Genomic DNA, 57,671 nt, shown 5'->3' with positions numbered 1-57,671 from the left:
TTAACTGCATGAATTATAGGTAAAAAGGTTGAGTTAATAAATATAATTTCTCATTCATCCCCTCCTTTTTTCAATCCTAAACATTATAATTCATTTCTTCTACGAAATATGTAGAATCCATGTATCAAACAACAAAAAATTCCATCCAATTTAAGGTTGACTATTACATTTAGTTAGGCTATTATAATTATATTAGCCTAACTAAAGGAGAGCGGATAATGAACTTAACAAACAACATTATTAAATTCTATCAAGATTATATCTTAAATGAATTGAAACTGATGAACAGCTCAAAATTGGACAATAAAATCACTTATAACAGTTTACTCTATCTGGAACTTATAGAAGCTACTGAAAACTGTACAGTTAGCTATATCGCCAATGCACTGAATATTGCAAAATCATCTGTGACTCTTAAAGTCAAAGAGCTGCAAAAACTTGGTCTCGTAGAAAAGAAACAAAGTGAACAAGATAGAAGAACTTATTATCTTACGATTACTCATCAAGCAGAAGACTTATTCAAAGTATATGATCTATCACTTGATAATGCTGTTACTGAAATTGAAGAACAATATACAAAAGAAGATATACAAAAATTTAATGAAATACTTCTTGTCCTAACACTTCATTTCAAATCCTTGGTGGATGAAGAAATCAAAAACAAATGATTCATAGGCAAAAATCATTGAAAAAAGCAGAGCAGGACAAATAATAATCACAATCATACAAAAATTATTAACTGAATTTCAATTCAATACATATTATCTATATTACAAGATTAAAATCTATAAAATCAGGAGGTAATACATGGGATTCAAATTTGTTAATTATAAAAGTTCATATACATTGGATGCAGCAAAAATGATGAGAAAAACGTGGCATTATGATAAAAGTTTTGAAGGACTCAAAGATAACATTTATTTATACAAAATATTTTTCCAATATTCTATAATCAGCAGTAAATATTGTGATCTAGTCGCTGATGAAAACGATAAATTAGTTGGAATTTTAATGGCTGGACCAATTATTAAGAAAAAGTCAATAAAGCATATAGGATTTGGTATTAACTTTATATATAAATGGTTAACAGGTAAACTAGGAAAAAGAAAAGCGGCTATGAATACTTTATTTATCTTGTATGAAGAAAACAATAAAATAATGAAAGATTCAAATAGATACGATAATGAAATCAACTTGTTTTTTGTGGATGAAAAAACCAGAGGAAACGGATTAGGCAAAAAATTGATGAATAGATATATTAATTACTGTAAGAACCAAAATATAAGAAGTATAATCTTGATGACAGATGCCGGATGTAATTATGGATTTTATGATCATTATGGATTCAAGCGAATCAATGCTATTCACAGCAATCTTTTTGCAAAACCGGAATTGAAGTATAATGGATTCGCTTATGCTTATAAAGTGGAGGAAGCTTTGAGTTAGAGGGAAATCAATTATATTTTGCGCCCCCATAAAGTTAGAACGTATAGCGTAGTAGTTTTTACTGCTACGCTATTGTTTTTACATCATTAAGATGAAACCTATATTCAATTGGGCTCATCCATTTTAATGATGGTTTGATTCTATATCCGTTATAAATACTCTATGTATCTTTTAATTTATTATTACTTAATTCCCCATTTCTGACAATCAATACTCCTGCTTCAAAGAAAGCGCGTAGGACTTTGCAACAGCCAATTCTTTATGAAGATGGATAGCCATAAGCATAGTGATAATTGCAGAAATTACATCAGCAATCGGTTGTGCATAAAGAACACCATTCAATCCAAGGAGTCTTGGAAGAATCAGGATGACTGGTACAAAGCAAATTCCCTGTCTGCAAGCACCAATGAAACAACCTTCCTTAGCCTTTCCCATCACAAGGAACAAGGATGAGTATACCGTATAGAAACCAAACAGCATAAATGATAGCCCATTTACCCGTAAAGCAATCTGGCCGATATGAATCATTTCCATATCTACTTTGGTAAAGAGCAACATAATTCTCTCTGAGAATACATTGACTATCAAGCCAAAAATAATACAAAATATAGTTGACCAAATAGTGGAAATTTTAATTGCTTCGTGCAAGCGATTATACTTTTTTGCACCGTAACTGAATCCTGCAATAGGCTGAAATCCCTTTAAGAATCCAAATACGATTAAAGTACCAACAGTCATAATTTTTGTAACCGGCCCCATTGCGGCCAGCGCAGAACCCCCGTATTCTTTTGCCCCATTGTTAATCATTGCAATAGAAAGGCTAGCCAACACTTGAAAGAGCAATGTAGGAATTCCAATTTTCAGAATCTCGGATATGATTTCTTTGGAAAAACTACATTCTTTGATATTAAAGGAAAACATACTCTTTTTGCTAATTATATAGAGTAAGTAAACCAGAGTTGAAACAATTTGCGAAATCGCTGTAGCAATTGCTGCACCAGCAACCCCAAAATCAAGGACATAAATAAATATCGGGTCTAAAATCACATTGAGTATAGCCCCCGATACTAACGCTAACATGGCTATTTTGGCAGCGCCTTCGCTTGACACAATATTATTCATGGTAACATTGAATACGTTGAATATAGAGAACGAAATGTAAATACTGGTATAAGTAATCGCATAAGGCATGACACTTTCAATAGCACCCAACTGCTTAAGAATTGGTCTTAAAAAAAGAGCTGTGCAGATAATAACGATTGCTCCAGTTAAAACACTGCTATACAAGGCAGTACTGGCAACCTTGTTTCCGGTTTTTATGTCCTTGCGCCCCAGTAATCTAGAAAGATAAGCGGCAGCACCATTTCCAAAAAGTAATCCCAAGCCGATCACTACCTGTCCAAGAGGAAAAGCTACAGTAATCGCACCCATCTGTTCAGTTCCAAGACCACCCACAAAATAAGTATCTACCAAATTGTAAAGCGCATTGATTAACATTCCAATCATTGTGGGAAGTCCCAATGCTATAAGTGCCTTTGGAATTGGCGCACTCCCCAGCAAAACCATTTTTTTGTTTGATTCATCCATAATAATAAGTCTCCTTTCACTTAATTTATACTTTAGTTTATAGTACTATAATTTATAGCACTTGAACAATAAATAAAATAGTACTATAATTTATAGTACTTGTCAATAGTGAAAGGAGATTTATATGGCTACAATAGATTTGATTGTATTGGGAATGTTAAAAAAAGAATCATTAAGCGCTTACGACATCCAAAAGTTAGTAGAGTATCGGAACATATCCCGATGGGTAAAAATAAGTACACCATCTATATATAAAAAAGTAATCCAATTAGAAGAAAAAGGCTATATTGAAAGTAATATCATAAAAAATGGGAGAATGCCAGAAAAGACAATATACTCCTTGACTGATGCTGGTAAAAAAGAATTTGAAACTCTTATGTTTGAAATTTCTAGTAAGCCAGTCCATCTTTTTTTAGACTTTAATGCAGTAATTGTAAATCTAACCAATCTAACACCTGATAACCAAAAAAAATGTTTGACAGATATTGAGGAAAACGTAAAAATTCTAAAAACGTATCTTGAAGAAAATATTATTACAAAAGAAAATAAATCTGATATCCCTGTAACGGGTATGGCAGTTTTACAACAGCAGTTGATATTGACACAAACCATTGAAACATGGATTGCTTCACTAAAAGAACATCTTACAACTTATAGTAAGGAGACAATCATTGACTAAATGTACAACAACTTATGAAAAGACAAAAGCAAGACGTAGAACCCATAATCTATAAAACTAACCACTTAATTGTAAGTTTTTTTATTCTATAAAAAGCATTGTTAACAAAACAAACTGCCTACATTAGACAGTTTGTTTCAAGCTTTTGCATTTTTTCTATTCTTCCACATATTGGACTTTTTTGTTTTGTATATTTATAAATTAATATATAAATATAATATTTTTTAATTAGTACCCTTCAGCGTACCACTTAGCTTGGGTCTGATACATATAACTATACTTTCCATGGGCATTAATAAGCTGTTCAAAAGAGCCTTCTTCTACGATACGTCCTTGACTCATAACAATAATACGGTCACAAGCTCTTGTAGAACCTAATCTATGACTAACTAAAACACCAATACGATTTTTCTCATTCATAATATCTTTGTATTCTTCATAGAGAGCTGCTTCCATCTTGGGATCCAGATTGGAATTGGGTTCATCTAACACCATTATACTACCATTACTATAGAATCCTCTCGCTACAGCTAACCGTTGCCACTGTCCTCCTGACAAGTGGATAGCATTATCCAGTAGTGTACCTATTGGTGTATCATACTGTTTTTTCAAGTCTTTAACAAAAGTATGAGCACCTGATTTTTTTGCAGCTGCTATGATAGCCTTTTTTCTTTCTTTCTCTTTCAGAGAACCGAATCTTATATTTTCTCTAGGTGTTAGTTGATAGTTAACATAATCTTGAAAAACAGCCCCTACATCTTGATATAAAAGACTCAAGTCCTCTATTTTGTGTCCATTAACTAAAATCTCTCCTTCTGTTGGCTGATAAATCCCTAGTAAAATTTTACTTATAGTAGATTTACCACTTCCATTTTCTCCTACAATCCCCATTGTTTCATCGGTATGTAAAATCAAATTAATATCACTTAGACTATTTTCTTGTTGATAGGGATAACGAAATCCTACATGCCTAAGTTCAATACTCTTTACTTTGCAATATTTATACTGTGGTATTTCTGATTCTCTTTTATAAATCATAGCCCAAAAATCTTCACCATAAAAGGTAGCTTGATAGATATTTTTACTATTAAATGCAAAACCTATTATATCATCTTGTGCTGTTGCAATACCTCTAATTACAATCGCTAATATACCCAGAGAAAATTTGCTTGTTTGAGATAAAAGGAAAATAGCCCATCCTATAGACAAAACATTACCTGTGGTTAACCATAGAGCCTCTAACAATCCCCCTCCACATGCATGTTTTATAAAATATTGTGTTCTCTCTTGTACATTATCTTTAGTTAATTTTAAATAACGGTTCAAGAAAAGAGAACGAAGTTGGAATACCATTAATTCCAACAAACTATCTTTCTTTGTTAATGCTCCTAAATAATAATCCGCCAACTGATTATTAGGATATTGCTTTTTATACATCTCATGCATCGTCTTATCTTGTTTCAATCTAATAAATATGATAGGTATAGCTGTCAAAGCAGCAATAACAGGAAAAACCCAACTGTAACAGGCTAACAGTATTGATATGGACAAAACACTAATAATACTGGATATGTACACTTGAATGGATATGAGACTTGTCTCAAAATGATTGTTGATAAAATCAAATGCTCGACCTATTTTTACCTGAGTTTCATTGAGTTCTTGTTGAATGACCGGTATTTTATTAACAGATTCAATTAAGTCTTTTTGCATAGGTATCTTCATCTTGGAAACAAGGTTATTACGTACGTAAGGTATTAGCAGGAAACATATTTTCCATAGTAGTAAACACACTAACAACATAATCATGTAGAGTATCAATTCTTTTCTTGAATCAGATAAAAAACCTAACTCATTAACTATTTGTCCTACAATCCATATCTGCAATACAGAAAGAAGCCCAAGAAGGATACTAGCTAGAATCATACTCCCCATAGCTAAACCATTATTATGGAAACAATACTTTAGCAAACGACCTAGAATCCATCTTTTTTTCATGAACTTTCACCTTCCTTACTACTTGTATACCATTTCGCTTGTGCTTCATATAATTGAGCATATACGCCTTTGTTCTGTATTAGTTCCTTATGGCATCCAACTTCAACAAGTTTACCTTTTTTAAAAACTAGGATTTTATCAGCCTTAGTAGCTATGCCTACACGATGGGATACTATAATCTTCATACTTCTGGAATCCATGTTCATAAATTTATTCATAATTTCCGCTTCCATTAAAGGATCCAACGATGCAGTAGGTTCATCCATAATAAATACATCTGCTGGTTTCATTTGTCCACGAGCTATAGCTATTTTTTGCCATTCTCCTCCTGATACTTCAATACCTTCCGTACGTAAATGAGTTAGCAAAGTATTATACCCGTTAGGTAAGGAACACACCCAGTCATGTATACCTGTTTCCTTAGCACAAAGAATCATATCTTCTGTAGGCTTAGCTTCTTCTTCTAAAGTCATTTCAATATTTTGAGCAATTGTAAAAGGATATTTATTATAGTGTTGAAAAATAGTTGATATACGTCTAAAATAAGAATCACGATTCAGAGTGTTAACTGGCTGATTATTACATAATACTTTTCCTCCTTGACAAGGATACAGCCCCAATAACATCTTTATGAAAGTTGTTTTTCCAGCTCCATTTTCTCCTACAATAACAACAGTCTCACCTGAGTTCAACGTTACATTAACATCATCTAAAGCCCTAACAGAGCTTCCTTTATAGGTAAAGTTAACATGATCAAATGTAAATTTTGTAATAGGTTCTTTTAAATCACAAGAAGGTTGTATATCTTCCTGTTCTTTCAAGAAATCATACACTACATCATCATCTAACACCTGTCCTCTAATAGCTATACAGTCTCCAATAAAAGCATTTATACCATTCTGAATAGCCATTAAAGCCACTGATAAACTTAAGAAACCAGCACCATCTATAGAAGGAGATAACAGCAGAAGAACGAGTGCTATCATATAACCTGTTATATCTCCTATATCTCCAAAAAAATTGAGTCTAAGGCTTTTGTAACGAAAGAGAGTATACTTTTTATGTATATAATAAGATATGTTTTCCCATCTGGTAGTAAATAACCCTTTCAACCCAAATAATTGCTTTTCTTTTACATTCTGAGATTTGGTTAGCAGTTCTTTATAATATTCTTGTAATCGTTGATCTGAAGTGACATGAAGGTCAAGTTCATGCTGTTTCTTACGTATTCTATAAGATAATAGGAATTTAGGTAAACATCCTACCATTATTATAAAAGCTAGATAAAAACACCCTTGAAATCCTATCATCAGAGATACCATTATAATCACAGATTTCAATATCTGCAAAGTGGTTTTATAGAGATTGGGCAATTGATTAGCAAATTTATAGACAGCTTGTATCTTAGTCTGAAAGGTAGAACTTTCTACGTACTCATAGGAAAGTTTACTGGTTTTTTCCACAATAAGACACTCTATCTTTGTTTTTATTTGATAAGATAATACTGATGCCAAAGGCATCTGTCCTAATAATAAAAGCCTATCCACTAAAATAGCTATAGCTAACATTATAATTCCATATAAAATACGAGTATCCATAACATCAGCGTTATTACCAACAATTTTATCACCTTCTCTAATGATAGTAGACAGAGCTGTTACATGTATATATGGTATGAACCCTGAAAGTACATAAAACAATAAAGATATCGCAAATAGAGTTTTGGTGTTTTTGATGATGAAGAAAATATTGTGATACAATTTGATTAGAAATTTTTTAGTAGTAATCATGTAATCACCTATACCTTCGCGCTAAGTGAAATTTATCTTTGTTATATAAAGTTATCCTTTGCTCAATAACATTCTTGACCAACTCATAGGAATCTGAATCTGTTTTTTTATCCACCATTCCATGGTCATTACCATTGATTAAACTATATATAAATTCTTGTTCTTTTGTTATATTTTTAATTATTTTATCCTCCCTAACATCATTTAATTATCCTGATATCTATCATACATATTTTTCTTAAAATATAAAATGGATACAAACGATTTTTTTTGCATTATAACGTTTTTCTATTTTTTTGTATTACCGTTATATTCCCACATAAAAATATCTCCAATCAGGAATATATGATTGAAGATACAAAAAAACTTTTTATTATTTTCATGTCTACCTAATAGGAAACAGTTCAAATGCTATCTATTCTCTTTCTATATTTACTAATTGTTTCATCGCTCCATATATGAGCTTCAATATATCTTTCTGGACCGTATCTTCCATCATCATTCCAGTTCTGCGGCAATCCATACTTTTCAATAATTTTTAGTATTTCATCATAAGTATAAAGCTTTTTACGATATTCCTTGCCATCATTAATTGTCGGACTAAATGTTGGCATTGAATCACCGTAAGTAAATGAAATAGTCTTTATGTCAAATTCCTCAATAGGGATTTTTATAAAGGTACTGCTTTCATACCAAGTGCTTAACCATGGACTATGTTCAATCACCATATAATGTGGTGATATCCTATTCATAACTCCCCCTTTTTTAGCAAACTCTGCCCTGATTATATTCTCACAATTATGTCTATACTCCACATATTTATCGTGTCTCTTCGCACTTTGAGAATTTGGTTTTTTAACTTTTATAGTATTAAGAATAGATTGAGCTTCATTAACCGGCAAATCTGACAAATTAACAAATGGTCCGATTTCTTTATCAAAATAATGATATAAATAAATTTCAACCACCCCCAATAACATAAATACAGCTATTTTTTAGATTCTATTTTCTGTATTCCTACAACTGTCTCAACATGCACGGTCTGAGGAAACAAATCCAAAGGCTGAATCTTCTCTACCTCATATCCCTCTTCTCCAAGAATCTTAACATCCCTAGCCATAGTTGCAGGATCACAAGAAACATAGATAACTTTTTTGGGTTGCATTTTGATAATAGTATCAAGCAGTTCCCTATCGCACCCTTTTCTTGGTGGATCAATTACAATAATATCCGCTACAATACCTTCATTGTATTTTTCTGCTATTACTTCTTCTGCCTTACCAGTAAAAAATTCCACATTTCCTATATCGTTAATTTTAGCATTTTCCCTAGCATCTTCTATGGCTTCAGGAACAATCTCGACACCCATGACTTTCTTACAATGGGAAGCTAGAAACAATGATATGGTTCCAATACCACAATAAGCATCCCATACAATTTCATTCCCTGTAAGTTCTGCATATTTTAATACTGTATTATATAGTTTCTCAGTCTGAACAGGATTGACTTGATAGAATGAAAGTGGTGAAATATTATACGATACGTTACCGATATAATCAGTTATATATGGCTTACCCCATAGCATTTTTATCTTCTTACCCATTATCACATTGGTCTTTTCCTTATTGATATTAATAAATATTCCTGTAACATTATCTATTTCACTAAGCCTTTTGATAAGTTCCTCACCGTTAGGTAATTTACTAGAATTAATCACAATCCCTATCATTATCTCTTTACTATGATGACTTATTCTTGTTACGACATGTCTTATAATACCTTTATGATTTATCTCATTGTAAGGTTTTATATGATTGTGTATCATATAATCTCTAACAACATCAATGATATCTTTATTCACAGGCTGTTGAATATAACATTTATCCGTAGTTACGATGTCATGACTTCTCATAGCATAAAAACCGATATTAATGTGTTCATCTAGTGAACTTCCTACTGGAAATTGCACTTTATTCCTATAGAAATATGGTTTTTCCATACCTATGACTTCGTTCACTTTTAGATCGGTTATACCACCTATTCTTCCAATAACATCCTGTACTTTTTTCTGTTTATATTTTAACTGCCCTTCATACGATAGATGTTGTAACTGACATCCGCCACATCTTTTTGCTATAGCACACACTGGTTCAACTCTATACTCAGATGGTTCAATTATCTCAATTAATTTACCGAATCCAAAATTCTTCTTAACCTTGATGACTTTTATTTTTACTTTTTCCTGAGGCAGAGCTCCATCCACAAAAAGAGTATATCCATCTATCTTTCCTATACCTTCTCCATTGTTACCTAAATCGTCTATCATCATTTCATAAAATTCATTTTTAACTACAGGTAGATCTTTAATTTTAGTCTTCATATATTTATCATCCTTTATACAAAATAAAAGAGCATCCCTATAATACAATAAATAGCTTATCTCTTAGTTACTATACTGTATTATAAGAAAGCCCCCATCTTATAAATTTTATCTATTAATATTTTTAACTAATCTGTTTTCACACAAATTATTTTTTCTAATAAGAAATTAGTATCTGGTCCTTCTAACATTTGAATCGAATATTCTCTGCCATCCTAACCAATTATCTTCCACATCACTTGTTTCTATGAGGTCAGAAAATGTTCTTAATTTTGCATCGCAGTTATCTGCAAAATGTAGAGCAAGTGCTTCTATTGTTTGTGGTTTCTTAGGTGAACCATACTCCAATTCTCCATGGTGAGCTAAGATACAATGTTTCACCATGTAAGCTAGATCCTCTGGGAAACCTGGAATTTCTTTGATTCTATCAGAAACCCACTCAGTAGATATCATTATATGACCTAATAATTGACCAGGGTCAGTATATTCGATAATAGGGAATTTTGATAGTTCTTTTATTTTTCCTATATCGTGGAACAATGCAGAAGTATATAATATATCCTTATTAATCACTTTATAGTTATCAGCAAAGAATTTACACATATTGAGAACACAGAGCGTATGCTCTAATAAACCACCAAGATAACTATGATGCATTGTTTTTGCAGCTGTGTGATCTTTAAATGTTTTAATGAATTCTCTATCTTCAACAAAGAACTTCTTAACTAATGTACTTAAATACTTGTTATCTATATCCTCAACAAATGTAAGCAATTCATTATACATTTCATTAATATCTCTATTAGACACTGGAATATACTCTTTCGGGTCATATTCCCCTTCACTACTTTTTCTTAACCTTCTTATGTTAAGCTGTATTGAATTCTGGAATGTAATAACTAACGCATCGATTTTAATATATTCATGTTCATTAAAATCATTAATACCATCATTGAGGTCCCATATCTTCGCATCTACAACACCTGTTTTATCTTGCAATTTTAATGAATAATAGGTTTTACCTGCTCTAGTCTTTAAAACTTGCTTGTTAATGCAAAGGTAATGTTCTTGTACCTGTTCTCCTTCTTTCAAGTCTACTATGTAACGCATACTTTACTCCTTTCAAAATTAACCACGAACATACTTCCATAATTTATATTAACTTATTGCAATTAAATATTATTAAATTTAAACTCTATATAATATATAATTTCATATATTTATCTTACATTATACCCTATTTTGATGAAAAAAAAAAGAAATCTATATTTGTTTTTATAAAATATAAGGCTTTGATTATATATACTATTATAATCAAAGCCTTATTTATCAAATTTATTAATATTCTTACTTAAACATTATACTAATATTATACTTCTAATTTTAATAATTACACTTAATATTACTTCTTAAAAATTAAATTAAACAACTAGTAATTTTTTAATACATTACATGACACTTTTTATTGGATAATGTAATAGATTTTTAGCTATCACCTCTTTTAGAATACAAATAGTGGTAGAGTAGTTGGTTTACTTCTAAACCATTTCATCAAAAATATTCATAATTATTTTCATAGAAATTATTTTTATTTTAAGATTATAGTTCTATTCTTTTATTATATAAATAATATTTTTCATATCACTATTAAATTCTTTAGGATAATAATATCTACATTTAAAAGGAATCATACATACTATTAAACTCCACAAAGATGCATATATTAAACATCTGATTAAAATTATAACTGGTTCTAGATTAACAAATTTTAATATAATAGTACCTATTATAATTAATAATATATTATTTAGTACTCCTCCTAAATAAGTTAATATCTTTTTACTTTTTCCTTCAATTTGTCCAAAGATAACATACCCATGCCAAAATGTAAATACCGTAAAGTGTATTGTTAACCTTTTTATATTTATTGTAATTTTTTTCCTGCTATCCTTTCCTATTGATATAGTTACCTTTTCTTTAGTAAATAACAATGCAAAGATGGCATGACCTAATTCGTGGAATAAAACCACAAAAGAATTGAAGGAATAAATAACCAATCCATAAATTAAGAAATCAATCATATCAAAAAATATCTCCTTTTAAATAATTAATCTTTAATATTTTTTTCATTATAACACAAAGCTAACTTTATTAAATATTATTGATTCGACATATTATATAATTTTATATGTTAATTATAATACCTTCATATATTTATTTTACATTATACATATTTTTTTAAAAAACCTAAATTTAATATTTTATTTTAAAAAAATATATGGCTTTGATTATAAATGCTATTATAATCAAAGCCATCATTTGTTAACTAATATTAAATTTCTAATCTATTAAAATTACTTCTTCAGAATTAACCAAATTAATACTAACTTCTAATACGTTACATTATACTTCTTCTATCAGTCAATTTTATTTGTAATTCAACTTTTTTGAAGCCTTCACCAGACTGTCTTGAAACTTTAACAGCAACAGTATCTCCTACTTCATACTTTTCAAGTTCTTTTTGTAAATCTTCGAATCCAAAGATTGTGACTCCACCAAATTCAAATATTATGTCTTGAGGTTGTAATCCACCTTTTTCTGCTCCACTTCCTTCTGTAACTTCCTTGATCAATATACCTATTGGTAATCCATAATATTTTCCGATCTCTTCAGTAACATCTATACCTTTAATACCTAAAGCAGGTCTATCTTTTTGATTGACAATGTCTTCAATAATAGGTTTTGCTTCATTGATTGGTATAGCAAATCCCATACCTTCTATATCTGTATCAGCTAACTTGCAACTGTTAATACCTATAACTTCACTTTGTGCATTAACAAGTGCTCCTCCACTGTTACCTGGATTAATTGCAGCATCTGTCTGAATGAATGTAGCTCTGGAATCTGTAAAATCTAATGTTCTATTAAGAGCACTAACATATCCTACAGTAACTGTATGACTAAATTGTTTTCCAAGAGGATTACCTATAGCCACTGCTAATTCTCCTACTTTCAATTCATCAGAATTTCCTAGTTTAGCGATTCTAATACTATTTTCCAACTCATCATTGATATCTTTCTTATCTATAGCTAATACTGCTAAATCATATTCAACATCATATCCAATTACTTGTGCTTTAATATTTTCTGAATTGAAAAATGTTACAATAACATTTTTAGAATTTTCAATAACGTGTTGATTAGTAACAATATATATGTCTTCATCGTTTTCGGCAAATATTATTCCTGAACCTGTTCCCTCTTGTAGACGTTCATTGTTAAACCAATCAATGGTAGTAATAGTACTAGTAATAGTTACTATGGAAGGTTTCATGTTATCTGCAATTGCTACTACAGGTGAAACGTAATTATTATTTATTGATTTTGTATAATTACTTACTTCTTTTAAGCTATCAGTAATTTTGGGGTCATTATCATCAAAAGAAAACTCTTCTGAATTCCTTGTATTACTTGTTAACATTGGGCTTATGTGTTTATCAATAAAAGGCTTCGTTACTTGCATACCAAATTGGAATCCCCCACCAATAAGGATTGCTACCAAAACACATGCTACCATTTTTTTCCATGTAAAATTCCTTTTTTTATTCTTCTTATCGTTTTTTATCTTTTCTTCAAAACAATGTTGATCGTTGGAATAAGCATCATCAACATTTATAGGAATCTCTTTGTGTAAATCATCCTTTAATTCGCTTTTGATAATTGTCGTTTCTATAACATCATCAAAATAATTTTTCCCTGAGTTTTCGCTGCTGTTATTATTTCTAGTATCTTCATTTTCATCCTTGTCATCATTAAATCTTTTAAATTCGTCCATGTACGTTTCCTCCTATCTAAAATGTATTAACCAAATATTACGGTCATTAACCAAATTTTGTTCATTTGGCATAATCTAGTCAAATAAAAATATAATTGGTTAATCATATTTTCTATACTATGATTATACTCATTTTCTTTGAATAAAATATGAACTCTTTGTTAATAATTTTGAATAATTTAGCATTTTTATCTTAGTAAGAACAATGAGACTACGTCTCATATAAGATTTCAAGAAAAATAGAAAGTAGAACTTTTTTATTTAATAAAAAAGACCACCTAAGCTCTTATAACTCAGATAATCTAGATAAAATATAATCTGTATATGTTAATAATGTTATTTATTATTTTTATTATCTATTTGTTTAACTTTATTTCCTTCAATCTGGTTAATATTTTTTGGTGCCGACATATTACAGTTACCTTGAATATGAGCTCCCTCATCAATAATGATACTAGCAGTTTTTATATCACCTGTTATCATTGCTGACTTAGTCAGATGTAATTGACCTGCAATATTTACATTTCCATCAATCTTTCCTGCCACTAGTAAGAAATCAGCAGCAACATTTCCTTTAATATAACCAGTTTCACCTATAGCTACACTAGATTCAATTTCCATATCTCCATAAAATTTACCATTTATCTGAACAGTATTCTTTGATTTCATAATAGATGTTTCTAATGTAGTATCTTTTCCTATTATGGTAGATGGTTTATCATAAGTTGCTTTTTTCTTTTGCTTAATCATTTCTAATTCTCCTTTGTACATAATTTGAACAAATTTAAATAATTAATATAGAATATAATTATAAAATATATTTTATTTACTCTTATATACATAGTCTAATGGGTTTTGCGTCTTTCCATTAACTAATACTTCATAATGAACATGTGATCCAGTACTTCTACCAGTACTTCCTGCTTTTGCAATTTTATCTCCACGCTCGACTTTATCACCCTTAGAAACTAATAATCTAGAGTTATGAGCATATTTTGTTGTCATCCCATATCCATGGTCAATAATTAACAATCTACCATAAGCATAATCATATCCAGCAAATATTACCGTACCTTTACCAGTCGCATATACACTTGTCCCATAACTGGCTTTCAAATCCACACCTGTGTGAAATTCAAATGAACTTCCTCCGAATGGATTTTTCCTCCAACCATATGGACTTGTTACATGAGTATATTTCACAGGTAGTGTTGAAGGATATGCTTCCCAATAAGGAATCATTTCATCAACTTTATCATTAAGTTCATTATATGTATCAGTCTCACTGTCAATCAGTTTAATGGTTTCTTGTAATTTACCTAATAGATCGTCAGCTTGTCCTAAAAAATCTCCCTCTACTATTGATTCCTCTGATTCACTTGATTGATTCACCATAGCCATTAGGGAATCATCTTTATAAGTGCTTGTAGAATAATTTACTACAACAGGTTCAATTTCAACTTTTGGTTGAATACTACTTATGGGTTGGCTATCAGTTGTTTTTTCAGTATTATTAAGTTTAGAATCAATATCAAGTTTTTGATCTTCCAATTCTTGTAACTTATCCTGAATCTGAGTAAAAAGTTCTTGTAAATCATGTAATTGAGAAAACTTTTTGGCATCTTCTACTTCATATTCTTGAATTTTTTCATCTTTATGGCTATTTTCATATGTATTAGTTTGCAGATTAAGACTAGCGGTTGCCATTTTGCTTTGAACATCAGCTACATTAGTCATAGTAGACAGTACCCAGATTATTACAGCAATAACACAAGTAAGTAGAGGAAACCTAATCCATTTAGGTATCTTAATGGTCTTAGGACTTTTGGTAGGATCAGGAATTATGACAAAAGTTATATATTTACGACTTTTAATTTTATGTTCTCCAGTACTATGCCTAGTCCTCCAATTCATTAATCACTCGCCACCTTTACTTAAAACATTTGTAAGATATTGTAAATAATTGGTTTATTTTCTATTATAGTCAAAAGTATTATAACACATTTTTTAATATATTTGTAATATTTTTTTAAAATATTAGTATTATATTAAATTATAAAATTTAATATATGACTTTTTCCTTTTAATATTTCATTCATTGTTGTAAAATATATATGAATACTATATATTAAGTGCCTAAAAAAGTTAAAGGTGGTTAAAATGAATACTAAAGTTTTGAAAACATTAGAATATAATAAAATTATTGAACAATTGGTGAGTAAGACTTCTTCAAAAATGGGAAAAGAATTATCATCCTCATTGGTACCTTACTGTGATCTTGCTACTATTAACAACAAACAAAAAGAAACTTCCCAAGCAGCAACCATGATACTGCGAAGAGGTTCACTAGCATTAGGTGGATTAAAAGACATAAGAGCCTCTATCAAAAGATTATTTATAGGCGGCGACCTTTCTCAAATAGAACTTCTCAATATAGGAGAACTATTAAGAGTAGCCAAGCAAGTAAAAGCCTATGCAAAATCTGCTAAAGATACTAATACGGCTAATAATCTAGATATAATATACGGTTTATTTGATGCTATAGAACTAATTAATCCTCTTTATAAGGAAATAACTAGATGTATAATATCTGAAGAAGAAATATCCGATGACGCAAGTCGTGAATTATATAATATAAGACGTCAAATGAAAATTTCTAACGGGAAAATAAAAGAACACCTTAATAAAATCATTACTTCAAGTACTTATAAAACCATGTTGCAAGACCCTATAATTACTCTACGTAATGATAGATACTGTGTTCCTGTGAAGCAAGAATACAGAGGTAGTTTCAGAGGAATGATACATGACCAATCAGCATCAGGCTCAACATTATTCATAGAACCTATATCAGTTGTTGAATTGAATAATAAAATCAAAGAACTCTTTACAAAAGAAAAACAGGAAATAGAAAAAATATTAGCCGATTTGAGTTCAATGTGTTTCATTCAAAAAGAAGAATTAGCCAGTAATATGAAAATATTAACAGAAATAGACTTTATTTTTGCAAAAGGCGAATTGTCCATAGCACTTAACGGTACAGAACCAATATTCAATGATGACAAATACATCAACATCAAAAAAGGACGTCATCCATTACTTGATAAGAATACCGTTGTACCTATAGATATACATTTAGGTAAAGATTTCACCACACTCATGATCACAGGCCCTAATACAGGAGGTAAAACTGTCACTCTAAAAACAGTAGGACTACTTACATTAATGGGACAGGCAGGACTACATATTCCTGCATTCGATAAGTCACAACTTACGATATTTGATGATATATTCGCTGACATCGGAGATGAGCAAAGCATCGAACAATCCTTGAGTACATTCTCCTCTCATATGACTAATATTATTGATATCCTACAAAATGCTACTGATAACTCACTAGTACTATTTGATGAATTAGGTGCAGGTACAGATCCTACAGAAGGTGCTGCTTTAGCAAATGCAATCTTAGAGAACCTTCATAGCAAAAATGTTCTTACCATAGCCACAACTCACTATAGTGAATTAAAAGTATATGCTCTTTCTACTGAAGGTGTAGAAAATGCATGCTGTGAATTTGATGTAAATTCATTAAGACCTACTTATAGATTACTTATAGGTATACCTGGTAAAAGTAACGCTTTTGCTATATCTAAAAGATTAGGTCTGACCGATAATATAATTGAAGAAGCAAAACAATTATTAGAACACAAAGAAATACGTTTTGAAGATTTAATAACTGAATTGGAAATTAGTAAAAAGACGACACTATTAGAAAAAGAAAAAGCACTTAGATATAGTAGAGAAGCTGAAGAATTAAAAAACAAAGTTGATGTACAACGTGATAAGATTCAAAAACAGAAAGATAAATTGATAAATGAAGCTAAAGAAGAAGCTTACAAAATTCTCAATAACGCAAAAGATGAAGCAGATAATATTATCAAGAGTATGAATAAGCTTAGAACAAATACTGATAATTCAAAAGAAATGGAAATCCACAGAAGTAAACTTAGATCATCCATCTCTTCATTAGAGAAAGATTTATCTACAGGAATAAAAAGAAGAAAAACAACTACAAAATCTCCAAAAGACCTAAAACAAGGAGATACTGTATTCGTATCTACCTTCAATCAAAAAGGAACAGTACTTCAACCCCCTAATTCAAAAGGAGATGTATTAGTCCAGTTAGGTATAATGAAGACCAAAGTTAATATTAAGAATCTTAGTTACGTTAAAAGCAATGAAATAGATTATAAAACAAAAGTTCCAAAAACCAAAAATAATATTTCTTCAAAATCCATGTCCATATCACCTGAAATAGATGTACGTGGTAGAAATGTTGACGAAGCAATTGGTGAGCTTGATAAATTTCTTGATGATGCATATTTATCTCACCTTCCACAAATTACTATAATACATGGAAAAGGAACCGGTGTACTTAGAGCAGGTATTCATACATTTTTAAAAAGAGTAAAATATGTCAAAACCTATAGAATAGGTAATTATGGTGAAGGTGACTCAGGTGTAACTATAGTTGAATTTAAATAAGGAGGTAGAACTATGGAATCCAAGCAAAAAATACTTATTGTCGATGATGATCCAAATATTACAGAGCTGATATCACTATATCTTAATAAAGAAGGCTATCTGACCAAATTTGTTCATAATGGTAATAACGCAGTAAAAGCTTTTCAAACATTTGCACCTAATTTAGTCATATTAGATTTAATGCTTCCTGGAATGGATGGCTATGATATTTGTAAAGAAATAAGAAAGATAAGTAATATACCTATCATTATGTTAACTGCCAAAGGAGAAACTTTTGATAAAATTCTAGGACTAGAGCTTGGCGCTGATGACTATATGGTAAAACCTTTTGATACCAAAGAATTAACTGCTAGAGTAAAGGCAGTTCTTAGAAGATATCAACCATGGGATGATAAGAATAAACAGGTAGTCGTTCCTAACCTAACAATCAATCTATCAAACTATACAGTAATACATTATGATAAGAAAATCGAAATGCCACCTAAGGAACTTGAACTTCTGTATTTCTTAGCTTCTAATTCTAATCAAGTATTTACAAGAGAACAACTACTAGACAGAATATGGGGTTACGAATACATTGGTGATACAAGAACTGTTGATGTACACGTAAAGAGGATTAGGGAAAAAATTAAAGAAACTGAATATTGGGGAATAAAGACTGTGTGGGGAATAGGATATAAATTTGAGGTGAAGTAATGTTTAAATCATTTGTCAACAAATTCTTCTTCATATATGCAATATTGACATTAATAATATTCATGATACTAACCACAGCATTAACCAATATTATTGAATCTTTTATTATTAATAACTACAAACAGAATATGCTTAATGTAGCAGAAGTCATAAGTGAAGAATATATATCAGCTTACTCCGATCAAACTAAGATGGCTACTCTCAACTTTGAATATCAAGTAGCGGTCCTAAGTAACCATATTGATTCAAGGATATGGATTCTATCTAGTGACGGAACAGTTCAGATAGATTCTGAAAAAGGAGTAAATTCTTTTGAGAATATTAAAATAGAAAATAAGAGTATAGAAAAAGCTCAAAATGGAGAAATAGTAACATTGAGAGGTAATTTTTATGGATTATCATCTACTCCTCTTGTAACTGTGATATACCCAATTAAAATTAATAGTACAACAAGAGGTATTATAGTAATGCACTCTCTTTATCCTGAGATTAAAAAGGAAGCAAACTACTTCTTCAATTTAACTATCATATGTTTATTATTTTCATTATTATTTTCAATAATGCTCATGTTCATATTCTCCAGGAGAATAACCAAGACATTCCAAGAAATGAATAAGACCGCTAGATCCATCGCTAATGGAAATTTCGAAAGCAGAATTATGATAACTACTAATGATGATGTTGGAGAATTGGCTACCAACCTGAATTTCATGGCAGCTGAATTAGGAAAATTAGAGGAAATGCGAAGAAGCTTCATCGCTAATATATCCCATGATTTCCGTTCACCACTGACTTCCATTAAAGGTTTTGTACAGGCCATACTTGATGGTACTATACCACCAGAAAATCAAGAAAAATATTTGAATATAGTTCTTGATGAAACCAATAGATTAACTAAATTGACCAATGAGATATTATTACTGACAAAGCTTGAAAACAATGGTATTCAACTTGATTACTCTGTCTTTGATATTCATCTCATTATCAGAGAAGTATTAATAAAATTCGAACGTAAAATTAGTGAGAAAAAGATTCACATTACATTATTAATTGATGAAAAACAGATTATGGTAACAGCTGACAAAGATAAAATTCAAAGAGTAATCTATAATCTTATCGATAATGCTGTTAAATTCTGTAGCAAAGGAGACCGAATAACAATAGAAACAACTAAGTATAAAGACAAAGTCAATATCTCAGTTAAAGATAATGGTCCGGGAATAAAAGAAAACGAAATCAAATACATCTTCAATAGATTCCATAAAACTGACCGTTCACGAGGCGAAGATAAGAAAGGAACCGGTTTAGGTCTTTCTATCGTAAAAGAAATAATGACCGCTCACGGAGAAACTATTAATGTTAATAGTAAATTAAATGTCGGTACTGAATTTGTCTTCACTCTTGCTTTAGCCAAAAACAAATAAACGACCCTGATGTTAGAAACTATATTATCTAACATCGGGTTTTTTTCTATTCCTCAAAACCTATATTATAGTGTATATTAGAAAGTTATAATATTTTTAACTTATTAAATAATATTATGTATCAACTTTCATTTATAATTAATATAATATATTAAGTATACGCAAAAAAGGTATGAAAAGATGGCTTATTCAGCTAGAGAACTACTCGCCAGAATAATAAAATGCGAAGCTGGAGGAGAAGGAGAAACTGGAATGAAAGCAGTTGCAACTGTAGTAATGAATAGAGTTCATGCAGCTGAAGGAGAATATCAACGAGTCAATCAAGGCGACCTTAGAAAAGTTATATTCCAGCCCGGTCAATTTGATTGTGTAAGATCAGTATTAGGCGGTGTAGCAAACCCTCAGACTATCTGGGCTAGTCCTCCTGAACAAATTCATTATGATATAGCTGATTGGGCTTTAGCAGGTAATAAATTATATAACCTTGACCCTACTTTATGGTATATGAACCCTTTTGATCCTGAATGTCCCATATATTTCCCATACAACAAATCAGGAGTTATCAATCAGAGAATACGAAAACACTGTTTCTTTGATCCTACAGAAATATACAAAGACACTTAGTTAATGATAGATTATATAATTTCCTATCGAATTAATATCATAAAAATTATTTATAAAGGAGTTATTTATGTATAGAAATAATCAACAATATATGCCTAATACGTACAGTTCATCCACAAGACAAAATAGGTCTTATCCTTACTCTAAACGAATACCTACAAGACAAACAATGGCTTCCAATAGATATACTAGTCAAATAGATAACGATAATGATAACCAAACAAATGATACTAATAACAATAATAATGCTGTAAGACGTTTACCACCAGTCATAACTAATCCTGATTATCTTCAAGGATATCTAAGAACTAAAATAGGTAAGTTCATGAAAGTAAACTTCTTACTTGGTACTGGTACATTCATTGATAAAGATGGTATTCTACAAGAAGTAGGTGTAGACCATATAGTATTACGTGATATTAAAACAAACGAAGACGTCATAGCAGATTTATATTCCATAAAATTTGTTGAAATACCTGATGAATAAAAACATAAAACACTTTATTTATAATATTATAATTATAAGGTGAAATATCCTTATTAGTGGGTTGATTACATTGTAAGCTTATCCATAATCACACATTAATCATTATTATAGTTATTAAGATTAATGTGTGATTTCTATATCTATTTCATTATATATATTATTATATTTATTCTTTTATAATTAATAAATAAAGATTACCTCTTTTTATAACCATATGTTATTAGGCTAAAATACACAAAAACAAGAGATAATTATTTTGTTTTTGTTGAATATTTATATCTTTCTAATAGCATATATATTTATGATGCAATATTATTACTAACTTGCATCATATTTAATATTTTAACACACAAAATTTTTAATAAAGTTATATAAAACCCTATTAAACTAGTGGATTATATGATATAATTTTTTTATAGCAATAGAAAACTATGCAATTTATATATATTGAAGAATCATATTGCATCGTATATTTATACATTAAGGAGTGATATTATGAAATTAAAGAATACTGAACATATTTTTGAAACAGTAAAAAAACGAAATCAAAATGAAACAGAATTTTTGCAAGCAGTTAAAGAAGTTCTTTCTTCTATTGACCCTGTATTAGATAAACATCCAGAATATGAGAGTGTAGTTAACAGTATTATAGAACCAGAAAGATTCATTATTTTTAGAGTACCTTGGATTGATGATAAAGGTAAAACTCAAATAAATCGTGGATTCAGAGTTCAGTTCAATAGTGCAATAGGACCTTACAAAGGTGGTCTTAGATTCCATCCAAGTGTAAATGCAAGTATTATTAAATTCCTTGGTTTCGAACAAATCTTCAAGAACTCATTAACAGGACTACCTATTGGTGGTGGTAAAGGTGGAAGTGATTTCGATCCAAAAGGTAAATCTGATAATGAAATCCTAAGATTTTGTCAAAGTTTTATGACAGAGCTTTCTAAATACATAGGAGCATATACAGATGTACCAGCTGGAGATATAGGAGTCGGCGCACGTGAAATCGGTTATCTTTATGGACAATACAAAAGAATTAAAGGACTTAACGAAGGTGTTTTAACTGGAAAAGGTTTACCTTATGGTGGTAGTTTGACTAGAAAAGAAGCTACTGGATATGGATTGATCTACCTTATGCAGGAAATTCTAGAACACAGTAATGACTCAATCAAAGATAAGACAGTCGTTATTTCCGGTTCAGGAAATGTTGCAATCTATGCAACAGAAAAAGCACTTGAACTAGGAGCAAAAGTTGTAGCATTAAGTGATTCCAACGGTTATATCCATGACCCTAATGGAATTGATTTAGACTGTGTCAAGAAGATAAAAGAAGTCGAAAGAAAACGTATTAAAGAATACATTCAATATCATTCAGAAGCTGAATATCATGAAGGATGCAAAGGCATCTGGACTATCAAATGTGATATCGCACTACCATGTGCAACACAAAATGAAATAGATGAAGAATCTGCTAAATACTTAGTAGCTAATGGTTGTAAAGCAGTAGGAGAAGGTGCTAATATGCCATCAACTCCAGAAGCAATTGATGTATATCTTGATAACGATATCATATATGCTCCTGCAAAAGCAGCTAATGCTGGTGGAGTAGCAGTTTCAGCATTAGAGATGTCACAAAATAGTATGCGTTTATCATGGACTTTTGAAGAAGTTGATGAAAAATTAAAAGATATTATGAAAAATATATTCGACCGTATCAATACCGCATCAAAAGAATATGGTCAAGAAGGTAATTATGTATTAGGTTCTAATATTGCTGGTTTCTTGAAAGTAGCTCAAGCAATGCATGCTCAAGGATCTGTATAAATATTCCTTACAATAAATACCCTTAGTTAAAAATCTCCTACCTTGAAAAAGGTGGAGATTTTTTGTACAAAAAGACTATATATAACACATTCTCTAAATAAAAACTGCCATATGAGCTACCCTCTACCATTTAAAATTTCTGAGTTCACCTTGTAACTGCATATGTGAAAAATTCTGCTGTCTTAATGATTCATATAATACGATAGCGACAGCATTTGATAAATTCAATGACCTGATATTAGGTTCCATTGGTATTCTAATACTTGTATTCGGATATTTAATTAAAATATCCTCAGGTATACCCGCACTTTCTTTTCCAAACATTATGAAGCTATCTTTTTCATAATCAACTTCTGTGTATGTTTTTTTTGCCTTAGTAGTTGCCATATAAATAGTAGCATTAGGATTTTTATTAATGAAATCCTCGAAATCATCATATACATGTAAATCTAACTTGTCCCAATAATCAAGCCCTGCTCTTTTTACTGACTTTTCATCGATAAAGAATCCTAAAGGCTTGATAAGATGTAAAGCTGTTCCTGAAGCAACACAAGTTCTACCTATATTTCCAGTATTATATGGTATCTCTGGTTCATGTAACAATATATTCATATACGATCACCTTATCTTTTATTCTTCCACTATAGATATATTTATTTCAAAAACACTATCATCATTAAATTTCAATGGTACACATATATTTTTTGAATGATTAACCATAATATTCATATCTTTTCCTAAACATATTGATGGTGGAGTTATGTCAACTATTAATCCTTTTTGAGATAATGCGGTAGCGGCATTACCCAGTATCATATTTGATAATTCACTAATAGCACTTTTAGCCATATTATTCAATTGATCCACTGGCATTCCCATCATCATCTTAGAAGCTATATTACATGCCGCACTAATGCTTAGTGTAAGTATAACTTGTCCTTTTATATTACCTGTAACACCTATTATTACAGCTAACACATCACCCTCATACTTAGCATCTTTCAAATAAGGCTTTTGCAATTTAGTTTCTAATTGACATACATCTCGTAAAATCTTCTGGGCAGCTCCAATAAACGGATTAATATACTCTACATTTATTACCGACATATGCTTTTCATCCTTTCGCTTCTAGTCAATACCTCTGTATAAATAAACATCTCTTCTAAATAAAATACTACATCTAATTATATATTTCAATAGAAAATATTGTACCATATTGAATAATATTGTTCAACTATATATAATCTTACTTATTAAATATTTTTTCAAATTTAACAACATTATATATTTCATATCAATATATATTATAATATATAATTATATTGAATTCATAGCATTATTTTATAAAAAGATAATATAATTTCTTAAATTAATGGTTATCAACCTTGCTATACTAAGTTATACATTAATTAAGGGAGGAATCATATATGAATTCTAGAGAATTAGTATTTAAGGCATTGAATTTTGATAACCCTGACAGAGTACCTAGGCAAAAATGGACATTACCTTGGGCTAATATCAATTATCCTGATGAACTTGCAACTATCAACTCAAGCTATCCTGATGATATAATAGGCTCACCTGGTTTTTGCAAGGAAAAAGATATATCTGTAGGAGATTCTACTGAAATTGGAGAATCCAGCGATGCATGGGGATGTAAATTTCTTAATTATCAAAGAGGTATCATAGGAGAAGTAAAAGAACCTCTAGTGAAAGATGAGAACTGGAAAGATGCAGATAATATTCATATTCCAATAGAATGGTTGACAATAGATAATGACAAAATAAATGACTTCTGCAAAAAAACCGATAAATTCGTTATGGCTGGTGCCTGCCCTAGACCCTTTGAACAGTTGCAATTCATAAGAGGAACAGAAAATCTATTTATCGATTTGATGCTTAGACCTAAAGGTCTTATGGATTTCATGAGCAAAATGCATGAGTTTTATTGTAAACTATTGACAAAATGGGCAAAAACCAATGTAGATGCTTTAAATTTCATGGATGACTGGGGCTCTCAAAAAAGTCTTTTGATAAATCCAAGTATATGGGAAGAGTTGTTCAAACCCATGTATAAAGATTATATAGACATAGCACACAAACATGGTAAAAAAATATTTATGCACTCAGATGGCTATATCTTAGATATTTATCCACATCTGATAGAATTAGGACTTGATGCTATTAATTCCCAAATCTTTTGTATGCCAATGAATGAACTATCAAAATTCAAAGGTAAAATTACTTTCTGGGGTGAGATAGATAGACAAAACTTGCTTCCTAACGCAAATACAGATGAAATCAAGGATGCAGTAATGTATGTCAAAAACAACTTATGGGATAATGGTGGATGCATAGCTCAATGTGAATTTGGTCCTGGTGCTAATCCAGATAACGTAGAACAGGTATTCAAGACTTGGAACGAAATATCGTAACTAAACACATTTAAAAAACTTCATATGGTCTTGTTGAATAGAAAACATAAATTTGATATACTATATTAATATAATTATAATCATCAATAGAAAGGCTATATAATATAGATGGCTAAAAATATATTAAATATAAATCTATCAAAATATAAAAACGATTTTATAATATTGAATAAGATATTTTATAAAGACATTCTAGTTAATGATATTCTATGTAAAATACTTGGAATCAATTATATGCATACAGATTCCAATTGGAATATCCATAAGCATAAACATTCTTTTTTTGAATTTCATTATATAACTGATAATTATGTTTTCACTACATCCAATGGTATAAAACGCAAAATTACTCCAGGCATGTTCTATATATTAGCACCTGGAGTATTGCATTCTCATAATCAAGAAAACGTAGGACATACTGGTTTTTCTATGAGATGGGAAATATCATTAAATAATACCAATGGTCAATCATTATGTAATCTGAAATCCAAACAATTAATTACCGCATTTTATAACATCACATCAGAACCTTTATACGACGATGGTACGATTATAGAAAGTGTAATAAACTTATTAAAAATAGGCAATTTGCCACTAACTGAATTTGAACTTCAACTAGCTTTCTTTCAAATCATCATAAGATTATTGCACTTTTACAATAAAGACCTTTCTACCTTCAAAAGTACTACTAATAATAGTGATTCTTACGATAACAACATTATCAACAATTCTATCCAATTTATAGAAGACAATTATTATCAAGATATAAACGTTACAGATGTAGCTAATTCAGTTCATGTCAGTTACAGCCACCTTTCTAGACTATTTAAAAATAATGCTGGAGAAACCATTAATAAATATATAAAAATGGTACGATTGAAAAAAGCCTCCTATTTATTGAAATGTACCAATAAAGATATGAAAACCATTGCTAAAGAAATAGGTTATAATAGTGAGTATTATTTTTGTAATGATTTCAAGAAGAATATAGGCATGTCACCTGGTAATTATAGGAAAAATAGCTCTACCCTTTCAGAGTAGCTTTCCTCCTTCTTATCAAAACTTGACAAACAATATAAGAGGAGTATAATAGTTACTAGATAATAATTATTATTGAAAGGAGAAAATAGTATGCAACATATAGCTGAGCTATTAAAAGCACACAAACTTAAGGTTACTCCTCAAAGAATCGCTATATTCAAGATACTATATGACAGCAAGGAACATCCAAGTGCAGAACACATATATAAATGCTTACAAGAAACACATCCTACCATGAGTTTGGCTACTGTTTACAAAACTCTTGACACTCTAAAAAAAGCAGGATTGGTCCAAGAATTTAATGTAGGCGAAGACAGTTTTAGATATGATGCTAATGTAAAAGCACATCCTCATATGATATGTCTAAAATGCAACCAAGTATTTGACCTTAATACTGAAAAACTAGATAATATAAAAAAATATGTAGAAGAAGATACAGATTTTGATATTCAATATGAAAAAATATTTTTCTATGGAATATGCGGTAACTGTAAAAAAGAATCAAATTAATAAGAAAAGGGACTTTTCTAATATAATAGTCCCTTTTTTATTTTATCAATAAATCTATTTATTTTTCTCATACTGGAACGTTATTTATTAAAATCTATTTTATTAACCTACTAACAAATTTTTCGATTCTACTTATTGCTAATTTCAGATCTTCTATACTATATGCATAAGAGCATCTAATAAATCCTTCACCACTATCTCCAAATGCTGTACCCGGTACAACAGCAACCTTTTCTTCCTTAAGTAATCTATTCGCGAATTCCTCAGATGTCAGCCCTGTCCTCTTAATAGATGGAAATAAGTAAAAAGCTCCTAATGGTTCAAAACATTCTAGACCCATTCTCCTAAATCCTTCTATCATGACTTTTCTTCTTCCATTATAAGCGTTTCTCATTTCTTGTACATCGGAATCGCTATTTTTTACTGCTTCTATAGCTGCATACTGACTTGTTGTAGGAGCACACATGATACCATATTGGTGAATCTTAGTCATAGGTGCTATAACCTCTTTTGGTCCTACTGCATAACCCATTCTCCAACCTGTCATAGAATATGCTTTTGAAAAACCATTAATGATTATCGTTCTTTCTTTCATACCTTCAATAGAAGCTATAGAAACATGCTTTTGTGCATATGTAAGCTCTGCATATATTTCATCAGATAAGACTATCAGATCATGCTTGATCGCAACTTCTGCAATCTTCTTGAGATCATCCCTATCCATTATAGCCCCTGTCGGATTATTAGGAAATGATAAAACCAATATTTTAGTTTTGTCTGTTACATATTGTTCAACTTCCTCTGGTGTTAATCTAAACTCATTTTCTTCTTTTAGAGGTATAGTTACAGGTTTTCCTCCTGCTAGAAAAGCACATGGTTTATAAGAAACGAAACATGGTTCTGGAATAAGGACTTCATCCCCTGGATTAATAAGTGCTCTAAAAGCAAGGTCTATTCCTTCACTTCCACCAACTGTTACCAATGTTTCAGTCTTATAATCATAATCTAACTCAAATCTTCTCTTTAGATATTTACATATTTCGTCTCTAAGTTCCAACATACCTGAATTGGATGTATAAAAAGTTTTTCCTTTTTCTAGAGAATAAATTCCCTCTTCTCTAATGTTCCATGGGGTATCAAAATCAGGTTCTCCTACCCCTAATGATATTGCATCTTCCATTTCTGATACTAAATCAAAAAACTTTCTTATACCAGAAGGTGGAATTACTTTAACTTTCTCTGATAATTTCTGCTCCAACATTATGGTGTCACCGCCATTCTCTCGTCTTTTTTATTTTTTTCTAGTATTATACCATGGTCTTTATATTTTTTAAGTACAAAATGAGTGGCTGTACTTAAAACCGATTCTAATGGCGCTAATTTCTGTCCTACGAAAAGAGCTACTTCTTTCATAGTCTTTCCTTCAATAATTACAGTTAAATCAAATCCTCCTGACATAAGGTAGACTGCTGTAACTTCTTTGAATCTATATATTCTTTCAGCGATCTTGTCAAACCCTTGTCCTCTTTGAGGAGTCACTTTTACCTCAATCAATGCTGTAACCTTATGAATATCAGTTTTGTCCCAATTGATAATCGTATGATAGCCACATATAATCTGTTCTTTTTCTAATTTACTTAGTTCTTTTGCAATATCTTCTTTGGGATTCTCTAATATAGTGGCTAGGTCATCAACTGTTACCTTACAATTCTGCTCTAGTATACCTAAAATTTCTTGTCTCATATATAGTACCTCCACTTTTAATGTTTTGTATGTTAATCTAGGCAATTAATAACTTTATATAACTCATCTGCTTTAGGTGGGGTTAGTGCTCTTCTAGTATCGGATTGAACAACTATTCTGTCTTTTCCTTCTACTATTTTGCCAATTACTGAAGAATTGATTCCTGCTTCTCTCAACTTGTCTACTAATAATTCCCCTTCATATGTAGTGATAATCATGCATCCGCTAGAAATTAGCTTATATGGATTGATGTTATAATATTCGCATATTTCAATAGTCTCTTGTTTTATAGGAATATCTTCAAGCTTAACTTCAAGACCTACATTAGAACATGCTGCAACTTCCCACAGAGCTCCAAATACACCACCTTCAGTTACATCATGCATAGAAGTAGCTCCGTGTTTCACGGCTATCTTTGCCTCTTCTACAACAGAAATACAATCACCTAGCTTTATAGCATTATCAATAAGATCTGAATTGAAATGTTTCCTTAACTTATCCTCATTATCTTTAGTAATTATTGCAGTCCCTTCTAAGCCAGCCCATTTTGTAATAATTACATCTTGTCCCACTTGCGCTTTCCCTGTTAGAACAAGTTTATTTTTCATGGCTTTCCCAATACCGGTTACTGAGATAATGGGTTTATTAACTGAATTAGTGACTTCTGTATGTCCTCCCATTACCTCAATATTTAATATTCCACATTGATTATTGACATCTCGCATAATCTTTTTTAACTCTTCTTCAGTAAAACCTTCCGGAAGAAGTAAAGTTAATAGAATACCTACAGGTTCTGCACCACTAGAAGCTAAATCATTGGCTGTAATATTAACCGCTAGTGACCCGATATCTTTTACTGCACCTGTTATTGGATCTGTTGATACAACACATACTTCATCTTTGTCGAATTGTATTGCAGAGCAATCTTCACCAACATTAGGTCTAACGATAACTTCATCTCTGTGTACATTAAGTTGCTTGAATATTGATCTCTTAAGTACGGTCTCCGGTACTTTTCCCAGCTTCATCATCATCGACTCCTTCGTCTGTAGCTCCATCATTTTCCCTGATATCTTCTATGTCAGATTCATTATTATTGACATTATTTTCTGAAATATTACTATTCTCATTATCCTTGTTGCTGTCATCAGTAGTATCTATAGGCTTTTCCTTTTCTTTATCTACATCTGAATGCTGAACACTTTCATCATTATTATCTATGTTACTGTCTTCATTCTCTACTGAGATCTCACCATTATCTATATTACTATCATCATTGACTATTGGACTCTCATCATCATTATCTACATTGTTGTCTTCATTATCTGCTGAGCTCTCATCATCATTATCTACATTACTGTCTTTATTCTCTACTGTATTCTCATTATTATTATCTGCATTATTATTTGTAGAATCATTTTCTGGATCTTCTATAGTACTCTCTTCATCATCAATAACATTTATTGTCTCTACAGCTTCATTTTCTGTTATATTATCAGCTTCCATAGTTCCATCAGGGTTCTCTATTTCTGCTACTTTTATTATAGCACTAACTGGTTTATAATAACTGGTATTTATCAATTGTTTATCAGTTAATTTATCATTAACATAAATAAGTTTGAACAATTTCACTTTATATCCACTAGAACCTTTTTTAGTAGTAATTTTCTGTCCAGGAGCTAAAGAACTATCTTTTACATACTTAGGTTCTGGAGGAGCAATCTTCTGAATAACTTCCGTTTTAAATTCAACTCTCCTATTGCTATCTCTTTCTTCCTTGCCATATAACCTAATTGTTACTTTTCCCCCTTGTACATAACTTTCAATGAACACAGGGTATTCTGTAGTATTTTCAAAAACAAAATCAATTTGTGTGCCAGCCATTGTAGCATCTTTACCTAATTCAACATAAGTTACAGGCAATGAATGATTTCTTCTTTCTATAACTTTAAGTTCAGCCATCAAAACAGCATTATATAATGTAGTAGAAACTTGACATATTCCTCCACCAAGTCCATCTTTCACCTCTCCTGAAACAAATATTGGAGCTGCCTTATAACCATTCTTGGTACTTATAGGACTTATAGCCCCATGAGTAGCGAAATCTTCACCTGGATAAACTATTGATCCATTCATCTTGTTACAAGCAATTATCAAGTTCTTAGTTCTATCTTTATTATTATTGTGTGGAGTAGTATATTCCCCTATGACATCCTTTACATTACTATAATACTCTTTTGTATATTGAGGTTTTGTCTCTTCTACAACAAGTGTTAATTCCTCTTTAAAATTATCTATTGCATTTTTTAGATTAGCAATATTAGTTTCAACATTTAAATTCAAGCCATCTATTTCTTCATCTATAATAAACTCACTATTTTTTCTATGTATTATAGCATTTTTTGGCTCTATATTAAAGTCATTTTTAATAGATGTAATAAATTCTTTTATTTTCTCTTCATTATATATATTTTTTACACTATAATCAATTTTATCTTCTTTCAGTTTTATTATTTTATTATATCTATCCTTAAGACTTCCTGTTTTGAATAAATTATAAGCTTCATCCACTACTTCAAGATAATTAGATTTGAATTCAAAATACTGATATGACTTTTTATAAACTTTATCTTTATAAGATATAGTTATCTCTTTATCAAATATCTCTTCATCAATTATATCTTCCATTTTATCTAGAGCTTCATCCTTAGTCAATCCCCCTATGTCTATCCCTTCAATACTGATTCCTTCGTAAATTACGTCTCTGTTGACAACTTCTTTCATATTATTATTTCTAATGAAAAAATAGCATACTATAGCACCAATAACCACTACGGCGACAATTACTGTTATCCAGATCCATTTCTTTTTTTTATTAGTATTCTTTAGTTCTTCCATCAAAGTATCCTCCCTCTAAAACAATCCTAAAATAAATACCTTCATATATTATATTATTTATTACAATGTCAAAAGATGATATGTTCAAACAATATTTGAAATTTTTTTCTCTTGTCAAAATCGCTATATTACGCGTAAATAAGTCTATATATACATTGAATGTATATATAGGCTTATATATGATAAGATAACCATTTTTATAAGTTAAATAAACCTATTAAGTGATTTCCCATATTCTCTACATTTCTTTTCATTCAGTTTACTATAACTACCCATGAGTTTTGAAATAGAATTCATATAGCTTTCGACACTTTGAAGTTCATTGGAACTCAACTCACTATTATCAATTTCCCCAGCAAATACGGCAGTCTGATTAATTTGCCCAGGAATGATATCGGTGAAAGCTTCAATATTCATTTCTCTTTTTGACTTTTCTTCATTATCTGAAGAAACAACAAAGACAGATTTATTCTTGTTTTCCAGTTCATTCCTATTTCTAGTAATGAAATTGCTCATTTCTGGAAGAGGTTCGTGTTCATATATAGGTGTTCCCAATATGATATAATCATAATTAAGATTATGAACGTTATTTACATTTAGTACATCTACATTTCCTCTAATTTCTTTACCAATCCATTGCGCTATTTTTTCTGTACTTCCATGCTTAGAAGCATATGCAACAAGAACATCCGATGTAACATTACGCATATCAAAACAACTCCTTATTAATTTATTAATGATTATACTTAAAAAGTGCTTTTAATTATTTTGTCCAATTAAAATTCTAATATACTTGTCCCTCTTAAGTATTTTACCATTATATTAGTAAAATTGTTAGATAAATATGTAATTTATATCAAATAATTTATATCCTTTAGAAATGAATATCTTTTAATATGCTTATTTAATAATAAAATAGACTTTATTTAGCAAATTAAATGTCATAAGTCAAATTAAGACCTATAAACAATTTGGCCTTAGCTAAAATAAAGTCTATCTCATATATAATATATATATAATTTTTTTTAGGAAATTTTTAATTATTTAAGTTAACTAGAATAGTATCCCATATCAATACACTTACTTCTCCTCTAGTAACTTTCCTGTGTACATTATAATCATCTTCGATGGAGATTATTCCTATTTCTTGTGCTTTGTTAATATAATTAGTCGGCCAATCACCTTCAAGATCTTTGTTTTGACCTAACGCATTAACTAATATCGTTACTACTTCTGCATAACTAATATTGTGAAGAGGTCTGAATGTTCCACCGGTATCACCTACAATCAACTTTAGATTATAAGCTTTTTGAATATCAGGGACAGCCCAGTAATCGGCTTTTACATCACTAAAATTCTTACCTTGCCCTGGAACTTCCTTATCACTGTATCCTAATGCTCTAACCAATAGAGCTGTAACTTCCGCTCTAATAATATACCTATCCAATCCTAGTGTACCATCTGTATAACCTTTTAGGAGTCCAAGCGTATGTAGCTGATTACCTGCATAATTTTCCTCATCAGTGGCAGCAGTTACAACAACACCTGTTATATTAACCATAATCAAGATACTTACTAACATTATTGCTATTTTATTTTTCACCATTATCCCCCTTACGTTTTATCAGTCAGTAATACCATTAACTAATTCTAGAAAACAACAATTAGTTATATATCATTATAGCATACTTTTCCAATTTATAGATTACCAAAAGATAACAAATTCATATCAGTTTAATTAACCTATGTTTCTTAATAAGGGGGGAAAAATCAACACCTTATTGCTTTTTGATTCCTAATTCATTCATGAGTTCTTTGAACTTAGATGGTTTTAAAGATTGTGCACCATCACACAAAGCACATTCAGGATTATTGTGTACTTCTATCATTAATCCGTCCGCTCCAACAGCTACTGCTCCTTTTGATAATGGTCTAACCATTTTCCATTTTCCAGTTGCATGACTTGGGTCAACGATAATAGGTAAATGACTTATTTCTTTTATAACTGGTACAGCACTAAGGTCAAGAGTATTTCTAGTATATGTCTCGAAAGTTCTTATTCCTCTTTCACACATGATTACATTCTCGTTTCCTTCTGACATTATATATTCAGCAGCCATAAGCCATTCTTCAATGGTTGCACTAAGTCCTCTTTTTAATAATACAGGCTTTCCTATTTGTCCTGCTTTTTTAAGAAGTGCAAAGTTCTGCATATTTCTAGCACCTATTTGAATTACATCTGCGTACTTGGCAACTACTTCTATCGTATCTAGACAGATAGCTTCGGTTACAATAGGTAATCCTGTTTCTTCACTTGCAGCCTTTAATAATTTCAATCCTTCTTCACCAAGTCCTTGGAAACTATATGGTGAACTTCTTGGCTTATAAGCCCCTCCACGAAGTAAAGTAGCTCCTGCTTCTTTAACATCTCTTGCAACTTCTATCATTTGCTCTTTTGTTTCGACTGAACAAGGACCTGCCATTATAGTTAGATTATCTCCTCCAATTTTTGTATTACCTACAGTAATAACTGAATCTTCTGGATGGAACAATCTGCTTGCTAATTTAAAAGGATGTTGTACTCTCATTATTTTTTCGACATCATCATAACTTTCAAGCTGTTCTTTATTAAGCTTGCTTGTATCTCCTATAAGCCCTAGTATACTATAATTATGTCCAATCGTTTCATGAACACCCATTCCCATTGCTTCTAGTTTTTTTATTAATCTATCTATATCTTCTCTTGGTGTTTTAGCTTTCATTACTATAACCATTATTTTATTCCTCCATTTTTTATCTTATATTATTATCAGTTACTATTCTATTAAATACTCTGCGCATAGTATTTAATCTGAGATTCAAAACTAGCTTTATTAGAATTAAGGAAAATACAAAGTACCACTTTCCTATTATTTATAAAAAAAAGAAGCTCCTAAGAGCTCCTCTAAATTTCTTTAGTATATTAAAAATTCAATATCGGCTTCTTATGATAATCATTCAAATTCTTTAATTTTTTTAATGCAAAATAACCAGCGCTAAAAAAGTAAAAGCCCCAGCTAAAAAAGTAAAAATAATATGAATTTGAATTTGTTTGTTTTATTAAGTCTATCATAAAATCACCTTATCAGTTTGTATTATTATTCATCACTACAAATATTTCAATAAATTAAAATTGTTTTATTAGTTGTTAACTATATAGAAAAATTCATACATTGTCAAGTATTTTTTTTAATTTTTCAATTGGATTATATTAGAAAATAGAAAAGTATGCTTAATTTACTAGTGAATATATATACATAAACACCTTTTATTAAATGGATTACAAAAAATAAATAATAAGGGGCAGTTAGCATTATGGTCATATATATAATCAATAACCAAGGGAGGAGTAAGAGCCCCTTAATATACTAAATAATTGAACTATCTATCAAATTACGAGACATATCCATCATTAGAATAGAATATTATCATCTCTCTTATCAGCTTCTTCATTGATGAACTCTTCATACTCTAGAATACCGCCATCAATCAAATATTGGCAATACTCGTCAATTATTTTCTTAGCTTCTTCTTCTGTAGATGCGAAATATGCCCTTTCTCTATAATCTCTCCATAAATCTCCGTTAAGCAATTCATTTATTTCATCTTTCTTATCATAATCGTTTATGAAATTACTAGCTCTATATCCATCAACAATAGTATCCGGTACAATATCTTTGATTATATGCTCATAAGTTTTATCTGGTATTTCGGATTCACCTGGGGTGAATTCTCCCCACTCACTCATATATGGATATAATGAGATGAATTCCCTATACTCTCCTTGAATTCCTGTTTCTGTTTTTAGAGTTCCTTCTTTATTCATTTCAATATATTCTTTTCTCATTTTTGGCTTACCATCAACCATATCATAGTGTTCTCCTTCAACACCATAAAATGCCAATAACTTACCTTCTGTACTATTGAGATAATTAATAGCTTTTATTGCTGCTATGGCAGTTTCCTTATCTGTATCAGCAGGAATGAACCATGCAGGTGATCCTGCTCTACCTTTCAATGCATTTCCTCCTATTTGCCCTCTACTATTTTTGATTGGGCCAACAGGAACGTATTCCATTTCAGGATGGTCCTTGTATAATGTGTTCTTATAGAAATCCTTCTGATGGAAATAATGAACTCCATGTAACGCATATTTACCAACTGCATGTTTTTCTTTTGCGATAGTATCATTTTGTCTAAAAGCTTCAGGGTCAAATAAACCTTCTGCCACTAATTTTCTCATGAACAATATCTCGTCAAAAACTAGAGGACCTCTTCTGTCGACAATAGCTTTATCTGTTTCAGGATCAACCCAAAAACCACACATGTATCCAGTATGATAAGAACGGGTCAATTGATTGTAATCCCATCCATTATGCCAGTTTCCTGCTGGAATAACAGGATTTCCATTAGCATCCTTAAAATCTCCTGCTTTTACTTCTTTCAAGAATTCATATATTTTTTCTGAATGGTCAAAGTCTTCAGGCTTCCAGCCTAAATCCTCCATTATATCTTTTCTTACATATACACAATATCCCCAGTTTTTATTATCTTCTGGTTTAGCAGGTAATTGATATGGAATTACGTAAGTATGTCCATCGAACTCTTTACAATATATATCATTTTCCAAGAAATCTTTTGCAGATCCTTGTTCGAATTCTTTGATATTCGTTCCATATTCATCTAACAAGTCTTCAAGAGGCATAACCATACCTTGGCTACTTGCTCTTTTAATTACTGCTGTTTCTCCTCCATTACCTCCCCAATAAGGTGCTGTAACTAGATCATAAGGAACATCTCCTGAAGAAAACATCATATTAAGATTTTCACATTCTGATGATGTGGCATATTCTATATCAAGAATTACACCTGTCTCTTCTAAGATTTTATTAGCCACGACATTATCATAATGGTCTCTAGGGGCATTACCACTTGAACCGTTCCAACATGAGAACACTTTAACGACTATAGGTTCTTTTTCATTACCATTATCAGTTACATTACCTTCTTCATTATCATTGGTAACACTTGTTTCTTTACTTTTACAGCTTACTAATGTAGAAAAAGTCAATAATACTACCATTACTAAACAAATAAATTCCTTCATATTTCTTTTCATTTGAAAACCTCCCAAAATATTTATTATAATCTTTTTCTAACCTTTTATTGACCCTATCATTACACCTTTAACGAAATATTTTTGTAGAAAAGGATATATACACACTATCGGTAAAGTTATTATCATTAAAAATGCCATTCTTAAGGCCTCAGGAGTTGTTTTAGCACGATTTATATTATAATTCATTCTATTCGTGTCAGTAGCTTGTTCGAAGTTAGTCTCGCTCAGTATCTTCTGTAATATAGTAGCTGCTGGTTTCAATTTCTTATCAGATACGAAAAATGCACCAACAAACCAATCATTCCAATGACCAACACCATAAAATAATGTTATGGTAGCAATCATAGGAAGAGAAAGTGGTAAATATATTTTTAGAAATATCTTTAACTCCCCACACCCATCTATAGTAGCAGACTCCCTCAACTCATTTGGAATCGTCTGAAAATAAGTTCTCATTATGATAATATTAAAAAATTGGTATAGATAAGGTAAAATGTATATCCATATACTACTAGTCAAACGTAGACTTCGAAGAAGTATGAAAAATGGTATTAATCCTCCTGTAAAAATTGTAGTGAAGAAGAAGAAAAAAGTTATGATTCCTCTTCCTGGTAAATCTTTTCTCGAAAGTGCATATCCTGCTAAAGCTGTTAGAAAAACACATAAAAAAGTTCCAACAACAGTACGAAAGATAGTAACTCCAAAGGCATTTAGTATTAATGGGTCTTCAAAAGCTTTTATATAATTATCGAATGTGAAAACTCTAGGCCAAAAATATAATCCTCCCTTAAGCGCATCATATCCATCATTTAAAGATAAAATCAATATATAGAAAAATGGATAGAATGTAATAAATCCCAGTAAACTCAAAAGAGTATAATTAATAATTTTAAATACTTTTTCTCCTGTAGACGGTTTCTCAACCATATAAAATCACTCCTATCATTGTCATAGTACAAAAAGGCTACCAAAGAGATGTATTGGATACTTTTTTAGCTATTTTATTGGTAACAACAATTAATATCAGCGATACAATAGACTGAAACAATCCAACTACAGTTGCATAACTATATTGACCTTGTTGTAATCCTACTTTGACTGAATACGTCTCTAATACCTCAGATACAGGTATCGTAGGTGGCTGCTGGAACAATATGATCTGTTCATATCCGGCCTTCAACAAACCACTCATGCTAAGTATAAATAATATCCCTACAGTAGGCATTATTGCCGGTAAAGTTATATGTATAAGCCTTTTCCATTTACCTGCCCCGTCTATTGCCGAAGCTTCATATAGCATAGGATCAATACTACTAAGAGCTGCCAGGTAGATTATTGAGTTGAACCCAATATTCTTCCATATGTCAGATGAAATAATCACAATGTAGAACCATTTGGCAAATCCTAAAAAGAATATTGGTTCCTCACCCATAGCCATTCTCAAATCATTGAAAAGTCCCTGATGAGGAGACAAGAATTTACTGAATATAGTAGCTACCACTACCCATGAAACAAAATATGGCAAATAAGTTACTGTCTGTATTACTCTTTTGAATTTATTAATCCTTACTTCATTAAGCATTAATGCTAAAATAATTGGTGCTGGAAAACCTATTATCAATTTGAGGAAACTTATTACGAAAGAATTTCTGATCAAAAGTTCAAATTGAAAATAATCAAAAAACTTTTTAACATATTTTAATCCAACCCAAGGGCTCATGAGAATTCCAGTATCGAATCTAAAATCTTTAAATGCAAGAGTTACTCCATACATTGGTATATAACCAAAAACAAAGTAAAATGTAATCGCAGGTAATAAGAATAAATACAGGATTTTGTATTTTTTAATTCTTTTCCATACTAATTTTCTTTTATTCCTTTTTTCTAATTTATTTTTTGGTATTTTTGCTGTCATTGTCTTCATTATTTCCCCCCTAGATCTACTGTTACATAAAAGAGACTGCTATTAGAAGAAACTTGTCTTGAAAATTGATATACTGTTGCACTCAGTTGAACCATTGCTATTAGTAGCTATAACTTTCCAATAATAATTTGTTAACCTACTTAATGTCATATTAGAAATATAATTACTACTTGTTATATTAGCTACATCTATCTCAGGGCTTGAAAAATCACTATTATCATCAACAATGATTTGATAACTTGATGCATTAACTGAATCCTGCCAATCAAAAGAAGTATTACCACGTGATATCCATCTTGCATTATTAGTAGGGGCTATTAGATTAAAACTTTCTGGTAACGATGATGAAGGATTATCCGTATAACCCATAACTTGAAATTCATAAATACGCGCTGCCGAATCTCCTCCTGCATCTATTATATAAAGTCTCACATATCTTGCAGTCACTAAAGCTATAGCGTGACTTCTTATGCCTGATGTATTTCCTTTAACATCAACAACATCTGTCCAAACAGAACCATCATTGCTGACTTGAATCTTATAATCCCTAGTATTGTATCCTGGACCTTCTCCACCTGCTTCTGCATGCTTAACAACAAATTCGCTGATTGTATATTCCATACCAAGATCTACAACTAGCCAATGTGGTTCAGCACCTGTTGCACACCACTTAGTATCAACTACATCATCAACTGCTAAGTCTGGATTTTCTCCTTGAACAAAAGTATCAGCAGTGGCATTTTTAGAAACCGCGACATTACTTACTGTTATATCATTAGAAACAACAATTAATTCCTCTTTCATCTCAACATCTTCACCTATTGCATTACTTGCTGTTAAAGAAACACTATAAACACCTTCGGTACTATAAGTAACTTGAGGATTATCTTCACTACTACTTGATGGTGTACCACCTGTAAAATCCCATATAATCGATTCTGCAGCTTCTGTTGAATCATTATAGAATGTTATAGATTCGTTAGGTTCAATTAAAGTCTTGCTTACTGTAAAATCAGCTATAGGTGCAGGATATTCAGGCCACTCAAAACTTACACTAGTTCCCTGCCCATGATTATAATTATCATCAAGTGCTACTACTTCTAGAGTTGTTTCGGTTTCATAACCATCCCGTCTCATTTCTGACACATAATATGCATTATTAGGTGTTGCTCCAATAAATTCCTTAGTACCATCTGATTTTACCCTATAAATTTCATATACTTCTATGTCTCCATCTAGTTTATCCCATGTTAACCTAGCATCTGCATAGAGTCCTTCTCTAATATCTTGATCGATAATTGATAGATTAGAAACTTGTTGAGGTAATTCAGAATCTATATTTCTTATAGCTATCTGGCCTATGTTGATTTCATAATCAGGTATTTCAACATCACTATCAAAATCTAATGATATCTGTCCAATATTTCTACCCATATATTGATCTAAAGATACTGTTTTAGTGGTCCACTCACCACAAATAGCTGAACCTATATCAATATGACTAAACTCATTATTATCTGTAAATAAAATCCCTACCTTTATATGTGATTGATCTATTGGCGTTTTGTAAGTTATTGATAATTCTGTATTAGATTCCACAGGCAAGTTAGTTTTATATAATCTTAGTTGAGTTGCATTCTCATGATTTAAATTACCACTCACTTTTAATGAACTACCTCCGTAATATGCTGTTTCCCAATCAATGCTAGGATTTAATGGAGTACCTGTACTATCTGCAATCCATCTCCATGTCGGTAGAACATCCTGTAAACTTCTATTATTCCAATCTCTCTGCCTTTTAACTTCACCATTTATGGCATATATATGACCATTGCCAGTATTGAAATTAGTTGTAAATGGCAAACTGTCTATTGAAGACTTTGCAATTATGTAGTGAGCGATACCTTTCCAATAATCTGTTGTTTGAGTATTCCTTGGATCACTATATTTACCAACCCAGAAGCGATTAGCTCTATCATAGAAATCCTTCATATCAGAAGCACTTCTGAATGTCCAATCAGGTCTATACATACCTAATGAAGTTTTAGCTTCTTGACCTTCAGGGAAAATACCTTCCCATTCAACATAAAATTGACTGTCAGGTTCATTATATCCATTTGCTTCAGTATACACTCCTGCATATACGTCATATTGACTTCTACCTAGACTAACTGCTTTATCCCTTGAAGATGACATATCATTCCACCAATAATTAGTAAAGAAGCCATTAGTCACTATATCATTACCATCTTGGAAAAACATTTCATTATTGCTAGTTAGAGCATTTTCATATTGAATACTTCCATTACTACTCATCGAATCATACCAATGAAGTTCCATTCCTTCTGGCTTGTTTTCTTGAAAATATTTCATGAATGCTTGCATTTGTTCTGCATCCTCTTTGGTTGCACCTTGAGTCTCTTCATGCATGAACCATCCGTCGAATTTATAATATTCGGCAACTTCTATAAGTTTGTCTGCCCCTTTATATACTCCTGTTGGTTCTTCTTTTATCACTTCTCTTACCCATTGAAGTTTGCCCCCATAGTAATCTGGCTGGAAATTAACACATCCTAAAACTTTAACACCATTTTTATGAGCGGCATCAATAACATCTGCACTTGGTGTTACTATAATACCTTCAGATGCTGAACCACCCCACATTACTAATGAATCAACATACTGCCAGTAATTAAATGTATACCTTTCAAATATATCTGAGCCTTGTGATGGATTATCACTGGTACTGGGATTCATGGTAGCGAATATTTGTACTTTAGGTTCTGACATAGCATTACTATTAACCCCATCTCCTGTAAATCTATCTGCCAAAGGTATAGTTCCTCTATTGAACCTAGCATCTTCATCGTTTTCGGGAGTCCATTCTAGTAATTCATTTGGATACCAATAAGAGGCATAAGGTTGTTTTGCATTAATATTTTGTGTCCCCATACATAATGTCATAAATAAAACCATAAGTAATAAAACCCTTAATTTCTTCATCACATATCCTTTCTTATATTTATTTTTCATGAATTAATTATATAAGAATCCCAATTATAATATAATGGACTTTTCTTTAAATCTATTTGGACAAATCTCTAATCTTTAAGAATAAAGAGCTACGCCTAAAAGATTTCAAGGTAAATAGAAAGTAGCACTTTCCTATTTAATAAAAAATGAGGCCAATAAAATATATTATTAAGCCCCGTTTCTATACTCCATAGGAGTATAATTGTATTCTTTTTTAAATACCCTATAGAAATATTGAATATCATTGTACCCTACACTTTTCGCTATATCTTCAATACTGATATCTGTCTCTCTAAGCATTCTACATGCATGGTTCAATCTTTTCATAGTTATGTATTTCGTACATGTCATCCCTAATTGTTCTTTGAATATTGTAGAAAAATAATTTGAATTAATGCCATATAATGAAGATAAGCTTTTGACACTAATTTTTTCTTCGTAATGCATATCAATATATTTAGTTATTTGATTAATGAGTTCTCTACAATTTATAGGATTCTTTTTATTTTCTGTAAGTGTGTTCTCAATTAATTTATATAGATATACAGGAATATCTTCCAAATTGTTTGCATAATTCATAATATCATACTGTGATAAATCATAATCCATGATGTTTTCCATATCCAGCCCTTTTTGATTGACTGTCTCATAGATTATATTAACCACCTCTGAATATAGAAAATACAAATTATTTACGTTTGATTTATTGAATCTATTTTTTGAGAATATATCTAATAACAATACTTTCACATTCTTCATATATCCTCTTTCAAGATTTTTTTTAATTAATTTAAGCTCATCTTTTGGAAATGTGAATTCATTAGATACGTTAACATATTCTTCCGTATAAATTTTGTTAAGACCATATATAAGTCTTAAATCAAGAGCTTTTTTTGCAGATTTATATAGCTCATCATTGATTCTATCTAATATGGAACTAATGCCTATAGTTTTAGTTATCATAGCTGATTCCAAACATTCATAGAATATTTTTTTACTTACCCTATTACTTGTTGATTTCACATTATTCTTATCACCCCACACTAATATAAATATCTGATTCAATATATAAATGTTGTTAAATGCACAATAGTTGTCATAATGGATATTATTAACCAGATAATCAAATATATTTTTTTTGACTTCATTGATATCATAATACTTATTTTTATTTTCATCTTTTGTATTAAAATTGATATTCAATATTATTAATTTGAATTTACTACTGTTATACATACTAGGATATTTCTCTTGTAAAAAAGCACTACTCTTATCATGAGACTTAAACAGTGTATTTATTTCTTTTTCATATTGTAATTTATCATTGAATATTTTTATGTTAATATTCTCTTTTGACAAATTATTATATTGCTTCTTCTCTTCAATATGAGCTACTGCTTTACTAAGGGCTGTTATAAGATCTTCTTCTGTTGTAGGCTTCAAAAGATAACTTTTCACCCCCATATTTATTGCTGCTTCTGCATAACGAAACTCAGAATACCCACTTATGATGATGAATTCTATTTCTTCATTTAAATTCTTTACTTTTCTTATTAATTCGATACCATTCATATCCGGCATACATATATCTGTTATTATTATATCAATATGTTTTTCTTCAATGATTTCAAGAGCATCAATACCATTTTTTGCATCATATATCATATCAAATGGTACATCAATTTTTTTAAGCTTATGCACAATACCTTTACGAATCCATTTTTCATCTTCAACAACTAATAAAGAATACATGTCGATTCCCCCTACATTATAAATATATAGGTAATTTTAAAATTACTTTTGTCCCTTTACCTATAAGACTATTTATCTTTATTCCATATTCTTCTCCACATGTCATTTTTATTCGCAGATTCACATTTCTTAATCCTATACTCTTACCACTACCCTGTATTTGATTAAATGCCATATCATTAATAAAATTATTTATTTTCAGTACAACTTCTTCGTCCATTCCCAAACCATCATCAGCAACTATCATTACCAGACATTCATTGATGACTTTAGCATCTATACTAATTATACCTTTTTCCTTGTTATTGAATCCATATTTTATTGAATTCTCGACAATTGGCTGCAGAATGAATTTAAGTATTTTGTACTCTTCCACTTCTTTTATGACATTGGAAACAAGAGTATATTTATTTTCGAATCTAATGTTTTGAATGTCAATATAATTTCTTATGTGCTTTTCTTCTTGTGATAGCATAACAAATTCTTCTGAATCTTTGTTAAGTGAGTATCTAAACATTTCCCCCAGCTTTTGACTCATAATACATATCTCGTCGCAATCATAAATCTCTGCAATATAATTAATGGATTCTAATGTATTGTAAAGGAAATGAGGATTTATTTGAAATTGGAGAGCAACCAATTCAGCTTCCCTTTTTTCAATTTTTTCTATATAATTTTCTCTAATAAGAGATTTTATCTTTTCTATTGACCCATTGAAATAAGTATTCAGTTCTCCAATTTCATCTGCGCCAGTAACATTTTCAGTTATCTCCAGATCTCCTTTCTGTACTTTTAGCATTTTCCTGTATAATATTTGAATCCTGCTAGAGAATTTCTTGGAAAATAGTATGGTTATTAAAATAAATAGCAATGTGACTATGATTCCATATAAAATAATACTCTTTGTCTCATTTTCTAAAACTTTATAGATAGATGAATAATGTGTTATGAAATAGATTTTCCATTTATATCTATTTATGTTCTTATGAAATACTAAATCTTTATTATCAATTACTTCTTTATGAATAGTCACTGACTTATCATCTACATCAATGGAGTTAATTGTTTTGAGTCCACTTTCTCTATATTGGGAATCTCCTTCATAATATACTAACTCATTTTCATCATTCAATATGTACAAGCTATTTCTATAATCATTATCACTATTGGTATTCAATCCAAATAGTTCATTATCCAATATATCTATTTTCAATAATCCTATTGTATCCCAATTATCACTAGCTACGTCAATTATAGGTCTTACTATAGAAACTATTTTTTCATCTAACGTTGGAACTTCATAGAAAAAACTAATGAAATCTTTACTTCCTATATCTATCTTGTTCCCCCAAGATTCTTCATTTAACACACTTACATTAGAAACACTATGACCATCCCTTGGGAAATTAGGATCTAATGAATATAACATTATATTGTATATACCGTTTACTCTCTTACTTTTATACATGATATCTATATTTCTAGATATTTTTTCATGTACCTGATTTACATCTTTTTGCTGCCATTTATCAGCTTGAGATAAAATTTTTTGTACTGAATCATTAACAATAATTCCCCAAGTCAAATTATCAAATACATTAAGTTTAAATTGAATACCATCTATGTATTTGTTGAATAATTGTTCGCTGCTCTGAAATAATTGGTGTTCCACCTGTTTATGCGTATTATTATATGATGATATACTGAAAGTAAGTATTGGTATCATTCCAATAAAAATAATATATAACATCAATTTGTAAAATATTTTCATATTACTTATTCGTTGACAAATCTTTTTACTAATTTCTTTTATCATTTCTCTCACCATATTATTAATTTTCACTCACTATAATTATAAATTACTATTCAATATTTTTCAATAATTGACTATTCTTATAAATTATAGTATATGCTATACTAATAAATTATTATATAATGACTAAAACTAAATACATAAACATTTGACTTTATGATGATGATTCTGTATATTTATAAATTAATATCATATTTTTATTCGCCAAGAACAAAAAACTATGTCATATAAAAGATTTCAAGTGAAATAGGAGTTACGTACTAACTTGTACTTAATACTAATGAATATCTAACAGAATGGAGTGATATGATGACAAAATTACAAGTAGGCTTTCAAGGAGTGAAAGGTGCATTCAGCGAAGAAGCATTGTATAATTATTTTGGTGAAGAAGTAAATACGACAGCTGTAAAGAACTTTGAAGATATTTGTATTTCTCTAGAAAAAGGTTCTATCGATTATGGTGTCCTTCCTATAGAAAATTCTTCCACAGGTGCAATCTCCGATGTTTATGATTTAATCAACAAATATAATTGCTTCATCGTAGGAGAAACCCACGTAAAAGTTAATCACAACCTTATGGGAATAGATGGCTGCACTATAGATGATATAAAAGAATTATATTCTCACCCACAAGCATTTGAACAAAGTAAAGATTTTTTAAATAAATATAACTGGAAACTCGTACCTTATTACAATACTGCCAAAAGCGCTGAATACGTTATGAAAAAAGGTAAAAAACATATAGCCGCCATAGGTAGTAAAAAAGCTGCGAAACTATATAATCTTAATATATTGGCACCTAACATCAATTCGAATAACACTAATACAACACGTTTCATAATACTAGGCAAAGAACTTATCGTTAATGATGAATGTAATAAAATAAGCGTAGTATTATCCACAGAACATAAAGCAGGAGCGTTATATAGTGTTTTGAAACATTTCGCCGAAAATAATATCAATATGTTAAAAATAGAATCAAGACCTCGAGGAAATACCCCTTGGGAGTATAATTTCTATATCGATTTCGAAGGAAATATTGAAAATAAGATAATTAAAAAAGCCCTTGATAAAATGGCTCTGGATTCTCATCATTTTAAGATTCTTGGCAATTATAAGCAATTCATCTAATTATATATCCTTTAAATCAAATACAATATTTTATAATTATAACTAAGAGTGTTGAATAAACTAATTATCAACACTCTATTACATATTAATCCACTTACTAATGAAATTACTGACAAACAAAAATTTAATGTCAATCGAGTTATGAAATAAATGGAGCTAATGCTAATACAACAGCACTACCTATCATAATAGCAGTTATTACGATTGCTACACCTTTCATGAATTTCTTACTTCTAAATATATTCATCTTCTTCCCTCCAATTATGAGTAATTTATCCTTTTTGATTTATATGCATAGTATTTTATATTCATAAACATTGAGTTACTATCAATTATATATTATAATAACACTAATAGTCAAAAGATAAAAGAAATTATTTTTGGCAAATGGAGCTGATGTAATGAGGATACCAATATTTCTAATATCATTTTTCATATTGTGCATATATGTAAAAGTTAAAATCATCAAAAGCACCAAAGAGGATAAAAAAAGCAACAAAGCTTTTTGGGATAGAGAAGAGAAAGCAATGTTTGTCAGAAAAAAAAGTTTAGAAAATCTAAATTACATACTTATTAATAAAAACGATCTACCTATTTTTGAAAAAAGTAGCTGTTGTACTGAAATATATAATATTCAGAATAAGGTTCTAAACCTATTGGAACATAAGATAGTCAATCTCAATGGTAAAACTAATACAGATCTAAAGATGGAGTATGGTACAGCTAATTTAGATACTCTTATTACATATGAAAACAATTATAATATACTGGTAAGGAACCTTTACAAATGGGGTAAATTATTGCATGAAAGCAATAAAATAGATGAGGCAATACAAGTACTTGAAACTGGTGTCAACATTAATACTGATATAAGTAATCATTATATTTTACTTGGAAAATTGTATAAAACAAAAAAAGATACTGAGAGCTTTAATTCTTTATATTCTCATGTTAATGAAACTAGATTCATTCTTAAGGATAAAATATTAAACGCTCTAAGCTCTTTATAATTGTATATGTCATCTTGCTCTTCCATATGTATTTATTATATTGTCTATAGCCCTGCTGGCTTCATTTTTTGTTAAATCATTAATCTGCTTATCAAGTATTACATTATGTTTCTTCAATAATGCTGCTAGATAAGCTTTCTGTTTGTATGTGATAGCAGATAGTTTTTTAGGTTTCCAAAGAATAGGTTTCGGAACGAACAAATCTTCATTACCCTCATAATAATCCATTTTCAGTTGATTGTATAACTCATATGTAGCATAAGCATCATTAAATGCTCGATGTCCATTAAGATAATCTATATTATAATAGTCACATAAACATCCTAATTTTCTGCTTGGTAAATCGTTCAAGACCTTCCTTGAAATAGTTAATGTATCCAATGCCTTTTTCTCAAATGACAAATTCAGTTTCTGCGCATTAGCCTTAATAAAGCTAAAATCAAATTTTATATTATGCCCGAGTATATCGAATCCCCTACAGAAATCAATAAAATCTGGCAAAATAAAATTAATTGTAGGTTCATTTCTAACCAAATCATTAGTAATACCAGTTAATGAAACTATATTATCAGGTATATTAGTCTCCGGATTAATAAGTTGATTGAATTTTTCTACCACCTCATTATCAACTACCTTAACTGCTCCAATTTCTGTAATCCTATTATCTATTGGACTTATACCTGTAGTTTCTATATCAAACACCACAAAGTTCTTCATAATTACACCTCAAGACTACTGTTCATAATATTTTTTAATAGTTAATAATCAATACAATCCAATATACTATTAATATCATTGAGAACTAAACTGATCTCGTGTTTGAATTCATCAAGCAATTGTATGTAGTTATTATCATTGTTTATATAAGAAAACTCCAGCTTTCTAGATATTATTTCTAGATTATTGGCACCAAGATTTCCACATACTCCTTTTAGACTATGTGCTAATATTCTTGCTTCATTATAATTTTTTTCTCTACATAGTTCTATTAATACCTCATATGCATCATTATATTTATTCTTAAATCCTACTAAAATAATCTTATATAATTTAATTGAATCCCCCAATTTACTCAGAGCACTATTGTAATCAATATTATCAGTATTAACATCAATAATACACACTCTAAATACCTCTCTTTTTTTAAGTTCACTCATTAAGAAGTGCTCTAATCTTATCAATGAGCATTGAACATGCTACTTCGTTATAACCACCTTCTGGTATAATAATATCAGCATGCTTTTTACTTGGTTCTACAAATTCTTCATGCATAATCTTTACAGTATTAAGATACTGACTTATGACAGAATCGAGACTTCTTCCTCTTTCTTTTACGTCTCTTAAGATTCTCCTTATAATTCTTACATCAGCATCAGTATCAACATACACTTTGATATCCAACAAATCTCTAAGATCTTTGTTCTCAAATAATAAAATACCTTCTAGTATAATAACCTTTTTAGGTTCTACGGTCACTGTTTCCTTTTCCCTTGTATGCTTTACGAAACTATAAACAGGACGTTTAATAGATAAACCGTTCTTCAGTTTACTTAAGTCATCAATCAATATGTCAGTATCAAAAGCCTTAGGATGATCATAATTAAGTAATTTCCTTTTTTCAATATCAAGATCAGAATTAGCTTTGTAATAATAGTCATGTGTCAATGTAACTACTTCATTACCCAAAACGTCTCTTAACTTGTTTACCAAAGTTGTTTTTCCTGAACCAGTACCTCCAGCAATGCCAATAATTATTGGTTTCTCCATATTCATCCTCCCTATCTTACTTTATCTTATATTATGAATAATAAATCATATTTTATTTTATATTCTTTTAAATGTATTAATACAAATCCAACTAAGAAAGTAATTTGAATTCAACTTTCATAACCTTAATTATAGTATCATGATTTATATATTTTTACAATATTTACTGATGATTGGAATTTAATCATCTATAGTGCTAATCATGTTCTCGAGACCAGTCTTACAATATGGCAATAAAAAACATCTTTCACATTTTGGACTTCTAGCTGTACATATAGCCCGTCCATGTGCAATTACCTGGGTATTATATCTAATCCAATGCTCTTTCGGTAGAATTTCCATTAAATCAAATTCTATTTTAACAGGATCAGTATTTTCAGTAAATCCTACCTTCTTGGATATTCTCTTTACATGTGTATCTACAACTATACTTGGAATATCATATATATTTCCCCTTATGACATTAGCAGTCTTCCTTCCTACCCCTTGAAGTTTGATCAGCTCTTCAATATCTTTTGGAACTTGTCCACCATGCTGTTCTAATAGTGTCCTACAACAACCTATAATATTTTTAGCCTTGTTTCTGTAAAATCCTGTAGATCTAATGTCTTGTTCCAGTTCAGCTATATCAGCTTCAGCAAAGTCTTTAACAGAAGTATATTTCCTAAATAAATCTTTTGTCACTATATTGACTCTATCGTCAGTACATTGAGCACTTAATATAGTAGCTATAAGTAATTGCCAAGGATTTTTATGATCTAAATAACATTTTATATCCTTAGGATAATTCTCATCTAATAAGTTAAGAACCTTTTTTACTATCTTATTGTTTGCCATAAAAAATCTTCCTTTCTAATTCCATTTCCTGGGAAATATATCCATTTCCTGGGAAATATTGGAAATTATAATTTTACTTGAACATACTTAGCATTATTTCTGAATACGTCCCTATTATGGTAATCAAATAATACAGCTGTTTCATCATTTTTAATGGGTTGATCAAAATCATGAGACCACTTAATAATATTAATAGGAAATATTTCTAGGTGAGTCATTCTACTAATCTGCTTGGAAGTATAGTTACTATAATCTGGCAAGAACTTAAGGATATTATTTTCATCTTTATAAAATTCAATGATATCTTCTCTAAAATCATTACTACGTTCCAACCAATAAGGATATTTCTTAACTTTTTCTTGTAGATACATATCAAATTTAAGAATTTCTTTAATATTATCATCATCTTTTTCTACTTCATCATAATAAAATTCCAATAAGATAGTGTAGAGTTTAATTTTATTATGATTAATCTCATGATATTTATTTCTCAACCAATAACGAGCTAATTTTTCATACAGATCGAAAGGATCAGAAAAATATCTCTCCATATATTTTATAGCAAAATAGAAATTTCCGCTATTATAATATATTTCCACCATTTCCTCTATCATCTTTAATTTCAAAACATCATCATATGATAATTCCTTGGTTTTAAGTACTTCATAAGGTGCTTTATCTTTATAGATTATTCCATATTTCCCAACATCTTGTTTCAATCCAGATCCTTTCAATACTTTTAAAAACCCTAATTGCAGCTGTTGTGGTTCTAATTTATAGACATCATTAAAAGACCTGCCAAAAGAATTATAGTCTTCCCCTGGAAGTCCTGCTATAAGATCCAAATGTTGATGTATATTATTTCCTTGATTAATCTTACTAACTACTCCCGAAAGTCTTTCGAAATTTGTTTTTCTCTTAATGTTATTTATAGTTGTTTCATTAGTAGACTGTACTCCCACTTCAAGTTGGAACAGACCTGGTCTAACCTTAGATAGAAATTCTATGGTTTCATCGTCTAATAGATCTCCAGAAATTTCAAAGTGAAAGTTAGTGAATCCGTTATCATGTTCATAGAGATATTTCCAAATCCCTAATGCATGTTTTTTATTACAATTAAAAGTTCTATCCACAAATTTAACTTGTACAACTCTAGCATCAAGAAAACATTGTAGTTCCTTTAACACTAATGATAGACTTCTAAGCCTTACACCTTTTTCAATTGAAGATAGACAGTACTGACAGTTAAAAGGGCAACCCCTCGATGATTCATAATATATGATCTTGTTTTGAAATTCACTGAACCCATTATCGTATACAAAAGGTATATCATCCAATCCTAAGGGAATACGATACTCATTAACAAGTAGTTCTTTACCTTTTCTATAGATAATACCAGATGTAGAATCTAAGTTTCCTTCTCCGTCAATATAATATTTCATCAAGTCATTAAACGTTGCTTCTCCTTCTCCCACTACGACTATATCTATTTCCTTGTATTCGTTCATAAGATCAACCGTATCATATGATACTTCAGGACCTCCTAGAACAATAAGCGTATCAGGTGAAATCTTTTTATAATCCTTCACTAATGATTTAACTATCTCTATATTCCAGATATAACATGAAATAGTTAATATATCTGGTTTTTTCTTATATATCTCCTGTAATATAAAATCATAATGATTATTTATAGTATATTCTACTGTTTCAATGTTATCTTTATAATAAGTACAGTATTTTTGTAAATATCTTATAGCTAAGTTAGAATGAATAAACTTAGCATTGATTCCCACTAGAAGTACATTCATTTAAAAAGTCCTTTCCATTCTCATTCTTTATAATGATAAAGCCCCAGTTAAGGGGCTACTATTTATTGTAAACTTTTTTTAACTGTTTTATAATTATCGCCATCATGGATTGATATATATAATACATCCCCAACTAGTGAAAAATAATCAACTTCTCTATCATAAATCTTAGTCGTTTTCCCATTTTTCATATTGTATAAGTTAATACCTTCAAAATTGTAATATAGCTTATTATTCACAACAACCAAATCACTAAGTGATATCTGTTTATTGACAACAACTTCTTTTGTATTATCTTCAATATTTCTCTTCATGATGATTCCTTTAAAACTATCTTCCTGACTTATACTCAAATAATATAAATCGTTTTTATTAGCATATATGAATTCACTATACGTCTTAGAAAGAATCTGTTTATCTGAACCATCCAACTTGACTCTTACCAATCTTTTATTGGTGTTCTGGTAATATATCCAGTCATCAACTATATCTTCCAGATTACTACTATCAGAAACTATAGCAGATTCATTACAATTTTCTAAATTCTTTTTCCATATATAACCATCTGTCGAATCATCTAGGGAATAATATAAATTATCTCCTATAACTTTGAATGATATATTATATATTGTAGGGTCAGTAAATGAAACTATGTTTTTGACAGTCTCATCTTTAACATTTATTCTATCAATATATGTGGTAAAATTAATATTTTTAACTGATTCAATACCAGTATAATATATATAATCTCCATCAATCTGGAAGTCATTAACCCATTTATCAACTATAAGTTTTATCTCGTTAGTATAAACATTATATTTATATAGATAGCCCATATAACCGTCAACCTTATACACGAAATACTTCCATTTCTTGTCTATTTGCTTTTCCAAGTCAAAATAAACATCAAATTTCAAATCTTCTAGGTACTTTTCTATAGTATAATAATTTCCTCCTTCTGATGCTACACTCATATACAATTTTCCATCTATTATTTCCATATCTGTATAAGCCATGCTAATAATATCTAGGAATTCACCTTCTGATTTATAATTATTTATTCTATATAACAGATTAGCTCCATTTTTTTCTATATAATATATACTATCATCATTTGCGTAAATATCAACTACTATATTTTCTGTAATATTAACATTTTCAGTACCATCATTTTTTATTTTGTATAATTTACCATTATCGTTCTCATTTTTATAATAAATAGTATCTTCTGATATATCATATATAGTAGTAAAAACATCAATATACTTACATTCACCTTTAGATATGGAATCATATATACCTATTCTTTTTTTGTTGTCTATAAAATAAATTGTACTGCCAGATTGTTTTAGGTTGCTAACAGGTATATCAGTTATCTTATTAGTGACATTTTTGTATAAATCCAAATAATATAACTTATATTCGTTATCCATATCTGTATAATAGATAGTATTATTATAAATTATGAATGAACCAACCATTTTATCGATTATCAATTGTTTTTGATTATTTTTGATGTCGTATGAATACAATTTCTTATCTTTTGCATCAGTGTAATAGACTATGCCATTATTTGTATCGAATATATTAATAGCAATGTCGGAAATCTTTTTACCCATATCTCCACCAACAACCTCAAAAAGTTTGTATGTGGAGTTTTCATTACTATCCAAGTTTTCACAGTTCTTAGACAAAATTCTATCATCTACTTTGATATACATCTTATGGTGGAATTCTCCACCAGTTCCTATGAAAATCTCTTTTTCAGATAAGTCGCATTTAACTTTCCATATTCTATTTTGTCCATAGAAATATAGATAGCAGTCTTTTTCATAAAAATTTTTCAGACCTTTTTCTAAGAATAATTCATCTTTTTTTCCATCATAGCTATTGATTTTATACAAGTATTCATCTTGATTATAATATATGACATCATCAACTACATAGATATTGTTAACATCCAGATCAAATAATTGTGTTTCATTACTTCCATCTAAATTGCAACTATACATTTTGTTATCATAATAGTAAATTCTATCACTACTAATACTAAAATCAGTATAATTACCTTCTAATAATTGAAATGAATTCTTTCCATCACTATCAACACTAAATAATCCCTGATTGGTACTGTAATAAATAGTTTCATTATAATAATTAAGTTTATAGATTTCATTTTCTGATGAAATAATCTTGGTATTGAGTGATCCATCTTTTTGCATTCTGTAGATATTATTTTCATATATATAAAAAATGTAATCTTCACTTGTACAGAATGAATTTATATCTTCTTCAGATAATATTTCTTTGTCGGTTCCATCCCATTTGATTCTGGCTAATTTTGCAGGAGTATACTTACTATTAGTATCAATATAATAAATCCAGTTATCTAGACTTCTTATACCCTCAAATACAGCATCTGTTATCTTAGTAAGATTGGTACCATCAGTTTTCATCCTATAGATTTTATAATTATCATCAGGATTACCGAAGTATACCCACTCATTAAAATTAATCTCTGAATTATCATTTTCCAAATTATTTTTTTTATCATTTGTCATATCATTATCCACAACAGTCACATCTGTTTTTTTGGTGTTTCCACAGCCTGCTAGAACAAAGGAACAAAGGACCATCAGAATAATTATATATTTAATTATTTTCAATTTTATTTCCCCCTAAATAATTAGGTTCTTGTATCTAGTTATTTAGTACTATTTTTTAATATTATATTATTGTATCATATAGATTTTACAATTATATTAACTTTTAATTATTATTTTAATCTTTATCAATTTTATTTGATTTTAAACTGCTTATTTAGTTTTATAGTAACATATTTTACCATATTTGCAAGCCTAATCATGAATAATAACTGTAGTTCCATCAGGGACGTTATCATAAAACCATTTGGCATCTTCTTCTGATAGTCTAATACAACCGTGACTTGCTGGTTTCCCTAATTTTTCCTTTTCTTCTTCAATAATATTCCACTCTTTATCTCTTGGAATACTATGGAATAAGTACTGTTCTGTTATCCTTACCCAATATTTGGCTCCTTCTTTGAATCTCTCAGAATAAAACCATAATCCTCTATTTTCTAATTCAAAGGTTCCCAAAAGGGTAGGTTCTTCTTTTGTTCCCCCTGAGCATATCATTTCTTTTATTATTTCATTATCCTCTCTAACAATAACTTTATGTTCGTCTTCTTTTAGAGCTACTTCTACCCATAGCCCCTCTACCATATCTTCAATAACTTTATCATTAATTACATATCTACTTTCTATTTTTGTTTCTGCTTTATTACATGAAGATATTATGCCTATAAATATAATTAAAACAACTAATAAAAATACATTTCTTAGCATGATACAACCTCTAAATATTTAGTTACCTAATTATATTCATGCATAAAAATAATAGAATCGCAAAAAGTCTATTCATGTACTTACAAATTCATATATTCATTTTTATCTATAGGCAACTGTTTTAGCTGTTTCTAAGCGTTTATTAACGACATCCCAATTAATATTATCAAAGAAAACCTTAATATATTCTTTTCTGTCAATGCCAAAATCAATCATATATGCATGTTCATATACATCCAGAACCAGTATAGGTTTACCGTTATATACTGTTCCATCATCATGACTGTCCTGTCCAATAATCCTAAGTTTACCATTATAATCACCTTGTATCAGAACAACCCATCCACGCATACTAAGTCCTGTATTAGTGAACATTTCCACAAAGTTATCATATGAACCGAAATCTCTATTAATCATATCTAATATCCTGCCATATATTTTAGGCTTTTTACCTGTTATATTACCAAAATATAGTTGATGTAATATAATACCATTCAGTGAAAACGATTCGCCTTTTTTCAATGATCTTAATGTGCTATAAGTTGCACTAGGATTCTCATAGTTCTCTTTATCTTTTAACAAATTGTTGATTTCCGCAAATTTATTAACATATCCTTCGTATAGAGCATAATGCTCTTCTAACTGTTTTTTTGAAATACCATCTACAGTATTGAAATTAAAGACTTGAGGTTTGTACATTTACTTCACCTTTTTAGCTTATTACAATTATTATATGCCCTAAGCCAATAACTATTGTATGTCCCAAAAGAATCTATGTAGAATGCAGTTAACTTATTATTATTATACATTTCCAAAAAAAAAGATACTATCGTATCTTTTTAACTGGGTAGGCAGGATTCGAACCTACGCATACTAGAGTCAAAGTCTAGTGCCTTACCGCTTGGCGACTACCCACTATTATTAATTTTTTAGAATAAAAAAGCGCGAGACGGGATTCGAACCCGCGACCCTCGCCTTGGCAAGGCGATGCTCTACCACTGAGCCACTCACGCATGAAAGCGGGTGATGGGAATCGAACCCACGTATCCAGCTTGGAAGGCTGGTGTTCTACCATTGAACTACACCCGCATATTAAATTTAATTGGTGCCCAGAGGCGGAATCGAACCACCGACACGAGGATTTTCAGTCCTCTGCTCTACCGACTGAGCTATCTGGGCTTCTTGAATCAGCAAAACCAATTCTACCAGATACAAAAACATTTGTCAAACACTTTTTAATGCCGGAGACCGGAATCGAACCGGTACGATCTTTAAGGACCGCAGGATTTTAAGTCCTGTGCGTCTGCCAGTTCCGCCACTCCGGCATAAAGAATATATTTCAATTCTTTAATGGAGGGAGAAGGATTCGAACCTTCGAAGGCTGAGCCAACAGATTTACAGTCTGCCCCCTTTGGCCACTCGGGAACCCCTCCATAAGAACATGATATATAATATCATATTTCTAAAAAATGTCAATAGTTTTTTGCTTTTTTTCAGCAGTTAAGTAATAGTATATTATACAATTTAACCAAGTAATCCTTTAATTATTATAAAGAAAAACCTCAGTTTTTGCTTTATTTTCCTTAGAAAGGAGGTGATCCAGCCGCACCTTCCGATACGGCTACCTTGTTACGACTTCACCCTAGTCATCGGCTTCACCTTCGACAGCTCTCTCTTTACAGTTGAGTCACTGGCTTCGGGCGCTTCCAACTCCCATGGTGTGACGGGCGGTGTGTACAAGGCCCGGGAACGTATTCACCGCGACATTCTGATTCGCGATTACTAGCGATTCCAACTTCATGTAGTCGAGTTGCAGACTACAATCCGAACTGGGACGGCTTTTTTGGGGTTTGCTCCGTGTCACCACTTCGCTTCCCTTTGTCGCCGCCATTGTAGCACGTGTGTAGCCCAAATCATAAGGGGCATGATGATTTGACGTCATCCCCACCTTCCTCCGAGTTGTCCCCGGCAGTCTCTCTAGAGTCCCCAACATTACTTGCTGGCTACTAAAGATAAGGGTTGCGCTCGTTGCGGGACTTAACCCAACATCTCACGACACGAGCTGACGACAACCATGCACCACCTGTCTCTTCTGTCCCGAAGGAAAGTTTCAATTACG

47 protein-coding genes, 6 tRNA genes and 1 rRNA gene are annotated in these 57,671 nt (G+C 30.4%); 14 read left to right on the top strand and 40 right to left on the bottom strand.

Going from position 1 to position 57,671, the window contains the following annotated elements:
* The first annotated feature begins 218 nt into the window (after positions 1-218).
* On the top strand, positions 219-668 hold the full coding sequence (locus QMG30_RS23345) for a MarR family winged helix-turn-helix transcriptional regulator (protein ID WP_281819540.1): 450 nt from the start codon (positions 219-221) through the stop codon (positions 666-668).
* 139 nt (positions 669-807) lie between these two features.
* Positions 808-1,446 carry a GNAT family N-acetyltransferase gene (locus QMG30_RS23340; protein ID WP_281819539.1) on the top strand — a complete coding sequence of 213 codons (639 nt, stop codon included), beginning with the start codon at positions 808-810 and terminating at the stop codon, positions 1,444-1,446.
* 207 nt (positions 1,447-1,653) lie between these two features.
* On the opposite strand, the gene QMG30_RS23335 is transcribed toward QMG30_RS23340, so the two are convergent.
* Complete coding sequence (locus QMG30_RS23335; protein WP_281819538.1) at positions 1,654-3,033, bottom strand: MATE family efflux transporter; 1,380 nt, start codon at positions 3,031-3,033, stop codon at positions 1,654-1,656.
* Between the two features lie 124 nt (positions 3,034-3,157).
* On the opposite strand from QMG30_RS23335, the gene QMG30_RS23330 reads away from it, so the two are divergent.
* Positions 3,158-3,712: a PadR family transcriptional regulator gene (locus QMG30_RS23330; RefSeq protein WP_281819536.1), complete on the top strand. Its 555-nt coding sequence runs from the start codon at positions 3,158-3,160 to the stop codon at positions 3,710-3,712.
* 228 nt (positions 3,713-3,940) lie between these two features.
* Here the strand turns inward: QMG30_RS23330 and QMG30_RS23325 are convergent, their stop codons facing one another.
* The 9 genes from QMG30_RS23325 to QMG30_RS23285 all read right to left on the bottom strand — a co-directional run bounded on the left by QMG30_RS23325 (position 3,941) and on the right by QMG30_RS23285 (position 15,629).
* Positions 3,941-5,710 (bottom strand): ATP-binding cassette domain-containing protein, encoded by a 1,770-nt coding sequence (locus QMG30_RS23325; protein WP_281819535.1) that lies wholly within the window; start codon positions 5,708-5,710, stop codon positions 3,941-3,943.
* Positions 5,707-7,500, bottom strand: coding sequence for an ATP-binding cassette domain-containing protein (locus tag QMG30_RS23320; protein WP_281819534.1), 1,794 nt, complete (start codon positions 7,498-7,500; stop codon positions 5,707-5,709). Before QMG30_RS23320 ends, QMG30_RS23325 begins: the two co-directional genes overlap by 4 nt.
* A 404-nt stretch (positions 7,501-7,904) precedes the next feature.
* Positions 7,905-8,468: a hypothetical protein gene (locus QMG30_RS23315; protein WP_281819532.1), complete on the bottom strand. Its 564-nt coding sequence runs from the start codon at positions 8,466-8,468 to the stop codon at positions 7,905-7,907.
* Positions 8,469-8,488: 20 nt separating this feature from the next.
* A complete protein-coding gene (gene rlmD / locus QMG30_RS23310) occupies positions 8,489-9,880 on the bottom strand; it encodes a 23S rRNA (uracil(1939)-C(5))-methyltransferase RlmD (RefSeq protein WP_281819530.1) in 1,392 nt (463 codons plus the stop codon).
* Positions 9,881-10,048: 168 nt separating this feature from the next.
* Positions 10,049-10,990, bottom strand: coding sequence for a 3'-5' exoribonuclease YhaM family protein (locus QMG30_RS23305; RefSeq protein WP_281819529.1), 942 nt, complete (start codon positions 10,988-10,990; stop codon positions 10,049-10,051).
* A 497-nt stretch (positions 10,991-11,487) separates the two neighbouring features.
* On the bottom strand, positions 11,488-11,961 hold the full coding sequence (locus QMG30_RS23300) for a M50 family metallopeptidase (RefSeq protein WP_281819528.1): 474 nt from the start codon (positions 11,959-11,961) through the stop codon (positions 11,488-11,490).
* A gap of 317 nt (positions 11,962-12,278) precedes the next feature.
* On the bottom strand, positions 12,279-13,715 hold the full coding sequence (locus QMG30_RS23295) for a S1C family serine protease (protein ID WP_281819527.1): 1,437 nt from the start codon (positions 13,713-13,715) through the stop codon (positions 12,279-12,281).
* Positions 13,716-14,051: 336 nt separating this feature from the next.
* Positions 14,052-14,465 (bottom strand): bactofilin family protein, encoded by a 414-nt coding sequence (locus tag QMG30_RS23290; RefSeq protein ID WP_281819526.1) that lies wholly within the window; start codon positions 14,463-14,465, stop codon positions 14,052-14,054.
* Between the two features lie 72 nt (positions 14,466-14,537).
* Positions 14,538-15,629: a M23 family metallopeptidase gene (locus QMG30_RS23285; RefSeq protein ID WP_281819524.1), complete on the bottom strand. Its 1,092-nt coding sequence runs from the start codon at positions 15,627-15,629 to the stop codon at positions 14,538-14,540.
* Positions 15,630-15,875: 246 nt separating this feature from the next.
* On the opposite strand from QMG30_RS23285, the gene QMG30_RS23280 reads away from it, so the two are divergent.
* The 6 genes from QMG30_RS23280 to gdhA all read left to right on the top strand — a co-directional run bounded on the left by QMG30_RS23280 (position 15,876) and on the right by gdhA (position 23,321).
* Positions 15,876-18,260, top strand: a complete 2,385-nt coding sequence (locus tag QMG30_RS23280; RefSeq protein ID WP_281819523.1) for an endonuclease MutS2 — start codon at positions 15,876-15,878, stop codon at positions 18,258-18,260.
* Between the two features lie 12 nt (positions 18,261-18,272).
* A complete protein-coding gene (locus QMG30_RS23275) occupies positions 18,273-18,956 on the top strand; it encodes a response regulator (protein ID WP_281819522.1) in 684 nt (227 codons plus the stop codon).
* Entirely contained in the window at positions 18,956-20,380 is a 1,425-nt protein-coding gene (locus QMG30_RS23270; protein ID WP_281819521.1) for a sensor histidine kinase, read from the top strand. The genes QMG30_RS23275 and QMG30_RS23270 overlap by 1 nt, the downstream gene beginning before the upstream one ends.
* 180 nt (positions 20,381-20,560) lie before the next feature.
* Positions 20,561-21,004: a cell wall hydrolase gene (locus tag QMG30_RS23265; RefSeq protein ID WP_281819520.1), complete on the top strand. Its 444-nt coding sequence runs from the start codon at positions 20,561-20,563 to the stop codon at positions 21,002-21,004.
* Positions 21,005-21,071: 67 nt separating this feature from the next.
* Positions 21,072-21,491 (top strand): hypothetical protein, encoded by a 420-nt coding sequence (locus tag QMG30_RS23260; protein ID WP_281819519.1) that lies wholly within the window; start codon positions 21,072-21,074, stop codon positions 21,489-21,491.
* Between the two features lie 495 nt (positions 21,492-21,986).
* On the top strand, positions 21,987-23,321 hold the full coding sequence (gdhA, locus tag QMG30_RS23255) for an NADP-specific glutamate dehydrogenase (RefSeq protein ID WP_281819516.1): 1,335 nt from the start codon (positions 21,987-21,989) through the stop codon (positions 23,319-23,321).
* 123 nt (positions 23,322-23,444) lie between these two features.
* Here gdhA and QMG30_RS23250 read toward each other — a convergent pair whose 3' ends face one another.
* Together QMG30_RS23250 and QMG30_RS23245 are read right to left on the bottom strand one after the other, a co-directional pair.
* The gene (locus QMG30_RS23250) at positions 23,445-23,933 is read right to left on the bottom strand and encodes a tRNA (cytidine(34)-2'-O)-methyltransferase (RefSeq protein ID WP_281819515.1); all 489 of its coding nucleotides are present in this window, start codon (positions 23,931-23,933) and stop codon (positions 23,445-23,447) included.
* 18 nt (positions 23,934-23,951) lie between these two features.
* A complete protein-coding gene (locus QMG30_RS23245) occupies positions 23,952-24,428 on the bottom strand; it encodes a chemotaxis protein CheX (protein WP_281819514.1) in 477 nt (158 codons plus the stop codon).
* 320 nt (positions 24,429-24,748) lie between these two features.
* On the opposite strand from QMG30_RS23245, the gene QMG30_RS23240 reads away from it, so the two are divergent.
* From QMG30_RS23240 to perR, 3 genes are all read left to right on the top strand, one after another.
* Positions 24,749-25,756, top strand: a complete 1,008-nt coding sequence (locus tag QMG30_RS23240; RefSeq protein ID WP_281819513.1) for a uroporphyrinogen decarboxylase family protein — start codon at positions 24,749-24,751, stop codon at positions 25,754-25,756.
* Positions 25,757-25,864: 108 nt separating this feature from the next.
* Positions 25,865-26,797 (top strand): AraC family transcriptional regulator, encoded by a 933-nt coding sequence (locus tag QMG30_RS23235; RefSeq protein ID WP_281819512.1) that lies wholly within the window; start codon positions 25,865-25,867, stop codon positions 26,795-26,797.
* A gap of 90 nt (positions 26,798-26,887) precedes the next feature.
* The gene (gene perR, locus QMG30_RS23230) at positions 26,888-27,307 is read left to right on the top strand and encodes a transcriptional regulator PerR (RefSeq protein WP_281819511.1); all 420 of its coding nucleotides are present in this window, start codon (positions 26,888-26,890) and stop codon (positions 27,305-27,307) included.
* Between the two features lie 94 nt (positions 27,308-27,401).
* On the opposite strand, the gene QMG30_RS23225 is transcribed toward perR, so the two are convergent.
* From QMG30_RS23225 to QMG30_RS23165, 13 genes are all read right to left on the bottom strand, one after another.
* Positions 27,402-28,565, bottom strand: a complete 1,164-nt coding sequence (locus QMG30_RS23225; RefSeq protein ID WP_434784586.1) for an aminotransferase class I/II-fold pyridoxal phosphate-dependent enzyme — start codon at positions 28,563-28,565, stop codon at positions 27,402-27,404.
* A gap of 2 nt (positions 28,566-28,567) precedes the next feature.
* The gene (locus QMG30_RS23220; protein ID WP_281819509.1) at positions 28,568-29,050 is read right to left on the bottom strand and encodes an Lrp/AsnC family transcriptional regulator; all 483 of its coding nucleotides are present in this window, start codon (positions 29,048-29,050) and stop codon (positions 28,568-28,570) included.
* 32 nt (positions 29,051-29,082) lie between these two features.
* A complete protein-coding gene (locus QMG30_RS23215; protein WP_281819508.1) occupies positions 29,083-30,078 on the bottom strand; it encodes an AIR synthase family protein in 996 nt (331 codons plus the stop codon).
* Positions 30,044-31,948, bottom strand: a complete 1,905-nt coding sequence (locus QMG30_RS23210) for a VanW family protein (RefSeq protein WP_281819507.1) — start codon at positions 31,946-31,948, stop codon at positions 30,044-30,046. The genes QMG30_RS23215 and QMG30_RS23210 overlap by 35 nt, the downstream gene beginning before the upstream one ends.
* A gap of 204 nt (positions 31,949-32,152) precedes the next feature.
* On the bottom strand, positions 32,153-32,656 hold the full coding sequence (locus QMG30_RS23205; RefSeq protein WP_281819506.1) for a flavodoxin domain-containing protein: 504 nt from the start codon (positions 32,654-32,656) through the stop codon (positions 32,153-32,155).
* A gap of 328 nt (positions 32,657-32,984) precedes the next feature.
* A complete protein-coding gene (locus tag QMG30_RS23200; RefSeq protein WP_281819505.1) occupies positions 32,985-33,551 on the bottom strand; it encodes an S-layer homology domain-containing protein in 567 nt (188 codons plus the stop codon).
* A 175-nt stretch (positions 33,552-33,726) separates the two neighbouring features.
* Complete coding sequence (gene aroF, locus QMG30_RS23195; RefSeq protein WP_281819504.1) at positions 33,727-34,722, bottom strand: 3-deoxy-7-phosphoheptulonate synthase; 996 nt, start codon at positions 34,720-34,722, stop codon at positions 33,727-33,729.
* A 677-nt stretch (positions 34,723-35,399) separates the two neighbouring features.
* Positions 35,400-37,106 (bottom strand): extracellular solute-binding protein, encoded by a 1,707-nt coding sequence (locus QMG30_RS23190; protein ID WP_281819502.1) that lies wholly within the window; start codon positions 37,104-37,106, stop codon positions 35,400-35,402.
* 36 nt (positions 37,107-37,142) lie between these two features.
* The gene (locus tag QMG30_RS23185; protein ID WP_281819501.1) at positions 37,143-38,033 is read right to left on the bottom strand and encodes a carbohydrate ABC transporter permease; all 891 of its coding nucleotides are present in this window, start codon (positions 38,031-38,033) and stop codon (positions 37,143-37,145) included.
* A 37-nt stretch (positions 38,034-38,070) separates the two neighbouring features.
* A complete protein-coding gene (locus QMG30_RS23180; protein WP_281819500.1) occupies positions 38,071-39,030 on the bottom strand; it encodes an ABC transporter permease in 960 nt (319 codons plus the stop codon).
* A gap of 42 nt (positions 39,031-39,072) precedes the next feature.
* On the bottom strand, positions 39,073-42,033 hold the full coding sequence (locus QMG30_RS23175) for an endo-beta-N-acetylglucosaminidase (protein ID WP_281819499.1): 2,961 nt from the start codon (positions 42,031-42,033) through the stop codon (positions 39,073-39,075).
* Positions 42,034-42,231: 198 nt separating this feature from the next.
* Positions 42,232-43,815, bottom strand: coding sequence for a response regulator transcription factor (locus tag QMG30_RS23170; protein WP_281819498.1), 1,584 nt, complete (start codon positions 43,813-43,815; stop codon positions 42,232-42,234).
* A 16-nt stretch (positions 43,816-43,831) separates the two neighbouring features.
* On the bottom strand, positions 43,832-45,631 hold the full coding sequence (locus QMG30_RS23165; RefSeq protein ID WP_281819497.1) for a sensor histidine kinase: 1,800 nt from the start codon (positions 45,629-45,631) through the stop codon (positions 43,832-43,834).
* A 306-nt stretch (positions 45,632-45,937) separates the two neighbouring features.
* Between QMG30_RS23165 and pheA the strand changes: the two genes are divergently transcribed.
* Positions 45,938-46,759 carry a prephenate dehydratase gene (pheA, locus tag QMG30_RS23160; RefSeq protein WP_281819495.1) on the top strand — a complete coding sequence of 274 codons (822 nt, stop codon included), beginning with the start codon at positions 45,938-45,940 and terminating at the stop codon, positions 46,757-46,759.
* A 401-nt stretch (positions 46,760-47,160) separates the two neighbouring features.
* A complete protein-coding gene (locus QMG30_RS23155; RefSeq protein ID WP_281819493.1) occupies positions 47,161-47,769 on the top strand; it encodes a hypothetical protein in 609 nt (202 codons plus the stop codon).
* A gap of 9 nt (positions 47,770-47,778) precedes the next feature.
* On the opposite strand, the gene QMG30_RS23150 is transcribed toward QMG30_RS23155, so the two are convergent.
* From QMG30_RS23150 to QMG30_RS23080, 15 genes are all read right to left on the bottom strand, one after another.
* The gene (locus tag QMG30_RS23150; RefSeq protein WP_281819491.1) at positions 47,779-48,486 is read right to left on the bottom strand and encodes a 3'-5' exonuclease; all 708 of its coding nucleotides are present in this window, start codon (positions 48,484-48,486) and stop codon (positions 47,779-47,781) included.
* 41 nt (positions 48,487-48,527) lie between these two features.
* A complete protein-coding gene (locus QMG30_RS23145; RefSeq protein ID WP_281819489.1) occupies positions 48,528-48,926 on the bottom strand; it encodes an Hpt domain-containing protein in 399 nt (132 codons plus the stop codon).
* A complete protein-coding gene (gene udk / locus QMG30_RS23140; RefSeq protein ID WP_491851253.1) occupies positions 48,919-49,542 on the bottom strand; it encodes a uridine kinase in 624 nt (207 codons plus the stop codon). Before udk ends, QMG30_RS23145 begins: the two co-directional genes overlap by 8 nt.
* Before the next feature lie 174 nt (positions 49,543-49,716).
* Complete coding sequence (gene nth / locus QMG30_RS23135) at positions 49,717-50,373, bottom strand: endonuclease III (protein WP_281819486.1); 657 nt, start codon at positions 50,371-50,373, stop codon at positions 49,717-49,719.
* Positions 50,374-50,438: 65 nt separating this feature from the next.
* On the bottom strand, positions 50,439-52,184 hold the full coding sequence (locus tag QMG30_RS23130) for a B12-binding domain-containing radical SAM protein (RefSeq protein WP_281819485.1): 1,746 nt from the start codon (positions 52,182-52,184) through the stop codon (positions 50,439-50,441).
* 62 nt (positions 52,185-52,246) lie between these two features.
* Entirely contained in the window at positions 52,247-54,850 is a 2,604-nt protein-coding gene (locus QMG30_RS23125; protein ID WP_281819484.1) for a DUF5050 domain-containing protein, read from the bottom strand.
* 192 nt (positions 54,851-55,042) lie between these two features.
* Positions 55,043-55,552, bottom strand: a complete 510-nt coding sequence (locus tag QMG30_RS23120) for a L,D-transpeptidase (RefSeq protein WP_281819483.1) — start codon at positions 55,550-55,552, stop codon at positions 55,043-55,045.
* Positions 55,553-55,654: 102 nt separating this feature from the next.
* A complete protein-coding gene (locus QMG30_RS23115) occupies positions 55,655-56,251 on the bottom strand; it encodes a superoxide dismutase (RefSeq protein ID WP_281819482.1) in 597 nt (198 codons plus the stop codon).
* Between the two features lie 144 nt (positions 56,252-56,395).
* Positions 56,396-56,467: transfer RNA gene (locus tag QMG30_RS23110), tRNA-Gln, on the bottom strand.
* 26 nt (positions 56,468-56,493) lie between these two features.
* A tRNA-Gly gene (locus tag QMG30_RS23105) sits at positions 56,494-56,565 on the bottom strand.
* Positions 56,566-56,570: 5 nt separating this feature from the next.
* Positions 56,571-56,641 (bottom strand) — tRNA-Gly (locus QMG30_RS23100).
* 14 nt (positions 56,642-56,655) lie between these two features.
* Positions 56,656-56,731 (bottom strand) — tRNA-Phe (locus QMG30_RS23095).
* 60 nt (positions 56,732-56,791) lie between these two features.
* Positions 56,792-56,877 (bottom strand) — tRNA-Leu (locus QMG30_RS23090).
* Between the two features lie 26 nt (positions 56,878-56,903).
* Positions 56,904-56,985: transfer RNA gene (locus QMG30_RS23085), tRNA-Tyr, on the bottom strand.
* A gap of 154 nt (positions 56,986-57,139) precedes the next feature.
* Positions 57,140-57,671, bottom strand: a 16S ribosomal RNA gene (locus tag QMG30_RS23080); the annotation flags it as partial.

Origin of the sequence: Vallitalea longa (assembly GCF_027923465.1) — a bacterium.
Classification (GTDB): domain Bacteria; phylum Bacillota; class Clostridia; order Lachnospirales; family Vallitaleaceae; genus Vallitalea; species Vallitalea longa.
The sequence above is the reverse complement of the archived record's forward strand: the minus strand, read 5'-3'. Positions and strand labels throughout refer to the sequence as shown.

What these genes read in the sequence shown, in the direction of transcription:
- QMG30_RS23345 (WP_281819540.1), top strand. Translation starts at nt 219, where the DNA reads ATGAACTTAACAAACAACATTATTAAATTCTATCAAGATTATATCTTA.
- QMG30_RS23340 (WP_281819539.1), top strand. Translation starts at nt 808, where the DNA reads ATGGGATTCAAATTTGTTAATTATAAAAGTTCATATACATTGGATGCA.
- QMG30_RS23335 (WP_281819538.1), bottom strand. Translation starts at nt 3,033, where the DNA reads ATGGATGAATCAAACAAAAAAATGGTTTTGCTGGGGAGTGCGCCAATT.
- QMG30_RS23330 (WP_281819536.1), top strand. Translation starts at nt 3,158, where the DNA reads ATGGCTACAATAGATTTGATTGTATTGGGAATGTTAAAAAAAGAATCA.
- QMG30_RS23325 (WP_281819535.1), bottom strand. Translation starts at nt 5,710, where the DNA reads ATGAAAAAAAGATGGATTCTAGGTCGTTTGCTAAAGTATTGTTTCCAT.
- QMG30_RS23320 (WP_281819534.1), bottom strand. Translation starts at nt 7,500, where the DNA reads ATGATTACTACTAAAAAATTTCTAATCAAATTGTATCACAATATTTTC.
- rlmD (WP_281819530.1), bottom strand. Translation starts at nt 9,880, where the DNA reads ATGAAGACTAAAATTAAAGATCTACCTGTAGTTAAAAATGAATTTTAT.
- QMG30_RS23305 (WP_281819529.1), bottom strand. Translation starts at nt 10,990, where the DNA reads ATGCGTTACATAGTAGACTTGAAAGAAGGAGAACAGGTACAAGAACAT.
- QMG30_RS23300 (WP_281819528.1), bottom strand. Translation starts at nt 11,961, where the DNA reads ATGATTGATTTCTTAATTTATGGATTGGTTATTTATTCCTTCAATTCT.
- QMG30_RS23295 (WP_281819527.1), bottom strand. Translation starts at nt 13,715, where the DNA reads ATGGACGAATTTAAAAGATTTAATGATGACAAGGATGAAAATGAAGAT.
- QMG30_RS23290 (WP_281819526.1), bottom strand. Translation starts at nt 14,465, where the DNA reads ATGATTAAGCAAAAGAAAAAAGCAACTTATGATAAACCATCTACCATA.
- QMG30_RS23285 (WP_281819524.1), bottom strand. Translation starts at nt 15,629, where the DNA reads ATGAATTGGAGGACTAGGCATAGTACTGGAGAACATAAAATTAAAAGT.
- QMG30_RS23280 (WP_281819523.1), top strand. Translation starts at nt 15,876, where the DNA reads ATGAATACTAAAGTTTTGAAAACATTAGAATATAATAAAATTATTGAA.
- QMG30_RS23275 (WP_281819522.1), top strand. Translation starts at nt 18,273, where the DNA reads ATGGAATCCAAGCAAAAAATACTTATTGTCGATGATGATCCAAATATT.
- QMG30_RS23270 (WP_281819521.1), top strand. Translation starts at nt 18,956, where the DNA reads ATGTTTAAATCATTTGTCAACAAATTCTTCTTCATATATGCAATATTG.
- QMG30_RS23265 (WP_281819520.1), top strand. Translation starts at nt 20,561, where the DNA reads ATGGCTTATTCAGCTAGAGAACTACTCGCCAGAATAATAAAATGCGAA.
- QMG30_RS23260 (WP_281819519.1), top strand. Translation starts at nt 21,072, where the DNA reads ATGTATAGAAATAATCAACAATATATGCCTAATACGTACAGTTCATCC.
- gdhA (WP_281819516.1), top strand. Translation starts at nt 21,987, where the DNA reads ATGAAATTAAAGAATACTGAACATATTTTTGAAACAGTAAAAAAACGA.
- QMG30_RS23250 (WP_281819515.1), bottom strand. Translation starts at nt 23,933, where the DNA reads ATGAATATATTGTTACATGAACCAGAGATACCATATAATACTGGAAAT.
- QMG30_RS23245 (WP_281819514.1), bottom strand. Translation starts at nt 24,428, where the DNA reads ATGTCGGTAATAAATGTAGAGTATATTAATCCGTTTATTGGAGCTGCC.
- QMG30_RS23240 (WP_281819513.1), top strand. Translation starts at nt 24,749, where the DNA reads ATGAATTCTAGAGAATTAGTATTTAAGGCATTGAATTTTGATAACCCT.
- QMG30_RS23235 (WP_281819512.1), top strand. Translation starts at nt 25,865, where the DNA reads ATGGCTAAAAATATATTAAATATAAATCTATCAAAATATAAAAACGAT.
- perR (WP_281819511.1), top strand. Translation starts at nt 26,888, where the DNA reads ATGCAACATATAGCTGAGCTATTAAAAGCACACAAACTTAAGGTTACT.
- QMG30_RS23220 (WP_281819509.1), bottom strand. Translation starts at nt 29,050, where the DNA reads ATGAGACAAGAAATTTTAGGTATACTAGAGCAGAATTGTAAGGTAACA.
- QMG30_RS23215 (WP_281819508.1), bottom strand. Translation starts at nt 30,078, where the DNA reads ATGAAGCTGGGAAAAGTACCGGAGACCGTACTTAAGAGATCAATATTC.
- QMG30_RS23210 (WP_281819507.1), bottom strand. Translation starts at nt 31,948, where the DNA reads ATGGAAGAACTAAAGAATACTAATAAAAAAAAGAAATGGATCTGGATA.
- QMG30_RS23205 (WP_281819506.1), bottom strand. Translation starts at nt 32,656, where the DNA reads ATGCGTAATGTTACATCGGATGTTCTTGTTGCATATGCTTCTAAGCAT.
- aroF (WP_281819504.1), bottom strand. Translation starts at nt 34,722, where the DNA reads ATGGTTATAGTAATGAAAGCTAAAACACCAAGAGAAGATATAGATAGA.
- QMG30_RS23190 (WP_281819502.1), bottom strand. Translation starts at nt 37,106, where the DNA reads ATGAAAAGAAATATGAAGGAATTTATTTGTTTAGTAATGGTAGTATTA.
- QMG30_RS23185 (WP_281819501.1), bottom strand. Translation starts at nt 38,033, where the DNA reads ATGGTTGAGAAACCGTCTACAGGAGAAAAAGTATTTAAAATTATTAAT.
- QMG30_RS23180 (WP_281819500.1), bottom strand. Translation starts at nt 39,030, where the DNA reads ATGAAGACAATGACAGCAAAAATACCAAAAAATAAATTAGAAAAAAGG.
- QMG30_RS23175 (WP_281819499.1), bottom strand. Translation starts at nt 42,033, where the DNA reads ATGAAGAAATTAAGGGTTTTATTACTTATGGTTTTATTTATGACATTA.
- QMG30_RS23170 (WP_281819498.1), bottom strand. Translation starts at nt 43,815, where the DNA reads ATGTATTCTTTATTAGTTGTTGAAGATGAAAAATGGATTCGTAAAGGT.
- QMG30_RS23165 (WP_281819497.1), bottom strand. Translation starts at nt 45,631, where the DNA reads ATGATAAAAGAAATTAGTAAAAAGATTTGTCAACGAATAAGTAATATG.
- pheA (WP_281819495.1), top strand. Translation starts at nt 45,938, where the DNA reads ATGACAAAATTACAAGTAGGCTTTCAAGGAGTGAAAGGTGCATTCAGC.
- QMG30_RS23155 (WP_281819493.1), top strand. Translation starts at nt 47,161, where the DNA reads ATGAGGATACCAATATTTCTAATATCATTTTTCATATTGTGCATATAT.
- QMG30_RS23150 (WP_281819491.1), bottom strand. Translation starts at nt 48,486, where the DNA reads ATGAAGAACTTTGTGGTGTTTGATATAGAAACTACAGGTATAAGTCCA.
- QMG30_RS23145 (WP_281819489.1), bottom strand. Translation starts at nt 48,926, where the DNA reads ATGAGTGAACTTAAAAAAAGAGAGGTATTTAGAGTGTGTATTATTGAT.
- udk (WP_491851253.1), bottom strand. Translation starts at nt 49,542, where the DNA reads ATGAATATGGAGAAACCAATAATTATTGGCATTGCTGGAGGTACTGGT.
- nth (WP_281819486.1), bottom strand. Translation starts at nt 50,373, where the DNA reads ATGGCAAACAATAAGATAGTAAAAAAGGTTCTTAACTTATTAGATGAG.
- QMG30_RS23130 (WP_281819485.1), bottom strand. Translation starts at nt 52,184, where the DNA reads ATGAATGTACTTCTAGTGGGAATCAATGCTAAGTTTATTCATTCTAAC.
- QMG30_RS23120 (WP_281819483.1), bottom strand. Translation starts at nt 55,552, where the DNA reads ATGCTAAGAAATGTATTTTTATTAGTTGTTTTAATTATATTTATAGGC.
- QMG30_RS23115 (WP_281819482.1), bottom strand. Translation starts at nt 56,251, where the DNA reads ATGTACAAACCTCAAGTCTTTAATTTCAATACTGTAGATGGTATTTCA.